This window comes from Enterobacter cloacae complex sp. P2B (assembly GCF_014895985.1).
GTDB classification, from domain to species: Bacteria; Pseudomonadota; Gammaproteobacteria; order Enterobacterales; family Enterobacteriaceae; genus Enterobacter; species Enterobacter bugandensis.
Window position 1 is genome coordinate 1 of record NZ_JADBQQ010000026.1, and the last position, 56,919, is coordinate 56,919.

A 56,919-nucleotide genomic window follows, 5' to 3' on the forward strand; every position below is an offset into this window, starting at 1 on the left:
GAGGCGCATTATAGGGAGTTATTCTGAAGTGACAAGCACAAAATACAAAAAACTTTTCGTTCGCTCACTTTTCAAACTTAACGCTTATTTAAGTCGCGAATCGCCCGCTAAATGGGCAATTTCCCGCGCAAAACTGGCCACCTGCGACCAGTCGGTATAAACCACTTCTTTACGCGTATCGGTTTCGCCACCCGTCATCTTCATTATCAGGCGGATCATGAAGCGGTCATACCAGCGGTAGCGAGGATAGCGCAGCGCACCGGCAAAGACGGCGCACAGGTCTGGCTGCCACGGCGAGCCGAGCAAAAATTTGCGCGTGTAGCTGTTGGTCTGCGGCGTACGCTTCTCAGCTTTACGGGCAACCAGATTGACCGAGTAAAACGCGCCCGGCAATGTGTTGAGTACCGCCGTATGCTTTTTCACAAAGCGATCCAGCGCCGGATGGAAGTGTCCGTAACGAATGGAGGCGCCAATCACCACGCGATCGTACTCCTGCCAGGCAATCTCCTCTGCGCGATTCAGGTTCACCACATCCGAGTAAATGCCCAGCTCTTTTAATTCCGACGCCAGATACGCGGCAATCTCACGCGTTTGTCCGTCTCGCGTAGAGAAAAGAATCAGTGTTTTCATCAACGGCTCCTTATTCGCGCCAGAATGTTGGGGTAAACAGCACCAGCAGCGTAAAGACCTCAAGACGACCAAACAGCATATTGGCAATAAGGATCCATTTCGCAACCGGGTTCATGCTGGCAAAGTTATCCGCCACAACCCCCAGGCCAGGCCCGAGGTTGTTTAGTGTTGCGACGACGGACGCAAAAGCGGAGAAATCATCCACTCCCGTCGCGATGATCGCCAGCATGCTGACGATAAAGACCAGCGCATACGCCGAGAAGAACCCCCACACCGCTTCGAGGATACGTTCCGGCAGCGCGCGGTTCCCCAGCTTAATGCTGTAGACCGCATTCGGGTGGACCAGGCGCTTCAGCTCACGGTTCCCCTGCTTGAACAGCAGCAGAATACGAATCACCTTCAGACCACCGCCCGTCGACCCGGCGCAGCCGCCGATAAACGCGGAGCACAGCAGCAGTACCGGCAGGAACAGCGGCCAGCGCGCGATGCTGTCCGTGGTAAACCCGGCGGTCGTCGCCATCGACACCACCTGGAAAAACGCCTGATTGAGCGTGGTCAGCGCCGAGTTGTAAACATCATGGAACCACAGCACCAGGGTGCAGATGACGACCAGGGTAAGCTGGACGCCAATGAACATGCGGAACTCAGGATCGCGCCAGTACACCTTCAGGCTACGTCCGCTCAGTAAAGAGAAGTGCAGGCCGTAGTTACAGCCGGAGATCAGCAGGAAAATCGCAATGATGGTGTTAATCGTTGGGCTGTCGAAGTACCCCACGCTGGCATCGTGAGTGGAGAACCCGCCAATGGCAATCGTCGCGAAGCTGTGCCCGATAGCATCAAACGCAGGCATCCCGGCAAACCACAGCGCCAGCGCGCAGGCTACCGTCAGCAGAACATAAATCAGCCACAGGGTTTTCGCCGTCTCGGCAATACGCGGGCGCATCTTATTATCTTTCAGCGGCCCCGGCATTTCAGCCCTGTACAGCTGCATCCCCCCGACGCCCAGAATCGGCAGGATGGCCACCGCCAGGACGATGATCCCCATCCCCCCGAACCACTGCAGCATCTGACGATAAAAGAGAATAGCGTGGGGTAACGAATCCAGCCCCACCAGCGTCGTCGCACCGGTGGTCGTTAAACCAGAAAACGATTCAAAAAAGGCATCCGTGATGCTGAGGTTAGGCTGCTCAGAGAAGATAAAGGGCAGCGAACCGACGCTTCCCAGCACCGTCCAGAACAGGACCACAATCAGAAAGCCTTCGCGAGATTTCAGCTCACCTTTCTGACGACGGTTCGGCCACCACAGCAGCGAGCCGATCGCCAGCGCGACAAAGAAGGTCTGGGTAAAAGCCCGCCCCGCGCCGTCCCGGTAGATAAGCGCCACCAGTCCAGGGAGAATCATCGTCCCCGAAAAGAGTATGACCAGCAATCCAACGATTCGGGTTATGGCACGAAAATGCATCTCTGCCGCTTCCTTTGGTATTCAAAAAAGTGAGGTGGGGATTATTCTTCAATCGGCAGCAATTGCAACGAACCACGACTAAAATCAGCCAGTTTTGCTGAAAAAGCAGCCAGTTCTGCCTGAGGAAGCGCCACGCGTAATTGCACCATTGCCTGGTAATCACTGTGCGCAATCACGCCGTTAAATTGTTTGAGCAGTGTTTCAATGCCCGATAGCTGAGCGTAATCGCACAATAAAGTATATTCGGTGAGCGGCGTTTTGCGGGTGGTCGTCAGGATATTCAGTGCCTGCTGCACTCCACCGCCATACGCTTTAACCAGCCCGCCCGTGCCCAACAGGATGCCGCCGTAGTAGCGCACCACCACGGCGGTAATTTCACCCACGCCGCTACCCATCAGCTGGGAGAGCATGGGTTTACCGGCTGTGCCCGCCGGTTCACCGTCGTCTGAAAAACCGAGCTGTTGCGAATCGTCCGGCGGCCCTGCCACCCACGCCACGCAGTGGTGACGTGCGTCAGGGTGCTCCGCGCGAACGGACTCGACAAACGCTTTCGCCGCCTCTACGCCGTCGGTGTGCGCCAGCAGCGTAATAAAGCGGCTTTTCTTGATTTCCTCAACAAAGGTGACCGGTTCAGCCGGTATCAGCCAGCTTTCCATCAGGCCAGCTTCAGGTCTCGCGTCATATTCTCGATACCGTTCTCGTGAACCACCACGTTATCTTCGATACGAATGCCGCCAAACGGTTTCAGCGCGTCGATTTTTTCCCAGTTGAAGTGCTTGCTGAACTGCCCTTCACGCCACGGCGCCAGCAGGGATTCAATAAAGTAGATCCCCGGCTCGATGGTCAATACCATGCGCGGCTCAAGAATACGGGTGCAGCGCAGGTAAGGATATTTAGACGGTGCCGCCAGGTGCGTGCCGGTATCATCCTGCATGAAGCCCGCAACGTCGTGAACCTGCAGGCCCAGCGGGTGGCCGATACCGTGCGGCATAAATGGCCCGGTCAGGTCGTTTTCGACCATCGCCTCTTCGCTCATGTCTTTCACAATCTGATGCTTACGCAGCAGTTTGGCAATGCGCTGATGGAACTGGATGTGGTAATCCACGTAGCTGGTTCCGGCCTTCATGGTGCCAATCAACGCCAGCTGTTCGTCGTTTACGTCCTTAATAAGCTGCGCAAAATCGGTATCCGCATTCGCCGCCCAGGTGCGGGTCAGATCGGCCGCATAGCCGTTGTACTCTGCGCCTGCGTCCAGCAGGAAGCTGCGCATCTCAGACGGAACCTGATGATCCAGTTTGGTGTAGTGGAGAACAGACGCATGCTCATTCAGCGCGACGATGTTGCTGTACGGTACGTCGGTGTCACGATGACCGGTTGCGGTCAGGTAGGCCAGGTTGATATCGAACTCGCTCATGCCTGACTGGAACGCTTCGTGCGCGGCGCGGTGACCATTCACCGCCGTTTTTTGCGCTTCACGCATGCAGTAGAGTTCATAGTCGGTTTTATACGCGCGGTAATAGTGCAGGTAATCCAGCACGCCTTTCGGATTGAGTTTGTCAGCCGGAATATCCAGACCGAGCGCACGTTCAGGTACAGGGCCAATGTAGCCGATGTTGCCGCGCGCCGCTGGCAGCTGGCTGCCAATGCCGTCCGCTTTTGGCAGGGCGATCACCTCAATTTCTTCGGTCCAGAAAGAGGTCGGCAGCGGTTCGACGTTGTGCCAGTAATCAACCGGCAGGTAGAACCACAGTTTCGGCTTGTTCACGCCGTCCACCAGCAGCCAGCAATTCGGAACCTGTGTCACCGGCACCCAGGCTTTAAACTGCGGGTTAACCTTAAACGGATAGGCGTGGTCATCAAGAAAAGTATTCATCAGCTCGCCGGAGTGGATCAGAAGAGCATCCAGCTTGAAGCGGGCCAGTACATCGCGGGTACGTTCCTGTAGGGTAACGATATGATTTTTATAAAGCGAAGCCAGTGAGTCCATCATTCTTCCTTTCGTTTTTTTGACCTCAAGTCATCGCATCTTAGCACACCTCACTCCGGCTGCGTGATTTCCACCGACCGTGATCAACGCAGCAATTTCTTAATGAGTAATTTGCATTTTATTAACATAAATTCCACACTCCGTCTCATCTGGTATGACCAGATCCACTTGCTGGATTCAGGAGACTGACATGCTTTACAAAGGCGACACCCTGTACCTCAACTGGCTGGAAGATGGCATTGCCGAACTGGTGTTCGATGCCCCCGGCTCAGTGAATAAGCTTGATACCGCGACGGTGGCCAGTCTTGGCCAGGCGCTGGAAGTACTTGAAAAGCAATCTGAATTAAAAGGGCTGCTGCTGCGTTCTAACAAAGCGGCCTTTATTGTCGGTGCCGATATCACCGAATTCCTCTCGCTGTTCCAGGTTCCGGAAGAACAGCTGAGCCAGTGGCTGCACTTTGCCAACAGCGTCTTTAATCGTCTGGAAGATCTGCCTGTTCCAACGATCTCTGCCGTGAACGGCTACGCGCTGGGCGGCGGCTGCGAGTGCGTGCTGGCGACCGACTACCGTCTGGCGACGCCGGACCTGCGTATCGGCCTGCCGGAAACCAAGCTGGGCATCATGCCGGGCTTTGGCGGTTCCGTGCGTATGCCGCGCATGCTGGGCGCCGACAGCGCCCTGGAAATCATTGCCGCCGGTAAAGACGTGGGTGCAGAACAAGCGCAGAAAATCGGTCTGGTCGACGGCGTCGTGAAACCAGAGAAGCTGGTTGAAGGTGCACTCGCCATTCTGCGTCAGGCGATTAACGGCGACCTCGACTGGAAGGCCAAACGTCAGCCGAAGCTGGAGCCGTTAAAGCTCAGCAAGATTGAAGCCACCATGAGCTTCACCATCGCCAAAGGCATGGTGATGCAGACGGCGGGTAAACACTACCCGGCGCCAATCACGGCGGTGAAAACCATTGAAGCGGCAGCCCGCTTTGGCCGCGACGAAGCCCTGAAGCTGGAAAACCAGAGCTTTGTTCCACTGGCGCACACCAATGAAGCCCGCGCGCTGGTTGGTATCTTCCTCAACGATCAGTTCGTGAAGGGCAAAGCCAAACAGCTGACCAAAAACGTTGAGACGCCAAAACACGCGGCGGTACTCGGCGCCGGTATTATGGGCGGCGGCATCGCTTACCAGTCGGCCTGGAAAGGCGTGCCGGTAGTGATGAAAGACATCAACGAGAAATCTCTGACGCTGGGCATGACCGAAGCCGCCAAGCTGCTGAATAAACAGCTTGAGCGCGGAAAAATTGACGGGCTGAAGCTCGCAGGCGTGATCTCAACCATCCAGCCTGTGCTGGAATACAGCGGTTTCGACCGTGTGGACGTGGTGGTTGAAGCGGTCGTTGAGAACCCGAAAGTCAAAAAAGCGGTGCTGGCGGAAACGGAAGACAAGGTTCGCCCGGACGCCGTCCTGGCCTCAAACACCTCCACCATCCCCATCAGCGAACTGGCGAGCGTGCTGAAGCGTCCGGAAAACTTCTGCGGAATGCACTTCTTCAACCCGGTACACCGTATGCCACTGGTCGAAGTGATCCGTGGAGAAAAAACCTCTGACGAAACCATCGCTAAAGTCGTGGCGTGGGCAAGCAAGATGGGTAAAACGCCGATCGTCGTTAATGATTGCCCAGGTTTCTTTGTGAACCGCGTGCTGTTCCCGTACTTCGCCGGCTTCAGCCAGCTGCTGCGCGACGGCGCGGACTTCCGCAAAATCGACAAAGTAATGGAAAAACAGTTCGGCTGGCCGATGGGCCCGGCGTATCTGCTGGACGTCGTCGGCATTGATACCGCCCACCACGCTCAGGCCGTCATGGCGGCAGGCTTCCCGCAGCGCATGCAGAAAGATTATCGCGATGCCATTGACGCCCTCTTTGACGCCAACCGCTTCGGACAGAAAAACGGCCTGGGCTTCTGGCGTTATAAAGAAGACAGCAAAGGCAAACCGAAGAAAGAAGAAGATGCGGCGGTGGATGGTCTGCTGGCCGACGTATGCCAGCCGAAACGCGACTTCACCGACGACGAAATTATTGCCCGCATGATGATTCCGATGATCAACGAAGTGGTCCGTTGCCTGGAAGAAGGCATTATTGCCAGCCCGGCAGAAGCGGATATGGCGTTGGTATATGGCCTGGGCTTCCCTCCGTTCCACGGCGGCGCGTTCCGCTGGCTGGATACGCTCGGCAGCGCCCGCTATCTCGATATGGCGCAGCAGTATCAGCACCTCGGCCCGCTTTATGAAGTGCCGGAAGGGCTGCGTAACAAAGCGCGCCATAACGAACCCTACTATCCAGCAGTTGAACCAGCCCGTCCGGTTGGCGCGCTGAAAACGGCTTAAGGAGTCACAATGGAAAAGGTTGTCATTGTTGATGCGATTCGCACCCCGATGGGCCGTTCAAAAGGCGGTGCGTTCCGTAACGTGCGAGCGGAAGATCTCTCCGCGCACCTGATGCGTAGCCTGCTGGCGCGTAACCCGGCGCTGGACCCAGCAGCGCTCGACGATATCTACTGGGGCTGCGTGCAGCAAACGCTGGAGCAGGGCTTCAACATCGCCCGCAACGCGTCGCTGCTGGCGGAGATCCCGCATTCGGTTCCGGCGGTCACCGTCAACCGCCTGTGCGGTTCGTCGATGCAGGCCCTGCACGACGCGGCGCGCATGATCATGACCGGCGATGCGCAGGCCTGTCTGGTCGGCGGCGTTGAACACATGGGCCACGTGCCGATGAGCCACGGGGTCGATTTCCATCCGGGCATGAGCCGCAACGTGGCGAAAGCCGCAGGCATGATGGGCCTGACCGCCGAGATGCTCTCCCGCCTGCACGGCATCAGTCGTGAAATGCAGGATGCTTTTGCCGCGCGCTCTCACGCGCGCGCCTGGGCCGCCACGCAGTCCGGTGCCTTCAAGAATGAGATCATCCCCACCGGCGGCCACGATGCAGACGGCGTACTGAAGCAGTTCAGCTACGACGAAGTCATTCGTCCGGAAACGACGGTCGAAGCGCTTTCTTCCCTGCGTCCGGCATTTGATCCGGTCACCGGTACGGTAACGGCAGGGACGTCGTCGGCGCTGTCCGACGGTGCCGCCGCGATGCTGGTGATGAGCGAAAGCCGCGCCCGCGAATTGGGCCTGACGCCACGCGCTCGCGTGCGTTCGATGGCGGTGGTGGGCTGCGATCCTTCAATCATGGGTTACGGCCCGGTTCCGGCCTCGAAGCTGGCGCTGAAAAAAGCGGGCTTAACTGCCAGCGATATCGATCTGTTCGAGATGAACGAAGCGTTTGCCGCGCAGATCCTGCCGTGCATTAAAGATCTGGGGCTGATGGAGCAGATCGACGAGAAGATTAACCTCAACGGCGGCGCGATCGCCCTCGGTCACCCGCTGGGCTGTTCCGGGGCGCGTATCAGCACGACGCTGATTAACCTGATGGAACGCAAAGATGCCCAGTTTGGTCTGGCAACGATGTGTATCGGCCTGGGTCAGGGTATCGCGACGGTGTTTGAGAGAGTGTAAGTAAGGAAAAGTATCTCAAAGCCAATGACGTCAGAACAAGGCGGCAAGCGAGCGAATCCCGATGAGCTTACATTAGTAAGTGATTCGGGTGACCGAGCGCAGCCAACGCAGTTATGGCGTCATTGGCGAAGAGAGACAGTTTAGTTGCCGTTCTTCCCGCCTGTCAGGGGCGGGCTTTTTATTTAGATAAACGCAAACGCATCGCCAAACAGGCGATCTTCACGCGCATCGCGTTCGTTACAGAACAGGTCGCGGGCAATTTTCGCCATCTCGAAACGGCCTGCAATGTAGATATCATGTCCTGCCAGCGTGCCGTGATCCTGCAGTACCGCCGTCAGCACCGTCCCGCTACGTCCACGCCAGCCCTCTTCCGGCTGCTCGACCACTGGCTCAATGCGCAGGTTAGGATGGTTAACGCTCAGCGCTTCCAGTTCAGACAGGTCGTACAGGTGCTTCTCTTCACGGCCGCCCCAGTAGATGGTGATGTCACGGTCTGGATTACGCGCCAGCGCGGTCAACAGAATAGAGCGCACATAGGAGAAGCCCGTACCGCCCGCGATCAGAATCAGCGGACGGTCTTCGTCATCACGCAACCACGCGTCGCCGTGAGGAATGTCGACCACAATCTCACGCTCTTTCAGGATGCGGTCCATCACGGCCATCGCGTACAGGTTAAGCTCAGACGCACCAATATGCAGCTCAATAAATTCCTGCTCTGCTGGCGTAGAGGCCATAGAGAAAGGACGCTTATCACGCTCATCCATCACCACCATCAGGTACTGGCCGGCACGGAATGAGAATGCCGCTTCAGGAACCAAACGGACGCGATATACGGTGTCGGTAATAGCATCTACCGACGTCACTTTACAGCTTAAGGTTGTCATTCGCTCTCTCTGTCGGGAAGTCTATAGGGCTTAACGGTCAGCTCAGGGTTTACCGTTATTCATTATGGCCAGTTCGTCCCAGATCGCGTCAATTCGCGCGGTCACAGCAGGATCTTTTTTGATCGGGCGACCCCATTCACGGTCGGTTTCGCCAGGCCATTTATTTGTGGCATCCAGTCCCATCTTTGAGCCAAGACCGGAAACCGGCGAGGCAAAATCCAGATAATCTATCGGCGTATTTTCGACTAACACCGTATCACGCGCAGGATCCATTCGCGTGGTTATCGCCCAGATAACATCGTTCCAGTCACGGGCGTTAACGTCATCATCGCAGACAATAACAAATTTGGTATACATAAACTGGCGCAGGAAAGACCATACGCCCATCATCACGCGTTTAGCATGTCCGGGATACTGCTTCTTCATCGTGACCACCGCCATGCGATACGAGCATCCTTCAGGCGGCAGATAAAAATCAACGATTTCCGGGAACTGCTTTTGCAGGATCGGCACAAATACTTCGTTCAGCGCCACGCCGAGCACCGCCGGTTCATCCGGTGGGCGGCCAGTATAGGTGGAGTGATAAATCGCATCTTCACGCTGAGTAACATGCGTGACGGTAAACACCGGGAAGTTATCCACTTCGTTGTAATAGCCGGTGTGGTCGCCGTATGGGCCTTCTGGCGCCATTTCACCCTGCTCAATGTAACCTTCCAGCACAATTTCGGCGCTGGCCGGCACTTCGAGATCGTTGGAGATACACTTCACGACCTCGGTTTTAGTCCCGCGCAGCAGGCCAGCAAACGCATATTCAGAGAGCGTATCCGGTACGGGCGTGACCGCCCCCAGAATGGTGGCCGGATCGGCACCTAACGCGACAGACACCGGGAACCGTTCACCCGGATGTGCAGCACACCACTCCTGGAAATCCAGCGCGCCGCCGCGGTGCGACAGCCAGCGCATGATGAGCTTATTCTTGCCAATCAGCTGCTGGCGATAAATACCGAGGTTTTGCCGCTCTTTATGCGGTCCGCGCGTCACGGTGAGGCCCCAGGTGATCAGCGGCGCAGCATCTTCAGGCCAGCACTGCATGATAGGGATTTTGGTGAGATCCACCGCATCGCCTTCCAGCACTTTCTGCTGACACGGCGCGCCGCGCAGGCGTTTGGTGGGCATGTTCAGCACCTGCTTAAACTGCGGCAGCTTATCGAACAGATCGCGGAAACCTTTCGGTGGCTCAGGCTCTTTCAGAAATGCCAGCAGTTTCCCCACTTCACGCAGCGCGGTAACGTCTTCCTGCCCCATTCCCAGCGCGACACGACGCGGGGTGCCAAACAGGTTGCACAGCACCGGCATTGAGTAACCTTTTGGATTTTCAAACAGTAATGCAGGGCCACCGGCACGCAGGGTGCGGTCAGCAATTTCTGTCATTTCCAGATAAGGATCAACAGGAAGTGTAATGCGTTTCAGTTCACCCTGCTTTTCCAGCAGCGTCAGGAAGTCGCGGAGATCGTGGTATTTCATGCAGTTAGTCATGGCCTCTCTGTAAGCGCTTCATTATACGGCGTAAGCCTGCTTGATGCTGTAATTTTGTTAAATTAGCGTGAACTTATCCGCTGTGTTCGAATTTCCCCCATTATAATCAACTTAGCGATCCCTCCAGGGTTTTGATATGCTTGCGCCCCGAACTAAGGGAAAGAGTGATTATGCAGGCCTGGTATTTACTGTATTGCAAACGCGGGCAACTTCAGCGCGCGCAGGAACATCTTGAACGTCAGTCTGTAAATTGTCTGACACCCGTGATCACGCTTGAAAAAATGCAGCGCGGGAAGCGCACAACCGTTAGTGAGCCTTTATTCCCGAACTATCTGTTCGTGGAGTTCGACCCCGAGGTGATCCACACCACTACCATCAGCGCAACGCGCGGCGTCAGCCACTTCGTTCGTTTTGGTGCCCACCCGGCAACCGTTCCGTCGACCGTCATTCATCAGCTGTCTGTTTATCAACAGCCTGAAGGGATCACCGACCCGGAAACCCCTTACGCGGGCGATAGCGTCGTCATTACCGAAGGCGCATTCGAAGGCCTGCAGGCGATTTTCGCCGAGCCGGACGGTGAAGCGCGCTCCATGCTGTTGCTCAATCTGCTGAACAAGCAGGTGCTGCAGAGCGTGAAAAACACCGACTTCCGCAAAGTTTAAACGTTTATCCCGAACAGGCGACGCACGTTGTCATCCGTCTGCGCGGAAAGCCAGTGCGGATCCTCTCCGCGCCAGTGCGCTACGCGCTCAACAATGTGCCCCAGCAAGGCGGGCTCGTTTCGCCGCGATGCCGGTTTGGGCTTCATATCTCGCGGCAGCAGGTATGGCGCATCGGTTTCAAGTAGCAAACGGTCTGCCGGGATTATCGGCAGCAGCTCGCGAAGCTCAAGCCCGCGGCGCTCATCACACACCCAACCGGTGATCCCCAGATACAAACCGCGGTTCAGGCAATCCAGCGCTTCCTGGCGAGACCCGGTGAAGCAGTGGAGCACTGCGCCGGGCAGTTTATCCAGCCACGGGTCCAGCAGTGCGAGAAAACGTTCATGCGCATCGCGACAGTGCATAAAGACGGGCATTTCAAGCTCTGCCGCCAGCGCAAGCTGGGCAGTGAACGCCTTTTCCTGTTCTTCAGGCGTGGAGAAGTTGCGGTTAAAATCGAGCCCGCACTCGCCAATAGCCACCACCTCTGCCGTTTTTGCCAGCGTGCGCAGGATTTCTGCGCTCTCCGCCGTCCACTGGCTGCTGTCATGAGGGTGGACGCCGGCGGTTGACCAGCAGTGTTGATAGCGTTGCGCCAGCAGCAGTGCCTGCTCGCTCTCATGCAGGTTGGTCCCGGACAGGAGCAGCCCTTTTACGCCAGCCTCAAAAGCACGCGCAACCACCTCGTCACGATCTTTCGCAAACTGCGAGCTGGTCAGGTTGAGTCCGATATCAAACATGCGATTCCCCATAGAACAACCGCCCTGACGGGCGGCTGGTTTTACTCTTCAGTGGTCTTTTCGGACGCATCGTCTTCATCGTCCGACCGGCGTCCTTTTCCCACGTAGAAACGCGAGAAGAATACGCCAACCTCAAACAGGCAGTACATCGGTATTGCCAGCAACGTTTGTGAGAAGACGTCCGGCGGCGTCAGCAGCATGCCGACTACGAAGGCGCCCACCAGAATATAGGGACGCTTCTTACGCAGGTCATCAGGGGTGGTTACCCCAACCCAGCAGAGCAGCACAATGGCCACCGGCACTTCAAACGCCACACCGAACGCCATAAACAGCGCCATCACAAAGCTGAGGTAGCTGGCGATATCCGTCGATACCTGAACCCCTTCCGGCGCGGTATGCGTCAGGAAGCCAAAGGCTAGCGGGAAGACAACGAAGTAGGCAAACGCCATGCCGATATAGAACAGCAGCGAACTGGAGACCAGCAGCGGGATCACCAGTTTACGTTCGTGCCTGTACAGTGCTGGCGCCACAAATGCCCATACCTGATAAAGGATGACGGGTGCAGACGCAATCAACGACACCCAGAAGGTGAGCTTAATCGGGGTGAAAAACGGTGATGCAACGTCTGTTGCAATCATCGTTGCCCCCAGCGGCATCTGCTTGATCAGCGGCGCAGAAACCACCTGATAAATATCGTTGGCGAAATAGACCAGGCACAGGAATATGAGGAATACCGCAATAATGCAGTTTAACAGGCGCTTACGCAGCTCAATCAGGTGCGTAATAAGCGGTTGAGTATCATCTACTGCCATAGTTACGCTTTATCACTCGACGAGGGGGATGATTCGGAAACGGGCGCGGCGGGTTTCGCTTCAGCCGCTTTTACCACCGGCTCTTCCGGCTGCGCCTGTTTTTTCAGTTCAGTTTCCTGCGGTGTTTGTTCAGGCGCTGCGGCCTGGTGCTCCGCACTCGCTGGCGTCACGCCCTCACGCTGCGCTTCGCTGTCCTTCACCACCGGGTTATGAATAGTGTTCGCTTCATCGCTCGCTTTTTCAGGATCGTTAACGCTGTAAGAGCGCTTCATGGATTCCGCCGCTTCGCGCAGCTCATCCATTGAGGCTTTCAGTTCCGGCGTCAGGTTATCCATGCTCGCCTTCTCAACCTTTTTCAGGCTTTCCTGAAACTCCTGCAGCTTAAGTTCCTGCGCCAGCTCGTTCTGAACGGTCGAAGCCAGCGATCTTAGCGCTCGAACCCAGCCCACGACGGTTTTCACCGCTACCGGCAGACGCTGCGGCCCCAGCACGATCAGACCAATCACAAAGACCAGCAGCAGCTCACTAAAACCAATGTCGAACACGACTTACACCTGCTCTTTATCGTGGCGTTTAGCGTCTTCCTTTTTGGCATCTTCTTGCTTATCGGAGATGGATTTAGCAGTAAAGTCAGCGTCCTGGCTGGTTTTATCCTGCTTGCTCTCATCATCGCTCATCGCTTTCTTGAAGCCTTTGATAGACGCGCCCAGATCGGAACCAATAGAACCGAGCTTTTTGGTGCCAAACAGCAGCACAACGATGACGGCAATAATGACTAATTGCCAGATACTGATACCACCCATACATATTCCTCAGGGATAGATGATTAATTGGTCAGGTCGCATTATACGTATGCGACCTGTCGATGGCGATGCAAACTCAGCGCGTTTTTCTCCATCCTGCAAGCCAGACAACAACCCCGCCAGCCATCAGCCAGGCGGGCATCATCTGCCAGTCAGGACGGTTGATCAGCAGCAACGTACCGCTCAACAGCAGCGTTGCGCCAATGCCAAAGAGGTAGCGTGACTGTCCCTGGCGCACACGGCTGGACTGAAGCTCGCGGGCGATTTTATCCATGCTGTGCTGAAGATTCTTGCTCTGACGCAAACTGTCGTAAACCAGTTCAGGAATTTCAGGCATTTTTTCGATCCAGAACGGGCCTTTCTCTTTCAGCGAACGCACCAGCGCTGGAAGGCCAACCTGATCCTTAATCCAGGATTCCAGGAAAGGTTTAGCCGTCTTCCACAAGTCTAACTGAGGATAGAGTTGTCGACCTACACCCTCAACGTAAAGTAATGTTTTCTGAAGTAAAACTAACTGTGGCTGAACTTCCATATTAAAGCGGCGGGCCGTATTGAACAGGTTTAACAGCACGTGTCCAAAAGAAATCTCTGCCAGCGGTTTTTCAAAAATCGGTTCGCAAACGGTACGGATAGCAAACTCGAACTCTTCGACGTTGGTGTCTGGCGGAACCCAGCCGGAATCCACATGCAGCTCGGCCACCTTACGGTAGTCGCGGTTGAAGAAGGCGATGAAGTTCTCAGCCAGATAACGTTTATCTTCTTTATTCAGCGAGCCCACAATTCCACAGTCGATACCGATGTATTTCGGATCCTCAGGATGCTCATAGCTCACGAAGATATTACCCGGATGCATGTCCGCATGGAAAAAACTGTCGCGGAATACCTGGGTAAAGAAGACCTGCACGCCACGTTCGGCCAGCAGCTTCATGTTCGTTCCCTGCTTCTCCAGGGCCACCACATCCGAAACCGGAATACCGTAGATGCGCTCCATGACCATCATGTTCTGGCTGCAATAGTCAGAATAGACTTCAGGCACGTAGAGCATCGGGCTGTTTTCAAAATTGCGGCGCAGCTGAATGGCGTTTGCCGATTCACGCAGCAGATTAAGCTCATCAATCAGCGTTTTTTCATATTCCCGCACCACTTCCATCGGGCGCAGTCGACGGCCGTCCGGCAGCAGACGCGGAACCCAGCGCGCCAGACGATAAATTAGCTTCATGTCGGCTTTGATAATCGGCAGGATATCCGGGCGGATCACCTTGATCACCACTTCTTTGCCGTTCTCTTTCAGACGCGCAGTGTGCACCTGAGCGATAGAAGCCGACGCCAGCGGTTCTATTTCGAAATCGTCAAACCAGGTTTCAACGGGAAGGTTACCCATCGCCTCCTCGATCTGTTTCTTCGCTCTCACCCCGTCAAACGGGGCGACACGGTCCTGCAGCATCGCCAGTTCATCGGCAATGTGCGGCGGGAAGAGATCGCGGCGAGTTGAGAGCATCTGTCCGAACTTAATCCATACCGGGCCGAGCTCCTGCAGCGCCAGACGCAGGCGTTCACCCAGCGGCTGACCTTTATGGCGATTTGGCATCCAGAACAGCGTCCGCCGCCAGATCCTGAGCGGCAGCGTGATACGCATTTTGGGGATGAGCTCGTCGAGCCCGTAACTCAAAAAGGTGTGGATGATAAAATAGAGGCGCCGAATTTCACCAGGCGTCATTTGCCCTCCAGTTTTTCCAGCCGTTTGCTTAGGGCATCAACCGCACGTTCAACCGCGGCCGTCTCTTCTGCGAACCACGCAACTTCCAGCGGCCCAGGCGCCATGCGCCACTCTTCGGTCAGCACTTCTGCGGCATAACGCTGTTGGCGTTGCAGATTTTTGCGCAGGAACGCCGTGCCGCCATGAATAACTTTCCCGATCCCTTCAGCGGCGATGTCGCCAATAAAAGGCGCCAGCAGCTCTGCCGGGTCAAACTCAGCCAGATCGCTGAGCGCAACGAAGTTCTGCACGACCTGGATGTCGCCTTCCACTTCCAGCTCACCGCTGCGGATAAGCGCCGTTAATTGCTGGCGATCGCGCAGTTTTGGCAGCACGCTCATATGGGTAATGACCGAGCAATCAGCTTCACCTTCCCACTCACCCAGAACGTCAAGCTGACGTTCGCTGAAAACCAGCACGAGCGGCGTCGAGAACTCTTTTAACACAATGCGCAGTACCTTCCCGTTTAGCCGCTGACGTGCGGCTTTCAACGCCGGAGCGCGATACAGGAAGGCATTCAGCACATTCTCGATGCCTGCGGTGACTAAGGGTTTAAAGGGCACGGGACACCTCCACTCAGAATTTGTAACCGCGATGCAGCGCGACGACACCCGCCGTCATGTTGAAGTACTCAACGTTCTCAAATTCCGCATCCTGCATCATGGCTTTTAAGGTGTCCTGATCCGGATGCATGCGAATTGATTCCGCCAGATAGCGATAGCTTTCCGCGTCGTTTGCCACCAGTTCGCCAATACGCGGCAGCACGTGGAAGGAATAGGCGTCGTAGGCTTTGCTCAGCGGGTCGATAATCGGTTTAGAGAACTCGAGCACCAGCAGGCGTCCACCCGGCTTCAGCACGCGGTACATGGAGCGCAGCGCTTTTTCTTTATCAGTGACGTTACGCAGACCGAAGGAAATCGTGATGCAGTCAAAAGTATTGTCCGGGAACGGCAGCGCTTCGGCGTTGGCCTGCACGTATTCCACATTACCCACCACGCCGATGTTACGTAGTTTTTCGCGTCCCATTTTAAGCATGGAGTCATTAATATCAGCCAGTACAACGCGACCGGTTTCGCCCACCAGACGGGAGAATTTCGCCGTCAGATCGCCCGTACCGCCAGCCAGATCGAGAACCGTTTGTCCACGACGCACACCGCTGCAGTCGATGGTGAAGCGCTTCCACAAGCGATGAATGCCGAACGACATCAAGTCATTCATCACATCGTACTTCGCCGCCACGGAATGAAATACGTGGGCCACCATGTCAGCTTTCTGCGCTTTGGCTACAGTCTGAAAGCCAAAGTGCGTCGTGTCTTGTGAATCGTCAACCATCTCAGAGCCTGCTAATCAGTCAAATGTTCGTGAAGTGTAACAGATTGGGCGCAATTGCCCTACGATTCAACCACCGCGAAAGAAACGCGCTGGCTGCTCGTCTGGCGATAAATCCGCCGCTAAATCGTTGTCCTGGTTGGGGGTATTTTGTTCATCCCCGCCCTCACGCAGTCGGAACTCTTCGTCCTGGGCTGTCGCCTGTTCGACCAATTCCGGATTAATCTCGCGTTTAACCTCCACTCCCAGGCTGCGGAATGCTTCAGCCTGCGCAAGCAGGTTGCCACGCCCGGAGGAGAGCTTTTTCATCGCCTGGCGGTAGTTATCCTGCGCACGATCCAGGCTTTGCCCGACGGAGGACATATCGTCCACGAAGAGGCGCATTTTGTCGTACAGCTTGCTGGCGCGGTCGGCAATCTGCTGCGCGTTACGGCTCTGGTGCTCATAGCGCCACAGGTTCGCAATGGTGCGTAAGGCCACCAGCAGCGTGGTGGGGCTGACCAGCATAATGTTATTTTTCAGCGCTTCGGTGATCAGCTCGGGCTGTCTGTCGAGCGCCAGCAAAAACGCGGGTTCGACCGGGATAAACATCAGCACGTAGTCCAGCGAGCGCAGCCCCGGCAGCTGCTGATAATCTTTTCTGCCCAGCAGGCGAATATGGTTACGCACGGAGGCAATGTGCTCCTGCAGCGCCGATTCGCGCGTATAGTCATCTTCAGCGTTGAAGTAGCGCTCATAGGCCACCAGCGTCATTTTGGCGTCAATGACCACATCTTTGCCCTGCGGCAGACGCACAATCACATCCGGCTGCATTCGCGAGCGGGCATCGTTTTCGATACTCACCTGCGTTTCGTATTCATACCCTTCCCGCAGGCCAGAGGCCTCCAGCACGCGGGTGAGCACCACTTCCCCCCAGTTACCCTGGGTTTTGTTATCGCCTTTCAGCGCCCGCGTCAGGTTGACCGCCTCCTGCGCCATCTGGGCATTCAGCTGTTGAAGATTGCGGATCTCATGCGCCAGCGTGTGGCGTTCGCGGGCTTCCTGACCAAAGCTGTCCTGTACCTGACGGCGAAAGCCGTCCAGCTGTTCGCGCAGCGGCGTCAGCAGGCTGTTCAGGCTCTGGCGATTTTGCTCATCAACGCGGCGGTTGCTGTGCTCGAAAATGCGGTTGGCGAGGTTCTCGAACTGCTCGCTGAGGCGCTGCTCGCTGTTGATCATCTGGCGGATTTTGTCTTCGGCATGCAGCTGGGTAGATTCAAGGCGGGTAGTCACTTCGCGGAGATCGGCCTCCAGCGAGGTGTTGATGTCGCGCAGGTTACGCAGTTCGTTATTGAGCAGTTCACACTCGTCGCGCCAGTGGTCGCTTAGGGCAAGCTGCTGTTTTGCGGCGCTTAAATCGGCGACGATCTCTTCGCGTTCAGCCAACTGCTCGGCCTTCTGCTGTGCATGCTGATAGCTGGATATCAGCCAGCCTATCGCCACGCCAGCCAGCGCAATTACCGCATAAATAAGGATTGAGATATCCACAATGCCCCCTGCATCAACGTATTACCCGCACAAAATAAGATTGTGCTGTATAAACGTCCAGTTTGAAAGGGTTTTCCTGCGAGGCGCTACGCAAAAAATAAAGGCCGAACGCGTCGGCCTTTTATCTCAGAGAGGAGGACTAGATCAGGCGGCGAGCCGCTTCAACCACGATTTTTACCGCGTGACTTTCTGTCTGCTTCATGGTTTCGGCGTTCGGGATCTCCTGCTGGGTGCGGTTGACGATAACGCCCGCCACCATACCGGCACGCAGACCCTGGCTTGCGCACATGGTCAGCAGCGTTGCGGATTCCATCTCGTAGTTCATCACGCCCATGGATTGCCACTCTTCCATTGAGCCTTTGAAGCGGCTCACTACGCGGCCTGAGAAGGTGTCGTAACGCTCCTGGCCCGGATAGAAGGTATCAGAAGAGGCAGTTACGCCCACGTGAGTGGTTGCGCCCACGGATTTCGCCGCTTCAACCAGCGCGGTGGTGCACTCGAAGTCAGCCACTGCCGGGAATTCCATCGGTGCAAAGTGCAGGCTTGCGCCGTCCAGACGCACGGATGCGGTCGTCACCAGCACGTCGCCGACGTTAATGTGCGGCTGAATCGCGCCGGTGGTGCCGATACGCAGGAAAGTACGAATGCCCAGCTGCGCCAGCTCTTCCACGGCGATAGAGGTAGACGGGCCACCGATACCGGTAGAGCACACAATCACCGCTTTGCCATCCAGCTCTGCGCGCCAGGTGGTGAATTCACGATGGGCAGCCAGCTTGACCGGCTTATCCATCAGCGCGGCGATCTTTTCCACACGCTCTGGGTCGCCAGGGACGATAGCGAGCGTAGCCCCTTGTAAATCATTTTTAGTGAGGCCGAGATGAAAAACATCAGACTTAGACATAGGTGACTCCTCTGTGGGTCGGTTAGTCAGAAGAAGTAAAACGGTACTTTACAGAAGCGGTAAGCATAATTTCGTGACACATCTCACCATGAATGAAAATGATTGCATTGAATTTCCATCAAAAGGTGACTCACATCACATTAACAAGTTATATCGTCGGGTGCTGCACAAAAGATAGACCGTTTAAGGCACTGTGAGTTGTTAACCTGGTGTCTATATTTACCTTTGCGCTAACTCATTGGTACGGAGAATGCCATGACTGAAAAAACCGGATTTGCACCTGCTGCGGCTCCGCATGCTTCAACCATCGTCTCAACGTCTGAAGACGCCATCACGGCAGGTGAGACCTCTATTCCCTCGCAGGGAGAGAACATGCCTGCTTATCACGCACGACCAAAATCGGCGGACGGCCCGCTGCCCATCGTGATTGTGGTTCAGGAAATTTTCGGTGTTCACGAACATATTCGCGACCTCTGCCGCCGCCTGGCGCTTGAAGGCTATCTGGCCGTTGCGCCAGAGCTCTACTTCCGTCAGGGCGATCCGAATGACTACAGTGATATCCCGACGCTGTTCAGCAACCTGGTCAGCAAAGTGCCGGACGCGCAGGTGCTGGCAGACCTCGACCACGTCGCCAGCTGGGCGGCGCGCAACGGCGGCGACCCGCACCGCTTAATGGTCACCGGTTTCTGCTGGGGTGGACGCATTAGCTGGCTGTATGCCGCGCATAACCCGCAGCTGAAAGCCGCCGTTGCCTGGTACGGCAAACTGGTGGGCGAAAAGACGCTGAACTCACCGAAGCATCCGGTTGATATCGCTACCGATCTCAATGCCCCGGTGTTAGGGCTGTATGGCGGCCAGGATACCGGCATTCCGCTTGATACCGTCGAGACGATGCGCCACGCGCTGCGGGCGGCGAACGCGAAGGCCGAAATCGTGGTGTATCCCGATGCCGGACACGCGTTTAATGCCGATTATCGTCCGAGCTATCACGCGGAATCCGCTAAAGATGGCTGGCAGAGAATGCTGGCATGGTTTAGCCAGTACGGCGGGAAGAAAGCATAAAAAAAAGCCCGGGGGGCGGCTGCGCCTTACCGGGCCTGCGCGTCATCAAGCCTGACGTAAGTTCTGCGCCGCCTTCACCATGTTGGCGAGCGCCGCACGCGTCTCCGGCCAGCCGCGGGTTTTCAGGCCGCAGTCCGGGTTTACCCACAGGCGTTCCGCCGGGATGCGCTGAGCGGCTTTTCTCAGCAGCGCCTCAATCCACTCCACGCTCGGCACGTTCGGGGAGTGAATGTCATACACGCCCGGCCCAATTTCGTTCGGGTAGTCGAACTCTTCAAACGACTCCAGCAGCTCCATGTCTGAACGCGAGGTCTCGATGGTGATCACGTCTGCATCCAGCGCGGCAATCGAATCCATGATGTCGTTAAATTCGCAGTAACACATATGGGTGTGGATCTGGGTGTCGTCCTTCGCCACTGCGGCGTTGATGCGGAATGCTTCCACGCCCCACTGCAGGTAAGCATCCCAGTCGCTGCGGCGCAGCGGCAAACCTTCGCGCAGCGCCGGTTCGTCAATCTGGATGATGCCAATCCCCGCCGCCTCCAGATCCGCCACTTCATCACGCAGCGCCAGCGCGATCTGTTTGGCGATGGTTTCACGGGTCACGTCTTCGCGCGGGAACGACCAACAGAGAATGGTCACCGGGCCGGTCAGCATGCCTTTTACCGGCTTGTCGGTCAGGGACTGGGCGTACTTCGCCCACTCCACCGTGATCGGTTCCGGGCGGCTGACGTCGCCAATGACCACCGGCGGCTTCACGCAGCGGGAGCCGTAGCTCTGCACCCAGCCATTCTGGGTAAAGACGAAGCCGTCCAGGTGCTCACCGAAATATTCCACCATGTCGTTACGCTCGGCTTCACCGTGCACCAGCACGTCCAGCCCGAGGCGTTCCTGCTCGATAATCGCCTGCTTAATGTGTTCCGCAATGCCGGTGCGGTAATGATTCGCGTCCAGATTGCCCTTTTTGAAGTCCAGACGCAGGCCGCGGATCTCGGTAGTTTGCGGGAATGAACCGATGGTCGTGGTCGGCCACGCGGGAAGATTGAAGCGGGCGCGCTGGGCTTCGGCACGTACCTCGTACGGGCTCTGACGCTGGCTGTCCCGGGCGGTGATGGCCGCCAGACGTTTTTCCACCGCCGGGTTGTGCACGCGAGCCGAGTGACGACGCGCCTGAATCGGTGCGCTCCAGTCGGTAATCGCCGCCGTATCGCCGCTGTTGAGCGCGTCGCGCAGCAGTGCCAGCTCTTCACATTTTTGCAGGGCGAAGGCAAACCAGCTCTTCACTTCAGGGTCGAGACGGGTCTCCACGCTCAGATCGATCGGACTGTGCAGCAGCGAGCAGGATGAAGCCACCCACAGCTCGCGTTTACCGACGATGTCTTTAATTTGGGCGTATTTCTCGCTCAGATCGGCGCGCCAGACGTTACGGCCGTTGACCAGACCGGCGGAGAGCAACCACTCCTCAGGCAGGCGCTCGTGCAGCTCTGCGACATCGTCCTTACCGTGAACCAGGTCAACGTGCAGGCCCTGAACCGGCAGCGCGGTGATAGTGTCGAGGTTTGGCGTCACGCCCTCGAAATAGGTGGTCAGCAGCAGCTTCACCTGGCCGGTGAGCGCGTCATACGCCGGTTTGAAGGCATCGAGCCACTCCTGCGGCAGCTCCAGCACCAGCGCGGGTTCGTCGATTTGCACCCACTGAATGCCGCGCTTGCCCAGCTCAATCAGCACCTGCTTATATACCGGCAGAATATCGTTCAGCAGGCTGAGGCGGTCAAATTGTTCGCCCTTCACTTTACCCAGCCACAGGTAGGTTACCGGCCCCAGCAATACGGGCTTCACCTGGTGGCCCAGCGCCAGCGCTTCATCCACTTCGTCCAGAAGCTGCGTCCAGGTCAGCGTAAACTGCTGACCTTTGACGAACTCCGGCACCATATAGTGATAGTTGGTGTTAAACCACTTGGTCATTTCCGCCGCTGCCGCTGGCTCACCCGTTGGCGCGCGGCCACGGCCGATGCGGAACAGGGTGTCGATATCCACCGATCCATCTTTGTTCTGATGGCGAGCCGGCACGTTGCCCAGCAGCAGGCTGGTCGTCAGAACATGGTCGTACCAGGCGAAATCGCCCACCGGCAGCAGGTCAATACCCGCCTGTTTTTGCTGATCCCAGTGACGGGCGCGCAGCTCCCGCCCCACCGCCAGCAGTTCTTCACGGGAGGCGTTGCCCGCCCAGTAGCTTTCTTGCGCTTTTTTCAGCTCGCGACGCAGGCCAACGCGAGGAAAACCGAGAGTGTGAGTGCGGATTGTCATGGTATGCCCCTTGTGAAATTTGTTATTTAGACGTCCAGATGTTTACACATCTATAATTGGCAGGTACTGTATATTCCTCAAGCGCAAAATGTTCATGGCGGAGTGAAGGACTTTCATGATCGAGATTAAACACCTGAAAACGCTACAAGCGTTGCGGAACTGCGGTTCGCTCGCGGCGGCGGCGGCCACGCTGCACCAGACCCAGTCCGCCCTTTCTCACCAGTTCAGCGATCTGGAACAACGCCTCGGATTTCGTCTTTTTGTGCGTAAGAGCCAGCCTTTGCGCTTTACGCCGCAGGGTGAAATTCTTCTTCAACTGGCGAATCAGGTACTGCCGCAGATCGCCAGCGCGCTGCAGGCGTGTAACGAGCCGCAGCAGACCAAACTGCGGATCGCCATTGAGTGCCACAGCTGTATTCAGTGGCTGACCCCCGCGCTTGAGAACTTTCGCCAGAAGTGGCCGCAGGTGGAGATGGACTTTAAATCCGGCGTGACGTTCGACCCGCAGCCCTCGCTCCAGCAGGGCGAGCTGGATCTGGTGATGACGTCCGACATCCTGCCGCGCAGCGGCCTGCACTATTCGCCGATGTTCGATTTTGAGGTGCGTCTGGTGCTGGCGCCGGACCATCCGCTGGCGGCCAAAACGCGCATTACGCCGGAAGATCTGGCGACAGAAACGCTGCTGATTTACCCGGTTCAGCGCAGCCGCCTGGATATCTGGCGTCATTTCCTGCAGCCGGCAGGCATCAGCCCGCAACTGAAAAGCGTGGATAACACCCTGCTGCTGATCCAGATGGTGGCGGCCAGCATGGGTATCGCGGCGCTGCCACACTGGGTGGTGGAGAGCTTTGAACGCCAGGGTCTGGTGGTCACCAAAACCCTGGGGGAAGGACTGTGGAGCCGGTTGTACGCCGCCGTGCGCGATGGCGAGCAGCGTCAGCCGGTTACGGAGGCGTTTATTCGCTCAGCGCGGAACCACGCGTGCGACCATCTTCCGTTTGTGCGGAGCGCGGAGCGACCCAGCGGCGATGGACCCACAGTGAAGCCAGGATCACCGCCCCCCCAATAAGGAAGCTCGGCCAGTGCGGCTGTTCCTGCCAGATGGCAAGGTTCACCAGCAGCCCCGCCGGGACGTGCACGTTGTTCATGATCCCCAGCGTACCGGCGTCTACCTGCGTAGCGCCGTAGTTCCACATAAAGTACCCCAGCCCCGACGCCACCACGCCCAGCCAGACCAGAACGCTCCACTGCACGGTGGTGGTCGGCAGCTTTTGCGGGTTGCCGAGCATAAACCACGCCGCCACCGCGACGATCGCCGCGCCCATATAGAACCACGCAAACGCGTTGTGCTGCGGCATCGGGCGGGTTTCCATCAGGCGCTTATAGCCCACCATACCAATGGCAAAGCTGATGTTGGCAAGCTGGACGAACATCAGCCCTGTCCAGAAGTGATCGCTCACTTTGTCGTAGCGAATGATCGCCGCGCCAATAACCGCCAGCGCGGCGCTTAGCAGATATCCCCAGCGCAGGCGGCGCCTGCTGAGCAGATCGTAAATCAGCGTGATATAGAGCGGCGTCAGCACGGTAAAAAGCAGGAATTCGGAGACGGACAGGTAGACGTAAGCCCGGAAGCTGAACAGATACATGATGCCAAGCTGCATCGCCCCCACCAGCATGTACAGCAGAATGGTTTTCAGCGATTGCCCGCGCGTGCGCAGGAACGGCAGAAACACCAACGCCGCCAGCCCCACGCGCATCAGCACCGAGAAGTAACTGTCGACCGAACCGGCAAGGTATTCGCCAATCAGGCTAAAGGAGAAGGCCCACAGGATAGTGGTGATAATGAGTAGCGCCACAATGCTTGTCTCTCAGAAAGAAGGACAGGCATTGTAGCGAACTCTTTAGTTGACAACTGAACAATAAACAACCAAATGAAGATTATTCAAGGAACAGTTTGCGCAGGTATTTCGGTACCGCGTTGTCTGCGTTGGTGCCGATGACTTCCAGCTCCGGATGTAGATCCTTCAGGCGCTGGTGCGCGTTTTCCATGATGCAGCCTTTGCCCGCCATAGAGAGCATCTCGGCGTCGTTCATGCCGTCGCCAAAGGCGATACAGTCTTTAAGCGCGAAGCCCAGACGCTTCGCAACCGCTTCGAGCGCGTGACCTTTAGAAACGCCGCCCGCCATCACTTCCAGACAGGTCAGGGTGGAGAAGCTCACGTTGACGCGATCGCCCCAGCGGGCGTTGATCGCCTGCTCAAGCGGCAGCAGCTCTTCGTGGCTGTCGCAGGTGAAGAACACCTTGCTGATCCCCTCTGGATCCAGCAGGCCCGGCTCATACAGGGAGTAGTTGAATACCGCTTCCTTGAAGAAACGCATTTCATCCGGGCGGTGGCGGTTCATGAACCATTCGTCGTCACGGTATACGTTGGTGACGATAGCCGGATTGTTATGCACCACGCCGAAGAGATCGGCAGCAATATCGCGATCCAGGTTATGGGTGAAGATCAGGTTGCCGTCGGTATCATGCACGCGCGCACCGTTGGAGGTGATCATGTACGACTTGATCTCCAGATTATCGCGGATCTGCCCCACGTCCACGTGGTGGCGGCCGGTAGCGAACACAAAGTTCACGCCACGGGCGGTCAGAAGCTTTAAGGTCTCTTTCGCATAAGGCGACAGGGTGTGGTCGGGGGAAAGCAGCGTGCCATCTAAATCAGATGCAACAACCTGGTACATAGGAAAATTTAACCTCAATAGAAAATCAGTTATGCCGGTCGAAAAACTCGACGATGGCGTTAAGCGCGACTGAGCGCATAGCGTCCTTTTCAAAAAGGATCTCATGGTACGCGCCGTTGATGACCAGCGGTTTACCCCCTTCACAAGGGTGACCGGCGGCAGCGCGCAGTTCACAATAGCGGTCATGCATGCGGTTATCCACCACACGCTCTTCTTCCGCCTGAATCAGAAGCGTCGGCGTGTCATCATCGCCTACGCCTGCCAGCACCTGCTCACCGGCCAGAATACCCTCACGCACCCAGTGCCAGGTCGGGCCGCCGACGCGCAAGCGCGGTTCATCGGCATAAAAGCGCAGGTTGCGGCGATAGCGCTGCCGACTGTGGGTTAAGACGTTGATGGCGAACGGCAATGCGCGCCAGCGTCCGGTTCCGATGGCATAGCCTTCACGAATGCGCTGATGGCCCTCAGCCCAGTCGAGAAGATGGCGCACCATCCAGTCGGGAAAACGAATGACAATACCGTACATCGGCGCGGTGAGCGCAATGGCGTCGCACTGGTGCTCATACCGCTGCAAAAACAGCGTCGAAATGGCGCCGCCCATGGAGTGCGCAAGGATGTACCGCTTGCGCCAGGGGCCGGGCTGAACTTCCTGCTGCCAGAACGCGGCAAAATCGTCGACATAATCGCTGAAGTGATCCACATGCCCGCGGTGCGTATCCGGCAGCATGCGCCCGGACAGCCCCTGCCCACGGTGGTCGATGATCAGCACGTCAAACCCCATGTTGACCAGGTCGTAGGCCAGTTCGGCATATTTAACGTAGCTTTCGATACGCCCTGGGCAGACCACGATCACCCGGTCATTTTTTTCATTGCGGAAGCGAACGAAGCGCACCGGGATGCCACCGACGCCCGTAAACTCGTCTTCCTCACGCTGCCGCCAGAAATCGGTCAGCGGCCCCATTGAGAAAGCAGCAAACGCGTTTTCTCGTGTTTCCCAGTCCTTTTTCTGCTGAAACATTGGGTTTCCACTCACGTAATCCAGGGAATATCGTTTTTTTTCGTCACTGGTCACAAAATGACTCAACAATAGCGTATTGTGGCATAAAAATAGACGGTTCGGGAGCTTCAAATGACCTTCGAGTGGTGGTTCGCCTACCTGCTGACATCAATCATCCTTAGCCTTTCACCCGGCTCTGGCGCCATTAACACTATGACCACTTCCATCAACCACGGCTATCGCGGTGCGGCGGCGTCCATTGCCGGTTTACAGACCGGGCTCGGCATTCATATTGTGCTGGTGGGGATTGGTCTGGGGACGCTGTTCTCTCGTTCGGTGCTGGCGTTTGAAGTGCTGAAGTGGGCCGGTGCGGCGTATCTGATTTGGCTCGGTATCCAGCAGTGGCGCGCGGCAGGCTCGATTGACCTGAATACGCTCTCCAGGACGCAAACGCGCGGCCATCTGTTTAAGCGCGCGGTGTTCGTGAACCTGACGAACCCGAAAAGCATTGTGTTCCTCGCCGCGCTGTTCCCGCAATTTATCGTGCCACATCAGCCCCAGGTGATGCAGTACGTGGTGCTGGGAGCGACCACCATCATCGTCGATATCATCGTGATGATTGGTTACGCGACGCTGGCGCAGCGGATAGCGGCGTGGATTAAAGGGCCTAAGCAGATGAAGGCCCTGAATAAAGTCTTTGGTTCGCTGTTTATGCTGGTTGGCGCGCTGCTTGCGTCAGCGCGTCATGCTTAGCGAGAAATGATGAGATGAATCCCGAAGCCGGCGAACAGCGCGCCGGCAAAGCCGTCGATCCACTTCGCGATGCGCTGATAGCCGCGGCGCATCGCCGGTAAGGCGAACAGGCTGGCAACAATAGTGAACCAGGCGAACGTCTCAACAACGATCAGCAGGAAGATCCCCCAGCGCGCGCCTGCGCCGACGCTGTCACCCACAAACAGCGAGAACACGGATCCGAAATAGATAATCGCTTTCGGGTTTGCCAGGTTAGTCAGGAGCCCTTTTACAAAGCTGCGGCCGCCCGTTGCCAGCTCTACCTTTGGCTCTTCCGGTTTTTTCTCTTCTTTCTTCAGCGCCCCGCGCAGCATCTGGTAGCCCATCCAGCACAGGTACAGCCCGCCGCCAACCATAATGATGTTATGCAGCCACGCCATCTTCGCCAGGATCAGGTTCAGACCGAGCAGCGCGACCGCCGCCCAGACCATAACGCCCATGGTAATACCGAGCACGCCCATCATCGCTTCTTTGCGGGAGCGGCTGACGGCAGTTTGCGACACGAAGAAAAAGTCTGGTCCAGGGCTCATCAGCGCAACGATGTGCACTAACGCCACGGTGAGAAATAGCATTAACATAATTAGCTCGCGGGGAAATAATTCAGTGAGTCATCATCCTGGCACTTTTTCGCCCGTCTGACTACTCCTCATCATCACCATCGGCGTGAGAGCGGATAAGCGCCATAAACTCTTTACCAAAGCGCTCCAGCTTGCGCGTGCCGACGCCGTTGACGCTGAGCATCTCGCTGGCGCTGAGCGGCATCTGTTCCGCCATCTCAATCAGCGTCGCGTCGTTGAACACCACGTATGGCGGGATGTTCTCTTCGTCAGCGATAGCTTTACGCAGCTTGCGAAGCTTGGCAAACAGCTTGCGGTCATAGTTACCGCCGTAGGATTTCTGCATCACGCGCGGCTTGAGGGCAACCACGCGCGGCACGGCGAGCTTGAGCTCAACATCACCGCGCAGCACCGGACGCGCTGCTTCGGTCAGCTGTAGCGCGGAGTGCTGGGCAATGTTCTGTGTGGCAAAGCCGAGGTGGATCAGCTGACGAATAATGCTGACCCAGTGCTCGTGGCTCTGGTCTTTACCGATGCCGTAAACCGGCAGCTTGTCGTGGCCCATGTCGCGGATACGCTGGTTATTGGCACCGCGCAGTACTTCCACCACGTAGCCCATCCCGAAGCGTTGATTCACGCGGTAAATGGTCGAGAGCGCTTTGCGCGCGTCCATCAGGCCATCGTACTGCTTTGGCGGATCCAGGCAGATATCGCAGTTGCCGCACGGCTCCTGTCGCCCTTCACCAAAGTAGTTGAGCAGCACCAGACGGCGGCAGGTTTGCGCTTCGGCAAACGCGCCCATCGCGTTGAGCTTGTGGCGCTCAATATCCTGCAGCTGTCCCTGCGGCTTCTCTTCCAGACAGCGGCGCAGCCACGCCATATCGGCCGGATCGTAAAACAGCATCGCTTCCGCAAGCAGGCCGTCACGCCCGGCGCGGCCGGTCTCCTGATAGTAGGATTCGATATTGCGCGGAATGTCGAAATGCACCACAAAGCGCACGTTGGGCTTGTTGATCCCCATCCCGAACGCCACCGTTGCGACCACGATTTGCAGGTCGTCGCGCTGGAATTTCTCCTGCACGTCGGCGCGGATATGGTTTTCCAGCCCGGCGTGATATGCGGCGGCGCTAAAGCCACGGTTTTGCAGACGCGCGGCGGTGTCTTCCACCTTCGCACGGCTGTTGCAGTAGATGATACCGGACTTGCCACGCTGTTCCTGAACGTAGCGCAGGAGCTGGTCCAGCGGCTTGAATTTTTCCATCAGCATGTAGCGGATGTTCGGGCGGTCGAAGCTGCTGACCTGAATATACGGGTCGTTCAGCCCCAGCAGGCGAACGATATCCAGACGCGTGGTGTCGTCCGCCGTGGCGGTAAGCGCCATAAACGGCAGCTCGGGGAAGCGCTGACGCAGCTGGCCGAGGGCAGCGTATTCCGGACGGAAATCGTGTCCCCACTGGGAGATACAGTGCGCTTCATCCACCGCCAGCAGGACCGGGTTCCAGTGCGCGAGATGGTCGAGGAAGTTATCGAGCATCAGGCGCTCTGGCGCGATATACAGCAGGCGGATCTGCCCGGTGCGGCACCCGGCCATCACCTCTTGCTGCTGCTCGCGGGTTTGCGTCGAGTTCAGGCAGGCCGCCGCCACGCCGTTGGCGAGCAGCTGGTCAACCTGGTCTTTCATCAGGGAAATGAGAGGCGATACCACGACCGTCAGGCCGTTAAGCACCAGCGCGGGCACCTGATAACAGAGGGATTTACCGCCGCCGGTCGGCATCACCACCAGGCAATCGCGGCCTTCCAGCACCGCTTCAATGATGGTTTCCTGGCCGGGGCGGAACTGCTGGTAGCCAAAGGTTTCATGCAAAACCTGTTTAGCCAGCGACTCCTGATTCAATACTTCCGCCTGCGCCACGTTAACCCCATTTGCGAAAAATAAAACAGGCGCTATTTTCAGCGCCTGAGAGAGAAACTTCAACGTTTAACGCAAAAACATTCGAGCAGCCTAGAGAATATCGTTCAGCATTACGCCCACGCCAACGCGAGTCTGGTTGAAGTTGTAGTCGATCAGCGATTCGCCGTAGCCGCTATACACCTGGGTATAGAGACGCACGTGCTTCGTCACCGGGTAGCTCAGACCGAGCTCCGCACCGCCGTAGCCGGTGTTCCAGTTGTACTGCCCCTTCGCGCTCAGCACGGCTTCACCTAACTGGTAGCCAACTTTGAGCTGGTAGTAGCCCATATATTTGGTGATATCCGGGTTGTCATCGGTGCTGCCGAGCACATACCACGGCTTCACTTCCACCATCCAGTTACCGTTCTGCGCCATCAGGCGCGTATAAGCGCGGTTCCAGCTACGGGAGGTTGGATCGGAACGTCCGTTAGAATCATGGTTAAAGCCCACTTCGACGTCGCGCAGCGTCCAGCCAGCAAATTCATAATCCGTTGCGAAGCCGAGGAAAAGCTGCGGCTCATAGTTGGTTTCACGGAACGGTGAAGATTCGCCGCTGTTGGAGAGCTGCCACCAGGATTTCTGCGTATAAGACGCGCCGAGCACCGAGTTTGGCCCCAGAATACCGCGCCAGAACGGGAACGCGAGGCTAAGCTGGAACTTCACCTCATCCTTACGCGCATTATCAGACCAGTTATAGGAGCTTATAGCTTCTTTGTTGAGATCGCTGGTTTGGGTATAAATCACGTAGTTCGTGTCATACGGGTAGAGCGTGAACGGATTGTCATGCTCCTGCAGCATATTGGCGATAATGCTGCCCTTAACGGCAGGTTTATCATGGACTTCTTTAATCGTCGCTTCCTGCGCATATGCTGTGAGGGGCAGCGCAACCGCCGCCAGTAACCAGGCCAGATACGTCCGCATCGGTGGTGTTCTCCTGCAAAGAGTAAAATTACCTGAATAGTTATGAGGCGAACATTCTACAGACTTCTGCGATAACTGCTGCATCCTCGTTTCTGAAAGTGGAATTCCTTATTGCTGAAGCATAAAATCAACATTTCATTAACAATAAGGATGTAATGCCTCATGTCAGCCATGCTTACCGCCGAAGAAGTGTTAAAACTCGTGGGCGAGATTTTTGTTTACCATATGCCGTTTAACCGTGCACTGGGTCTTGAGCTGGAGCGTTACGAGAAAGAGTTTGCCCAGCTGAGCTTCAACAACCAGCCGATGATGGTGGGTAACTGGGCGCAAAGTATTCTGCACGGCGGGGTGATTGCCTCCGCGCTGGACGTGGCGGCAGGTCTTGTCTGCGTGGGCAGTACGCTGACGCGCCATGACACCATCAACGAAGATGAACTCCGCCAGCGTCTGGCGCGCATGGGCACCATTGATTTACGCGTCGACTATCTTCGCCCGGGGCGCGGAAACCGCTTTACCTGCACCAGCAGCCTGCTTCGTGCCGGGAACAAAGTTGCCGTTGCCCGCGTTGAGCTGCATAACGAGGAGCAGGTTTATATCGCCAGCGCAACCGCCACTTATATGGTGGGTTGAGGCGGCAAATTCGGGTAAAATTGATTCACTTTTTTGTCACGGATTTTCCCGATGGATGCTAAACAGACGCGGCAGGGCGTTTTACTCGCCCTTGCCGCTTATTTTATTTGGGGTATCGCCCCGGCGTACTTCAAATTTATCGCCTATGTTCCGGCCGACGAGATCCTCACTCACCGCGTCATCTGGTCGTTTTTCTTCATGATCGCGCTGATGAGCATCAGCCGTCAGTGGTCCGGCGTTAAAACGCTGCTGCAAACCCCTAAAAAGGTCTTCCTGCTGGCGCTTTCTGCGGTGCTGATCGGCGGCAACTGGCTGCTGTTTATCTGGGCGGTAAATAACCACCACATGCTCGAAGCGAGCCTGGGGTACTTCATTAACCCGCTGGTGAATATCGTGCTGGGGATGATTTTCCTCGGCGAACGCTTCCGCCGGATGCAGTGGGTGGCGGTGATTCTGGCCTTCTGCGGCGTGCTGGTGCAGCTGTGGACGTTTGGCTCGCTGCCGGTTATCGCCCTCGGTCTGGCGTTCAGCTTTGCTTTTTACGGCCTGGTACGTAAGAAAATCGCGGTGGAAGCGCAAACCGGGATGCTGTTTGAAACCCTGTGGCTGCTGCCGGTGGCGGCGATCTATCTGTTCGGTATCGCCGACAGCGCCACCAGCCATATGGGCAGCAACCCGTGGTCGCTGAACCTGATGCTGATGGCGGCGGGCGTAGTGACCACCATTCCGCTGCTGTGCTTCACCGGTGCGGCAACGCGCCTGCGCCTCTCCACGCTGGGCTTCTTCCAGTACATTGGCCCGACGCTGATGTTCCTGCTGGCGGTGGTGTTTTACGGCGAAGTGCCGGGTGCGGATAAGATGGTGACCTTTGCCTTTATCTGGGTGGCGCTGGCGATTTTCGTCGCCGATGCGATTTATACCCAGCGCAGAACCCGCAGAGGAATGTAGGTGTTTTGTAGGGCGGGTAAGCGCAGCGCCACCCGCCAGATTTTACAGCCAGTTCCGACGCTTAAAGTACAGATACGGTGCCAGCCCGGCGAGGATCATAAAGATAATCGCCCCCGGGTAGCCAAAGCTCCACTTCAGCTCCGGCATAAACTCGAAGTTCATCCCGTAGCTGGACGCCACCAGCGTCGGCGGCAGGAACACCACGGACACTACCGAGAAGATCTTGATGATGCGGTTCTGCTCGATGTTGATAAAGCCCATCGCCGCCTGCATCAGGAAGTTCACCTTCTGGAACAGAGATTCGTTGTGCGGCAGCAGAGATTCGATATCGCGTAAGATCTCACGCGCCTGCTCCAGCTGACCGCCCGGCAGACGCGCCTTGCGCACCAGGAAGTTCAGCGCGCGCTGGGTATCCATCAGACACAAACGCACCTTCCAGCCGATATCTTCCAGCTCTGCCAGCGTCGAAAGCGCTTCGTCGTACTCATCCCCCTGATGGCCTTCCATGATCACGCGGCTCAGCTTTTCCAGATCGCTGTAGATGTTTTCAATTTCGTCCGCCAGCTGTTCAATTTTAGTTTCGAACAGATCGAGCAGCAGCTCGTAAGCGTTGCCGTCCACCATCGCCTGGCTGCGGGCGCGCATGCGGTAGAGACGGAATGCCGGCAGTTCGCGTTCACGCAGAGTAAACAGACGACCGTCGCGAATGGTAAACGCCACGGTGGAGTTGCCCGCGTGATCTTCCGCATCTTCAAAGAAGAAGAAGGAGTGAATATGCAGACCGTCCTCGTCTTCAAAAAAACGCGCGGAGGCTTCGATGTCTTCCAGTTCCGGGCGGGTTGCCAGGCTTTGCCCCAGCTCAGATTGTACGCGAAGGCGTTCATCGTCGTCCGGCTCGACCAGATCCACCCATACGGCATCAATGAGGGGCTGTGACTCTTCGGCTTCAAGCCGAGTCAGTCGGTTATTTTCGAGTTGAAATGCGCTCAACATGACCGGGACTCCCAATGCAAAAAATATCGGACAGTTCGGTGGGCACACAGAAACAAATTGGGTTTCAGACCATTAAACAGCCTGACTCAGCGCGACGGGAATAATGCAGTCGCTGACAACCACTAAGGCCATCAGCATGAGGAGATAGCCTTAGGAGTTGTTCCTGGATGACAGGGAATTGAGCCAGTATCTACTGGGTGTGTCCAAGGCGAATGTCCTCTTAGCGTAATCGTGCGCGCATGTTACGCCAGCAATAACTGTGGCGTCAACACGCAACGGAACGCTGAAGGGCATTAATTGACCTTCACTGTATAAGGCTAGCAGATTATTGCAAAATAATGATATTTTTCTGAATGTTAGACTGTTTCCAGCTTCGCGTAGGCCGCCACCAGCCATTTGATCCCCTGCCCCTGGAACGCCACCTGCAGGCGGCTGTGCTCGCCGCTGCCTTCCAGATTCACAATGGTACCTTCGCCAAACTTCGAATGGCGCACGCGCTGGCCCAGCTTGTATCCGGTGTCGGTTTCAGAGATCGGCGAGCCCATGCGCGGATGGCTAACCGGACGGCTGATGCTCGCCCGCAGACGCACCTCTTCCACGCACTCTTCCGGCAGTTCGCCGATGAAGCGCGACGGACGGTGATAGACCTCTTTACCGTACAGACGGCGGGTTTCGGCGTAGGTTAGCGTCAGCTTCTGCATCGCGCGCGTCACGCCCACGTAGGCCAGACGACGCTCCTCTTCCAGACGGCCGCCCTCATCCAGCGACATCTGGCTCGGGAACATCCCCTCTTCCATGCCCACGATGAATACCTGCGGGAACTCCAGACCTTTGGCGGAGTGCAGGGTCATCAGTTGAACCGCGTCCTGCCAGGTGTCCGCCTGCCCTTCACCCGCCTCCAGCGCGGCGTGGGAGAGGAATGCCTGCAGCGGCATCAGGTCTTCGTCTTCTTCGTTGTAGCTGAACTGGCGCGTTGCCGTGACCAGTTCCTCTAAGTTCTCAATACGGGTCTGCCCCTTTTCGCCTTTTTCCTGCTCGTACATGGTACGCAGCCCGGAGTCTTTAATCACCCGGTCGGTCTGCACGTGCAGCGGCATGTCGGCGGTTTCCTGCGCCAGGGCATCAATTAATTCCAGGAAGCGCTGGAGAGCGCTGGCGGCGCGTCCGGCGAGGGCTTTTTCCTGCAGCAGCTCGCGGCACGCCTGCCACAGCGTCAGCTGGCGATCGCGCGAGGCCTGGCGCACCACGTCCAGCGTACGGTCGCCAATCCCGCGGGTCGGCGTGTTCACCACGCGCTCAAACGCCGCGTCGTCGTTGCGGTTGGCGATCAGGCGCAGATACGAAAGCGCATCTTTGATTTCCTGACGTTCGAAGAAGCGCATGCCGCCGTAAATGCGGTACGGCATGCTCACCTGCAGCAGCGCCTCTTCCAGCACGCGCGACTGGGCGTTGCTGCGATAGAGAATGGCGCACTGCTCCAGCGCGCCGCCGTTGTCCTGCCAGGTTTTGATGCGGTTCACCACGAAGCGCGCTTCGTCGAGCTCGTTGAAGGCGCAGTAAATCGAGATCGGTTCGCCGTCGACGCCGTCGGTCCACAGCTTTTTGCCCAGACGCCCGTTGTTGTTCTCAATCAGGGCGTTGGCCGCGCTCAGGATGTTGCTGGTTGAGCGATAGTTCTGCTCCAGACGGATGGTTTCCGCGCCGGGAAAATCGTTGAGGAAGCGCTGGATGTTCTCCACCTGCGCGCCGCGCCAGCCGTAGATCGACTGGTCGTCATCGCCCACGATCATCACCTTGCCGGTATCTCCGGCCAGCAGGCGGATCCACGCGTACTGGATGTTGTTGGTATCCTGGAATTCGTCAACCAGGATGTTGGTGAAGCGTTCGCGGTAGTGCTGCAGGATATGCGGTTTGTTGAGCCACAGCTCGTGGGCGCGCAGCAGCAGCTCGGCGAAATCCACCAGGCCGGCGCGGTCGCACGCTTCCTGATAGGCCTTATAGACGTTCTGCCAGGTCTGCTCGACCGGGTTACCGAAGCTCTGGATATGGTGCGGACGCAGCCCTTCATCTTTCTGACCGTTGATGTACCACATCGCCTGACGCGGTGGCCACTGCTTCTCGTCGAGGTTCATCGCCTTGATCAGGCGCTTCAGCAGACGGAGCTGATCTTCGCTGTCGAGGATCTGGAAATCCTGCGGCAGGTTAGCGTCCATATGGTGCGCGCGCAGCAGACGGTGCGCCAGGCCGTGGAAGGTGCCAACCCACATGCCGCCCTGGCTGGTGCCCATCAGCTGGGCGATACGGTGACGCATCTCCGCCGCCGCCTTGTTGGTAAACGTCACGGCCATAATCGAGTACGGTGAGCAGTTTTCCACGCTCTGCAGCCAGGCGATACGGTGAACCAGCACGCGTGTCTTACCACTCCCCGCCCCAGCCAGAACCAGCAGGTTGGTGCGCGAGGCGGCAACCGCGTCACGCTGTTTGTCATTAAGGCTGTCGAGCAGGTAAGAAACGTCCATTGGCACCGTCACGTCATGTCGGGCAGGCAAATGTTTCCACTCGCCAAAACCCTGTTAATTTATACAGAACAATTGATGATTATATCAGCGTCGTGAGGGATGCCAACCGCGAAATTTCCACGTGCGGCAGAAGACGGCTGTCTGTTGCGGTCATCAGCTCCGCATTTTCTGGCTTGATCCAGCAGGCCTGCATGCCACAGCGGATGGCACCCGCCACGTCGGTGGTCAGGTCATCGCCCACGTGCAGGATCTCACCCAGCGGCAGGTTAAGCTTCTCCGCTGCCAGATGGTACATGTCGCTGAACGGCTTCGCGCGCCCGTGCGGACCCGCGCGCAGCACGAATTCAAAATAATCGCTGAGGCCAAACAGCTCCGGCTGGGCATTGCCGTTGGTGATGGCCACCAGCGGCCACTTTTCGGCAAGCTTCGCCAGCGTGTCGTGGGTTTCCTGCGGCACGTCGATGCGGCTACGCCATTTGGCGAAGTTTTCCATTGCCGCTTCGGCACCGACGGCGGCATCCTGTGCGCTCAGACCCGCGTTCAGCATCGCCTGCTCAACCGCGCGACGACGCCATTCGGTCACGTCGTGGTAAATGTCCGGCTCGGTCTCTCGCAGGGACTGGCGCAGCTTCTGGAAGTCCTTGTTCTGCATCGCCTTCAGCGCGGGATGGTAGTTCTGCACAAACGCCAGCGACTCCTGCTCGGTACGCAGGATCACCTCGCGGTTGTCATAAAGGGTGTCATCAAGGTCAAACGTCAGGGCTGAGATCTGACCGAGTGGGCGGTAAAAACGCATTATTTCCCCCGTTTGGCGCGTGGATGCGCCGCGTCATACACCGAGGCAAGGTGTTGGAAGTCTAAGTGGGTATAGATTTGAGTGGTCGACAGATTCGCGTGGCCAAGCAGTTCCTGTACGCCGCGCAGATCGCCGCTCGATTCCAGCATGTGTGTCGCAAAGGAGTGGCGCAGCTTGTGGGGATGCACGTGGCTGTTCAGCCCCTGCTTGATGCCCCACTCCGCAAAGCGCTTCTGCACGTTACGCGCGGAGATCCGCTTGCCGAGCTTTGATAAAAACAGCGCATCCTCTTCCGCGCCAAACAGGCCGCGCAGATCCAGCCAGTGTTCAATCCAGGAGACGGCGTTGCGGCCAATCGGCAGGCGGCGCTCTTTGCTGCCCTTACCCATCACCCACACTTCGCCGGATTCCAGATCGAGATGCTTTAAGTCGAGGTTCACCAGTTCGGAGAGACGCAGGCCCGCGCCGTACATTACCTCCAGCATCGCGCGGTCGCGCACGGCCAGCGGATCGTTTAGATCGATATCCAGCAGGCGGTTTACGTCGTCGACGTCGATATTTTTCGGCAGATGGCGCGGGGCTTTTGGCGTGGCGATCCCTTTTGCCGGGTTAGCTTTCAGGCCGCCCTGGCTGACCAGCCAGTCGAAGAAGCTGCGCAGGGCAGAGAGCCGGAGCGCAAGGCTCGCCGGGCTAAGATTTTTTTTACGGCTACGCACGACGAACCCGCGTACCGTGGCGGCGTCACATTGTTGCCAGCTTTTCAGGCCGATTTCTTCGGCAATCTGCATGATGGCATCAAGCTGACGCTGATAGTTAAGCAGCGTAATGGGGCTGAGCTGACGTTCCACGCCGAGATAGCGCAGAAACCGCGAGACGTCAGTGGCGAGCAGTCCGTCCGTCATACGCGTTCAATCCAGCGCTCCAGCAGCTCGGGCAGCATCAGGGCGATCTCCTGCAGCAGGTGCGTGGCTTGCCCCTGCTCATAGTGGTGCGCGTCGCGGCTGGTAAATAATATTACCCCCAGGTCGCCATCGCGCCCCATCAGCGACATCGCCACCGAGCCAATCGCTTTGGCTTCCGGCAGCACCACCAGCAGTTCGGGTCCGTTCAGCGGCCCCAAATAGTGATGCTCATGGCCCAGGCGCTGAATGCGTAGCGGCTCAAACGCCTGACGGCTGAGCGCCAGATGGGTGAACCCCGACGGTGCGCCAATGCGCCAGCGGTCAGGGAACAGACGAATCGTTGCGCCCGCCAGCCCCAGCTCGCGCGCCCAGCGGTGGAAGCGGCTGAGAAACTCTTCAAGGCTGTGCGCCGAAGCCAGACGCGCCTGCAGATGCAGCAGACGATAGAACAGGCTTTCGTTGGTGCTGGCCTGCTCCATCAGCAGCGTCATGTTCTCTTCAAGCTGGCTGATGTGGTTACGCGCGCGCGCCATGTGCCATTCGACCAGCGACACGGTCCCGCGAACCGGATGCGGCACGCGCATTCGTTCGACGACGCGTGCATTGCGAATAAAAAACTCAGGATTGTTCAGCAGATAATCAACAACAGCGCTGTCGTCCAGTTCCGTCACTGTTTCCTGCAGTTCTTCCCCTGGTTGTTTCATAGATGGATAAACCCGTCATAAACATGTGTCGCCGGGCCAGTCATGTACAGTGGATGACCCGCTCCTTTCCAGGCGATATCAAGACGACCGCCCGGTAATTCCACGCGAACCTCTTCTGCCAGTAACCCCTGGGAGATACCGACGGCCACCGCCGCACAGGCGCCGCTTCCGCAAGCCTGGGTTTCGCCCGCGCCGCGCTCGTAAACCCGCAGACGGATGTGTTCACGCTTCATCACCTGCATAAAGCCGATGTTCGCCCGCTCCGGGAACCGCTCGTGGCTCTCCAGCACCGGACCGAGCGTTTCGACCGCCGCGGTTTCCACGTCATCCACCTGAATCACGCAGTGCGGGTTACCCATCGAGACAACGCCGCACAATACTGTCTGCTCGGCCGCCCGCATAATATAGGTCTTTTCCGCTTTGTTTGCGCGAAACGGCACGGCGGAAGGCTCGAAGTTAGGCTCGCCCATATTGACGCGCACCAGCTCATCGTCGGTAACGCTGAGCACCATACGACCGTTGGCGGTACTGACGCGGATATCGCGCTTATTGGTGAGCCCTTTCAGGCGGACAAAGCGGGCGAAACAGCGCGCGCCATTGCCGCACTGGTTAACCTCACTGCCGTCAGCGTTGAAAATACGGTAGTGGAAATCGAGGTCAGGATCGTAGGGCGGCTCAACCACCAGCAGCTGATCGAACCCCACGCCCACGTGCCGATCCGCCAGGCGGCGGATCAGTTCCGGGGAGAAAAACACATTCTGCGTTACCGCGTCGACGACCATAAAATCGTTGCCAAGGCCATGCATTTTAGAGAACTGCATCATTTGCTCCATTGCGCGGGGACAGAACGTTGTCGTCAGAGGTTAACCTGAGTCGGACCGTCGTTATCGCCACGATCGTTAGTCTTTGGCGTGGAAGACTCGATGCCGCTGTTAACCGGTTTTGTCGGCGGCGGCGCGGTTTTATCCGCAGGCGGGAAGTAGAGTGGTCCCTTCAGTCCGCAGCCGGTCAGGCTAAACAGCGTGATGAGAACGGCAAGCGTTCGGAAAGCGTTTTTCATTATAAAGTTGCCCGTAAGTTCAAATCTGTTTCTATCATCGCAGGAGAAGACACAAAAGCAAGAGTTTGCCGCTTTCCTGCAACGGGAATTATTTAGCGTTATACTGCCGCCATCACGAAAAACAGGAACAAAACCATGAACGACAGTGAATTCCATCGCCTTGCCGACACCCTGTGGATGACCATCGAAGAACGTATCGACGACTGGGACGGCGACAGCGATATCGATTGTGAAATCAACGGCGGCATTCTGACCCTGAGCTTCGAAAACGGCAGCAAAATTATTATTAACCGTCAGGAGCCGCTTCACCAGGTGTGGCTGGCGGCCAAACAGGGCGGTTATCACTTTGATTTGAAGGGTGACGAGTGGGTTTGCGATCGCAGCGGCGAAACGTTCTGGAATCTGCTGGAACAGGCGGCGACCGCGCAGGCGGGCGAGGAAGTGCGTTTCAGGTAGTTTTGTTGCCCGGTGGCGGCTGCGCCTTACCGGGCGAAAAGCCTCAGGAAAAATACTGCTGCAACAGCGGTGCAGTATCCTGATTCGCAGGCGCCGCAGGGGTAATCGCCTGGGTACGGAACGGGATCACCTGCGCTCGGCCATCCACGTTCACAATCTGGTAGAACTGCGGCAGATTGAAGTTGATAAAGCTGGAACCGTAGGTGAAACGGTCATGCGAGGAAGAGTAGAAGCGGCTGACGTCGCGCACCAGCTCCTCTTTGCTGCCTTCACAGTGGTGATACACCTCGGCGCGGTTGGTCTCATCCAGAATGTAGATGTTGAACCCGGCATCGTCGCCCGACTCTTCAAAGAAGAACTGAATAATCCCTTCACTGGCAAAGCCATCCACCACCTGCGGAAGCTTGACGTGGTTGGTTTCCACCTGAACCGACAGGCCGTGCAGCTTGTTGTGTGAAATCGCGCCGTAGAACTCGATAGCGTTTTCAAGCTTCTGTACCGACACGTTGAGACGCTCAAAGAACAGGCCCCACGTCTGCCCGGAAACGCGCAGCGCTTTGAAGCGTCCGGTCTCCTGACGGGTGCTGGAGAGACGCAGTTCGATGCATTCAGACACCAGCTGCTGCACGCGAGTACGAATCAACCCACGCAGATGCTGGCTGTAGCAGAACACTTCGACGCTGTCCGGCGGCGCGGCGTCCTGGTGCATCTTGCCGAGAATAGTTTTCAGCGCTTCAATCATCGCCTGCTCGCCGTTGAAGTGCAGGGTACGCACTTCGTTCCACGAGTTGCGGTACAGCAGGTCTACGCTACCCACCAGGCAGTTTTGCTGCTCGCCAAAGCTGAAGACGTCCAGCTTGCGGAAGTCAAAATGAACTACCTGATTGCGGAAGGCCGCCGTCGGGTCGTATTCCAGGTTGACGATAATCGCCAGATGGCGAATCTCACACGGGCTGTAGAGCGCTTTTGGCGTTGGGGCAGGCAGACGCAGCGGGAAGTGGTGCGAGACATCCGCCACCATCTCCTGCAGCTTGGCTAAATCGACAACCTCATTGCCTTTGATAAACAGGCGCGTGCGCGAGGTCAGCAGGCCGTTAAACCAGGCCCACGCCACCAGCTTGTTCAGATAGCGGTTATATTCCAGCGGCTGATGGCTGATAATCGAATCCATGCTTGGCGCACGGTTGTACAGATACCACCCGGTGCGGTTTGCGCGGCCCGGCGGCACATAGATAAAGGTCAGGTTTGGTTCAGACAGGTCAGGCGAAATCTGCGGGTTAACCAGGGTCACTTTGCCCGGCAGCGCTTCAAACGCGGCGTACAGCTTACGGGTTAACACCCCGATATCCTGCGGGCTGGCGGAAACGCTAAGGTTATTGCGGCGCGCAAAACGGATCAGGTTACGGTAGCTTTGCATCATCGCGTCGAGCAGTTCGTTGTGCGCTTCACGCACCTGATCGATTTTCCAGTTGGCCCGGTTGTCGAGCATGGACAGACGCGCTTCGTCCCATCCCCACTCTTTCACAAGCTGACTGACCACTTCACGACGCCAGCCCACGCAGGCGCGCTCACGGCTCAGCTTTTCACAGACCTTGAGATAGAAACATCGACGCACCAGGTCAAGACGCGTGGCGTCATCAATGGCTTTCAGGTATTCGGTAACGCGCTCCAGCATCATGCAGTAGGCGTCGAGCCCGTAGGAGACAATTTCGCCATCGTGCAGGCGCTGCTTGATATCTTTCGCCAGCAGGCGCGGCGTAGGGTATTCCCACGAGTAGGCTTCCAGCAGCAGGGTTTTCAGCACCGCTTTGTACGGTGAATCAATACTCTTATAGAGCTGCCAGAGGCTTGCGCCAAAGTACTCTTCGGCGGACAGGGAGCTGAGGCCGCCCAGATCCAGCCATTCGTTTGGCGTCAGTACGCCCTGCGCGTAAAGCGACATGACGTAGTCGTCGTAATGCTCTTCTTCTTCGCACGGGACCATATTCCACAGAATACGCTTCCCGGCCAGACGAACGGCAGTACGGTAAAATTCATCCAGCAACAGGATGTGCTGAGTCGAGCCGCAGTCCTCACCACCCAGACTGCCGCTTTCATTATGGCGGAAACGGTTTTCATCAATCAGGAAGAAGCTCACTTCCACGCCAAGCGAGGCCGCCCAGCTTTCCAGCAGGCTGCATTTACGCTGCAGCAGCTGGCGCTCTTCGTTATCGAGCCAGGATTGATGGCAGACCCAGATATCCAGGTCCGAAGAACAGCTCTGCCCTACCGATGAGGTGCTCCCCATCGAGTAAACGCCGGTAATCGGCAGTTCACCTTTCGGAGAAACCTGAGGCGGCATGCCGCGGTAGAGTTCCAGCTCGTTCAAATAATGCTGTTGGGTTTCATCAGGCGTGAAGAGGCAAATGCCCTGGGGAACGTTACCATCAAGGTAGCCAGGCATCAGCGGGTGGTGATAGTGCAATAATGTCGGCAGCAGACTGTATACCTGCTGGAAAGCAGGGCCCATGGCAGCAAGCGCGCGATCCACACGCAGTTGATTTATGGCATCCAGTCTCTGTTTCAGAGTCTCAATATAGAGGTACAAGACGTATCGCCTGATGTTTCCGGGTGTCGTAAGCTATTCAAAATACGAATAACAGCGAGCCCGCAGTATTTCAAAAAGATAACCGTTACCCTTTTTTCGCCCTTGTCATTATGGTGGTACCGACGAAAAAATGGTCTAAAACGTGATCAATTTAACACCTTGCCGGTTGACCGTAAAGAAAGATGCGCTACATACAAGTGTAGCACCGTTCTGTACGTGTAAATTCCTGAATACGGCTATGGCTGACGAATACGCCGCCTTGTCCCTCTCACGCTTCATCAACCGTAAAACTGCCATCCCAGAGTCAACAATGTTAGGATGGTTAGCGATTGATAATGACGGTAACAAGCATGTTAGACAATGTTTTGAGAATTGCCACACGCCAAAGCCCTCTCGCGCTCTGGCAGGCACATTATGTTAAGCAGCGCCTTGAAGCCTGCCACAGTGGATTGCGCGTCGAGCTGGTGCCGATGGTCACGCGCGGTGACGTGATTCTGGATACGCCGCTGGCGAAAGTGGGCGGCAAGGGCCTGTTTGTCAAAGAGCTGGAACTGGCATTGCTTGAGAACCGCGCCGATATCGCCGTACATTCGATGAAAGACGTGCCCGTCGAGTTCCCGGAAGGGCTGGGGCTGGTGACCATCTGCGAGCGCGAAGATCCGCGTGACGCGTTTGTCTCGAACCACTATGACTCGCTCGACGCGCTGCCGGCGGGTAGCGTGGTTGGCACGTCCAGTTTACGCCGTCAGTGTCAGCTGGCGGAGCGTCGTCCTGACCTTATCATCCGCTCGCTGCGCGGTAACGTTGGCACGCGTCTGGGCAAGCTGGATAACGGCGATTACGATGCCATTATTCTTGCCGTTGCCGGCCTGAAGCGCCTGGGGCTGGAGGAACGCATTCGCGTGGCGTTGCCGCCAGAGCTGTCGCTGCCGGCCGTCGGACAGGGCGCCGTCGGCATTGAGTGCCGTCTGGACGATGCGCGCACCCGCGAGCTGCTCGCTCCGCTGAACCATGACGAGACCGCAACCCGCGTAAAAGCCGAGCGGGCGATGAATACTCGCCTCGAAGGCGGGTGTCAGGTGCCGATTGGCAGCTATGCTGAATTAACAGACGGTGAACTGTGGCTGCGCGCGCTGGTGGGCGCGCCGGACGGTTCACAGATGGTGCGCGGCGAACGTCGCGGCAAGCCGCAGGATGCCGAAGCGCTTGGCGTGTCGCTGGCGGAAGAGCTGCTGAATAACGGCGCGCGTGAAATTCTGGCCGAGGTCTATAACGGAGAACCCCCTGCATGAGTATTCTTGTCACCCGCCCTTCTCCCGCAGGAGAGCAGTTAGTGAGCCGTCTGCGCGCACTGGGGCAGGTGGCCTGGAGTTTTCCGCTAATTGAATTCTCCCCCGGTCGGGAGCTCTCTGCGCTCGCCGACCAGATGAATACCCTGCAGGAAGGCGACCTGCTGTTTGCGCTATCGCAGCATGCCGTGGAATTTGCCCATGCGCAGCTGCAACAGGCGGGAACACGCTGGCCGACCGCTCCGCGCTATTTCGCTATCGGCAGAACCACCGCGCTGGCCTTACATACCGTGAGTGGAACAGACGTTCGCTACCCGTTGGATCGGGAAATCAGCGAAGTCTTGCTACAATTACCTGAATTACAAACTATTGCCGGAAAGCGCGCGCTCATTTTGCGCGGCAACGGTGGCCGCGAACTGCTGGGTGAAACGCTGCGGGAACGCGGGGCTGACGTCACGTTTGTTGAGTGCTACCAGCGCTGTGCGAAACACTACGACGGTGCTGAAGAGGCGATGCGCTGGCACGCGCGCGGTATTAATACGCTGGTGGTCACCAGCGGTGAAATGTTACAACAGCTTTGGTCGCTGATACCGCGTTGGTATCGCGAAAACTGGTTACTCCGCTGTCGGCTTCTGGTCGTCAGTGAGCGTCTGGCGAACCTCGCCCGGGAACTGGGCTGGCAGGATATTCGGATCGCTGATAACGCCGACAACGATGCGCTGCTGCGCGCATTACAATAACTCTCAAATGGGAAGCCATAATGACGGAACACGAAAAATCCTCCGCCGTGGTTGAAGAGACCAGGGAGACTGTGGAGACAACGCCACAGCCAGAGACGACTGAGAAAACCGCTGAGAAGAAAAACGGCAGCAATAAAACCAGCCTCGCGCTGAGCGCGATTGCCATCGCCATTGCGCTGGCAGCAGGCGTCGGCCTGTATGGTCTGGTAAAGCAACAGAGTGCTAACCAGACGGCCACCAGCGATACGCTGGTCAATCAGCTTACCTCCCTGCAAAAAGCGCAGGAAACGCAGAAAACCGAGCTGGAAGCGGTGATTAAGCAGCAGGCCGCCGCGCTTGCCGAGGCGAACAGCAAACAGGAAGAGCTGACCAAACAGCTGGGCGAAGTACAGCAGAAAGTCGCCACCATCTCCGGCACCGATGCCAAAACCTGGCTGCTCTCGCAGGCCGATTTCCTCGTCAAACTCGCCGGGCGTAAGCTGTGGAGCGATCAGGACGTGACCACCGCCGCCGCGCTGCTGAAAAGCGCCGATGCGAGCCTGGCCGACATGAACGATCCGAGCCTCATTACCGCGCGCCGTGCGATTACCGAAGATATCGCCAGCCTCTCCGCCGTTTCACAGGTGGATTACGACGGCATTATCCTCAAGGTGAACCAGCTTTCGAATCAAATAGATAACCTGCAGCTGGCGGATAACAATGACGACGACTCCCCGATGGACTCTGACGGTACCGAGCTGTCCAGCTCCCTGAGCGAATGGCGCATAAACCTGCAGAAAAGCTGGCAGAACTTTATGGACAGCTTCATCACCATCCGCCGTCGCGATGAAACCGCCGTACCGCTGTTAGCGCCGAATCAGGATATCTATCTGCGCGAAAACATCCGTTCCCGCCTGCTGGTCGCGGCGCAGGCCGTGCCGCGCCATCAGGAAGAAACGTACAAACAGGCGCTGGATAACGTCTCGACGTGGGTACGCGCCTACTACAACACAGATGATGCAACGACCACCGCCTTCCTCGAAGATATCGACAAGCTGAGCCAGCAGAACATCACCATGAACGTGCCGGATAAACTGGCCAGCCAGCCGATTCTGGAGAAGCTGATGCAGACGCGCGTGCGTAACCTGCTGGCGCAGCCGGGCGTTCCGGCCGGGCAGACCGGCACAGCGGCGGCACCAGCGCCTGAAAGCGCGCCACAGGGAGAGTAATGATGCTAAAAGTCCTTTTACTCTTCATCCTGCTGATCGCCGGGATCGTCCTGGGCCCGATGCTTGCGGGTCATCAGGGATACGTCCTGATCCAGACCGATAACTACAACATTGAAACCAGCGTAACGGGTCTGGCGATCGTTCTGATCCTCGGCGTCGTGGTCCTGCTTGCCGTTGAATGGATCCTGCGCCGTATTTTCCGCACCGGTGCCCATACCCGCGGCTGGTTCGTTGGCCGTAAGCGCCGCCGCGCCCGTAAGCAAACGGAACAGGCACTGCTAAAGCTGGCCGAAGGCGATTACCAGCAGGTTGAAAAGCTGATGTCGAAAAACGCCGACCACGCTGAACAGCCGGTGGTGAACTATCTTCTGGCCGCCGAAGCGGCGCAGCAGCGCGGTGATGAAGCCCGCGCTAACCAGCATCTGGAACGCGCGTCAGAACTGGCGTCTGGCGACCCGATCCCAGTGGAAATTACCCGCGTCCGCCTGCAGCTCGCGCGCAATGAGAACCACGCGGCGCGCCACGGCATTGACCGTCTGCTGGAAATCGCACCGCGTCATCCGGAAGTCCTGCGCCTTGCGGAGCAGGCCTATATTCGTACCGGAGCGTGGGGCTCGTTGCTGGACATCATTCCGTCGATGGCGAAGGCCGAGGTGGGTGATGATGAACATCGTGATGAACTTCAGCGTCTGGCATGGATTGGCCTGATGGATCAGGCGCGCGCCGACCTGGGCAGCGAAGGCCTGAAAACCTGGTGGAAGAATCAGAGCCGGAAAACGCGCCAGCAGGTCCCCCTGCAGGTGGCCATGGCGGAACATCTTATTGAATGTGACGATCATGACACCGCCCAGGAGATCCTCCTCGACGGCCTGAAGCGCCAGTACGACGATCGCCTGGTCATGGTGATCCCGCGCCTGAAAACCAATAACCCTGAGCAGGTCGAAAAAGTGCTGCGCCAGCAGATCAAAACCGTCGGTGACCGTCCGCTGCTGTGGAGTACCCTGGGCCAGTCGCTGATGAAGCACGGCGAATGGCAAGAGGCGAGCCTGGCCTTCCGTGCGGCGCTGAAACAGCGTCCGGATGCGTTTGACTACGCGTGGCTTGCCGATACGCTGGACAAACAGCATAAGCCAGAAGAGGCGGCAGCCATGCGGCGCGATGGGCTGTTGCTGACGCTGCAAAATAACGGTAACCCGCAATAAATAAAAAAGGAGGCCAGACGGCCTCCTTTTTTTATCGCCTTTCTCCTGCTACATTCTTTACACCCACATCTGCAAACGAACCCGCCAATGTAACGATGTCTTTTCATTAACCTTTTTTCACACACGCGCACTTTCTGCAGCGTGGATTAAATCGTTTTTGAAAGGAAATCTTCATGAACTCGCTTTTGTATGCGCTTATTGAAGCGCTGCGCTGCCACCGCTGGCTGCGCCTGCTTGCCTGTGCTTTTATCTTTTCTTCGCTGGGAAATGGTTTAACCCAGGTCGTGGTCTTTGGTTTACTGTTAGCGTGGTCGGCCCCGCCCGCCCTGCTCACCCTCGCTTTTCTTTTCGCAACGGTTCCGGGATTCATCGGCAGCGCGATCGGCGAAAAGCTGTGCTCGCGCTATTCTCCAGTATTCCTGCTGATACTGACCGAGGGGCTGGGATTGCTCGCCCTGCTCTTCCCCCTGCTCGGTGCGGGTTATCACAGCATTGCCTCGCTACTCGCCGTGCAATCCACCGAAGCGCTGCTCAGCGGGATGAGCTGGCCCGCGCTGACATTGCTCTTTAAACGCGGACTTAGCGAAACAGAGCTGCCTGCTGCGACCTGTCTGGAAAATGTGATTTTTGCTTCTCAGGTGTTATTAGGTACTGGACTCGGCGTGGTGCTATTCAAGCAGACCTCCGTGTTTACCTTGCTGGCTATTGATGCCGCCAGTTTTCTCGGGTCGCTGCTGCTGCTGTGGCTGGCTGGGCGGCGGTTTTCTGCGCCATTGCTACCTCTCCCCGGTGAAGAGGCAGCCCACGCGCCACTGCGCTGGCGGACGTTGACCGTTCGGCAAAAGCGCAGCCTGCTCATTTTGCCGGCGCTGGCGGCCGTCGGCTCACCGGCTATGGCGCTACTTCCGGCCCTGGCGCAGCAGCTCCATCCTCAGGATGCGGCGGGCCTTGCTCTGCCTCTGCTTTTCGCAAGGAGCATGGGGCAACTTTGCGGCCCCATGCTGCTAAAAAAAGAGAGCCTGACGCGCTTTGCCGTCCACACGCCGCGAATCATCGTTTGTCTCGGTATTTTTCTTGCCGCTTATGGAATGCTGCCGTTGTTTTCCGGGTGGATGGCATGTGCGCTGGGGATGATCTTTATCGCGCATCTGGCCTCAAACGTTCTCTTCGCAGCCGGCACGTTTGGCGTACTCAGCAGTTTTCATATCACGCAAACCGCGTCAGCCAGCGGTAAAGCCTGGCGCTGGCAAACGCTCAGCGCCTCGCTTTTCACCGGCATTACAGCGATAGTGGCTGTTGGTCTTGGCTCAGTGCTGGCGCTCTATACGGTCTCGTCAGCCGCCCTGCTGTTGGTCGCCCTGATCATGCGTGGGTATCGGGAATAAGACATAAAAAAACGCCTGCTATAAAAGCAGGCGTTAAAACAGGTCTGTAAGACAACATATTTGGTGCTTCACTCAACGTTATGTCCATGGTGTCTGATGAGGCCGAAGCGACATCTGTCAGTGGACGATAAGCACCGTAAATGGCTCTGCGTCATTCCTGAGTTTATGAGGCACTAAGGCGAACATAAGAGATGGAATGAGCATCTACGCGTATATTATTGCACGTAACGTGCCAGATTTACACGCAGAACTTTTACATGGCGCAACATTTTAAGATAAAAGGAAATTCTGCTGTTAAGTAGCCTCTGAAGCTTCATAGCGTATCGGCAAAAGCAGAAATATGTCGCCAGGAAGAGACAGTAAATCCCATAAATAGTTATTTATTTAATTTTCAAAGGCTTGCATGTCACTGAATCGCGACAATGATACAGGATGCTTTCTGGAGATAACGAAAGGGGAGAAAACTTACAGAAAACAAAAAACCCCGCCGAAGCGGGGTTCAAAATTGGTCGGCGAGAGAGGATTCGAACCTCCGACCCACTGGTCCCAAACCAGTTGCGCTACCAAGCTGCGCTACTCGCCGATGTACTGCTTTTTTGAATTTTTAGTTCAATTCATTTAAAAAGTCGTGGTGCGAGGGGGGGGACTCGAACCCCCACATCCGTAAGGACACTAACACCTGAAGCTAGCGCGTCTACCAATTCCGCCACCTTCGCAATTCACAACTCTTTCAATAATGGGGTGGCTAATGGGATTCGAACCCACGACAACTGGAATCACAATCCAGGGCTCTACCAACTGAGCTATAGCCACCACTGTATTCTTTCACGCGGTACTGACTACTTCTCAGACCACCGCAGCTCTAGCGCCGGGAACTAAAATGGCGCGCCCGACAGGATTCGAACCTGAGACCTCTGCCTCCGGAGGGCAGCGCTCTATCCAGCTGAGCTACGGGCGCTTAGCGCCGTTGCGGGGCTGGATATTACGTACCTCCGTCCCCGCTGTCTAGTGCTTTTTTGAAAAAAATGCGCGTTTGGTTATGGTTTGCACATTTTGCCGATTATTCCTCCACTTTCTGCGTGGTGGCACGGCGACCCAGGCCAAAAAGCTTATACGCGGCCGTCACTGCCGCCAGGAAGATCAGCCCGACAAACAGCGACATGCGGGTATCTTCATTAAAGTACATTCCAATTAATACGCAAATCAGGAACGCCATCGTCAAATAGTTCGCATACGGGAAAAGGATCGAGCGGAACGGATGGCTGGCGATCGCTTTTTTATGCGCATGGCGAAAACGCAGCTGGCTAATGAGGATAACAAACCACGGCACCATGCCCGGCAGCACGCTGGCGCTGTAGACATAAACAAACACGCGCTGCGGATTAGGGATGATGTAATTCAGGCAGGAGCCAATCAGCAGGATGACGATCGAGACCGCCACGCCCGCTACCGGCACGCCAGCACGTGAGACTTTACTCATTGCCGCGGGCAGCTGGTTATTTTTCGAGAGCGCGTAGAGCATACGGCCACAGCTGTACATCCCGCTGTTACAGCCTGAAAGCGCTGCCGTCAGGACCACAAAGTTGATGATACCTGCCGCCGCCGTGATACCAATTTTGGCGAAGGTTAAAACAAACGGGCTGCCGGTCGTGCCAATTTCGTTCCACGGGAAGATGGTTACGATAACGAAGATTGCACCCACATAGAAAATCAGGATACGCCACAGCACTTTGCCTACCGCGCTACGCAGCGTGACCTGCGGGTTTTTCGCTTCACCGGCAGTAATACCGATCAGCTCCACGCCCTGATACGAGGCCACAACGATACATAGCGCCGTCAGGAAGCCCTTCCAGCCGCCAGCGAAAAAGCCGCCGTTTTCGGTCAGGTTGCCAAAGCCGATAGCGTGTCCACCGTTGCCAAAGCCGAAGAAAATCACGCCCAGGCCGACGACAATCATCACGATAATCGTGGTGACTTTGATCATTGCGAACCAGAACTCAATTTCACCGTAAAGGCGCACGGCGGCCAGGTTTGCCAGCGCCACCAGCCCCACGGCAATGAGTGCCGGTATCCACTGGACCATGTCCGGGAACCAGAACTGGACGTAGACCCCTATCGCGGTGATTTCAGAGATGCCCACCGCCATCCACATAAACCAGTATGACCAGGCCGTCAGGTAGCCAAAGAACGGGCTCATATAACGATGCGCGTAAACGGCGAAGGAACCGGTCACCGGCTCCAGGAAGAGCATTTCGCCCATTGAGCGCATGATGAAGAAAACAAACAGCCCGGCGATGATATACGCCAGTAATACGGAAGGGCCTGCCCATTTGAGCGTACTTGCGGAGCCCATAAACAGGCCCACGCCGATAGTGCCGCCCAGCGCTATCAGTTCAATATGACGAGCTTCCAGCCCACGCTGTAGCTCCGGTTTTTTCTCTGCCATAGATCCTCGATTGTGTTTGCTGTTTCCCGGCTTAATACCGGTTATTGTTTTTTAGGGGTACTAAAATACGGTGCGAATGGTTTCTTAAAATCGGCCAAATGGCAAACGATGCATTAAAAAAATGAATGCATTGCACAAATTATCGGCAGTTTTGCAGGTGAGTTGCAGCGCGAACAGCATATCGCGCTACATTTTGATTACATTTTACCGGCATAGTGCCAGGTGAGGTAGCGAAGCAGTCGAATCTGTCGTTTAATGCGGGTGGGTTGGGAGAGCAGGCGGTAGAGCCACTCCAGCCCCATATTTTGCCAAATCTTCGGCGCGCGCTTCACGTGGCCGGTAAAGACATCGTAGGTGCCGCCGACGCCCATATAAAGCGCATCCGGGCAGACCAGACGGCAGTCGCGCATCAGGATCTCCTGGCGCGGGGACCCCATCGCCACGGTGACGATTTTTGCCCCACTGTCGCGCACGCGGGCAAACAATGCCTGCTGGTCTTCAGGCTTGAAGTAACCATTCTGGCTACCAACGATATTAACATTCCATTGACGACGCAGTTTCTCTTCGGTCTCGGCCAGCACCTCAGGCTTACCGCCAATCAGGAACACCGGCGTGCCCTCCGCGCCAGCGCGAGCCATAAGCTGCTCCCAGAGATCGGCACCCGCCACGCGAGATACATTAGCGTCAGGATATTTTTTACGGATAGAGCGGACCACGCTGATTCCGTCCGCGTATTTAAATTCAGCCGCTTCTATCAGGCTTTTGACTTCGGCGTTATCTTCCACCGCCAGCATCTTTTCCGCATTGATAGCGACCAGCGTACCGGACTTCATCTGCCCGTCGGCGAACAGAAAATCCAGCGCGTGCTGCATGTCGCGCCAGCCAATCAGCTGCAAACCACGAAGCGCATAGCGCGGTGCAGAAGTTTTATCAGTCATTACTTTCCCTACTCAGACTTGCGACAGCGTTGTGCTGCCCTGCGGCTCGCGCTTGTGCACAAGCCCTGCGCTGTCGAACAGCCAGTACAACAGTTTGGCCAGTAACAGGCAGATGCCAAAAACGACCATGAAGAACACCACGCGCGAAACGAACGAGTCCAGCCCCTCGCGCGCCAGAACGATCATATTGAAAATGGCACCAAAGCAGAAACTGTGCAAAATGGCCGCTTTATAGCGGTTGGTCTCTTCGTTACCGCGCACGTAAAGCCAGTCAAACCACTTAATAATCAACCCTACGACAAACGCGCCCGGCAGGATAAACCAGCCTCCCCCCATAACCACCAGGGAACCAATCAAGGTTGGCGAGATCGCCAGGCCCGAATGGTTGTTCAGCACTTCCCAGGTAAAATAGTTCGCGGTATTGAGTACTACGCCAGGGCGGTCCGGCCAGAGCCAGCTCGGGATAAAGACGTAGAAATCGCGCACAATCGGCGCCAGCCCCTGGAAATCAATCTTGTCGTAGTTTTGCAGCAACAATGCCAGGTTTTCCCACGGCGAGAAGGTGTCGCGCGTCAGGTAGAGGAACGTGTAAAACGCCTCGTCGCCCGCCACGTTCATCCCGTAGCGCTTCAGCGCCAGCCAGAACATTCCCACAATGCCAAATACCCCTGCCGCAATCAGCATCCACAGCGAGATCCAGCCGCGGATGATGCCGATGAACAGGAAGATAGCGAAAGCGATGATAATGTTGGCACGCGTACCGCCCACGATCATGTAGGTCAGGATACCGAACGCAACCGTACTGACCAGGAAGAACAGCCACGCCTTGCTGTCCTGGCGAAGGAAGAAGATCACCAGCATCGCCGGGATGAAGAAATAGAAGAATCGCTTAAGCGCCACGCCTGAGACTTCAGCCGAAAAAATCTGGCTGTAGGAGTGGAGCTTAAACAGCAGGAAGCCGTTATGCATGAAGAAGATGCCGACGCTGACCAGGGCGATAGTCATGAGCATCACCCACGTCAGATGGGTCTCCACCCGGTTCATGGTAAAGAGCGCCCGACGCGGTGCAGCGGCCTGCGCTGGTCGCAGACGCGTTTTATAGGTGACGTAGTAAACACCATAGAAGCAGGTCGCCGCCAGCAGGGCCTGGAGAAGAATTTCCGGCGGCGCGACGCTCACGTCAAAACGGAAGACCAGAATGCTGGTCAGCGGGAAGCCGAAAAAGAAGGTCAGCAGAAACAGCAACGAGAAGAACACGTTAAAGTTGAAGCGCACCCGGCGGAACTCAAACCAGGTGAGCGTGGCGATAAATAGCGTGCTCAGAAGCCAGACAACCAGTAAGCCGCTAAACTGCAACTGACTCATGCGTTGTCTCCTGAAGCGATACGCAGCGCGCGGTGCCACGGCGTGAGGTAATTCGGGCTGAAAAAGTCGATGCTATTTTTATCCACCAGCGTGAGCTGGCGTTGTGCTTCACGTACCACTTCGACATTCAGCGCGTCTGAGGTGAACAACACCGGAATATGCTGCTCGGCCATGTCCTGCCAGAACGGGTTTTCACGATTAAGCACGCACGGTACACCCGCCTGAATCAGCAGGCACAGCGTACCAATCCCCTGCTGGCGAGCAAAGATGAAATAGCCCAGATCGCATTTTCGCAGCAGCGCAAGATAGTCATCAAACTCCAGCTTTTCGCTGAGAATGTGCAGATTTTCTTCGCTGAATAACGCAAGCCCCTGCTGGCGAACCTCATCAATGTAGGCGTCGTTGTTGGCCGGATAACCCATCGGCACCACCACGTTCACCGTGTCGCCAAACTGCTGGTGTACCGCCCGGAGCGCGGCGACATGTTCGTTACTGCGGTCGCCGGAATTCCCCACCAGCACCGTCAGCTTGCCTTCGCGAACCGCGTCATTCGCCATGGTGTTCAGCGCCGGATCCATACGGGTTGGGAAATAGAGTAGCTCACCGCGCACGTTAGGGTGCTGCTTCGCAAAATAATTCAGATCGCCACGGGTGGCAAAAACGCGGCCCACCCTTCCCTGCGCCATGCGACGCAGCGGATAGAAAAGACGGAATTTCCAGCCGCGCGAGACTTCGTAGAGATCGGCTCCCCAGATATGCCAGCTGCACTGGGAGGGTTTAATTCCCCCGCTGAGCAGAGCCAGCCACAGGCCGGTATTGAACTGCCCGTGGAAAAAGAAACGTTGCTCACGATCCGCTTTGGCTTTGGTAATAACCGCCTTCGCCAGGCTAGCTTTATCCGGCCAGAAGGTGATTGTCAGCGCCGGAAACGCCGCGCTCAGGCCATTATCCTGACCTGCAACCATAAACTCGCGCGCATCAGGATTGCCCGATGCCAGCTCGTCGTTGAAGAACCGCAAAACGGTCTGGTTATGGTGTGGGATATCCGATCCCAGGATGTGAATCAGTGCAGTCATGCGCGTTTACGCCACAATAAAAATACGCCGCAGCAGGCAGCGAAATAAACGATATAGGTTGCCATATAGGCCTGAGCCGCCCCCAGCGCACCGTGCGCGGGTATCAGCCAGTGCGAAAATGCTGTCAGCAATGCAAACTGGCTAACCTCCGCGAGGATATACAGCCGCAGCGAGGCTTTCGCAATCACCAGATAGCCGAAAACGTAAGCACCCACTTTCAGCACATCACCCACCAGTTGCCAGGCAAAAAGATCGCGCATGGCGGTAAACTTCGCCGAGAACAGCAGCCAGATGGCGACATCACGCAATAACCAGACGGTCAAACTGGCCGCCGCCACTGCGGGTAATACAAAAAGCAGGGAGCGGAAAATTTCGCGGGTAATATCCTGCCTGGACGTCAGACGCGATAAGGTTGGCAGCAAATAAACGCTAAAGGAAGCCGTTATAAACTGGAGGTAAGCATCGGAAATACTGCTTACGCCCTGCCAGATCCCCACCTCATCCCAGCTGTAATGCGCCGCCAGCAGGTTTCGCATCATCACGTAGGCCACCGGCAGCGTGACGGAAGTAATGAGCGCCATCAGGGTAAACTTACCCAGCTGGCTGGCAAGCACCTTGTCCCATTGCGGTTTCAGGTAGCTCAGAGGAATAACGCCCTGGCGCATCAGCATGAACGCCGCAGGCACAACAACCAGTGCCGGAACCAGCGCCAGCCCAAGCAGTGCGCCTTCATAGCCGCCCAGGCGGTAGCAGAAATAATAGGCAATCACGCCGATGACGCTACCCAGGATGAGCGCAAGCGCGTTCCCGGCAGCATCGCGAAAACCTTTCATCAGCGCCAGCAGCAGGTTGGCCCAGGCAATGCCCATCTGGACCAGCGCGACCAGACGCACCAGCCCCTGATAATGGGTGTGCCCGAACAATCCCTGGCTAATGGGCGCCGCGGCCAGCAGAAACACAATCGCCAGCAGGGTCGAAAAGCCCGTGACCATTGCCGACGCGGTGCCCACTACCCTGCGAAGCTGGGCCGCATCATCATGATACTGAGCAACGTATTTGGTCACGCCGTTGAAGATCCCGGCACCGGCCAGCACCCCAAGGACGGTAACAAGCTGGCGGAAGTTGCCCGCCAGCCCGACGCCTGAAGGGCCGAATGAGACGGCCAGCAGCTTGACGACCAGCAGTCCGGCACCAATTTTTACAAGCGTGGACGCGGCGGTCCACACCGATGCTTTTGCCAGAGACATATCAGCCGAAATAGCTCAGAAGGGTATTGATCACCGTACGCTGGTTAACTGGCGCGAGGTTGAAGAACAGTGGCAGGCGAAGCAAACGCTCACTTTCTTTCGTGGTGTAACGGTCTTCACCTGCGAACATCCCAAACGCTTCGCCCGCCGGGCTGGAGTGCAGCGGAATATAGTGAAAGACCGCCATAATTTCGGCCTCTTTAAGCCAGGCGATGAGCTGGCTGCGATCGTCATTATCGCGCAGCTTGATGTAAAACATGTGGGCGTTGTGGACGCAATCGGCCGGAATGGTTGGCAGCTCAATACGTCCGGCTTTTGCCAGCGGCTCAAGCGCATCGTAATAGGTTTGCCACAGGGACAGGCGCTGGAGATTAATTCGCTCTGCCGCTTCCAGCTGTGCCCACAGGTACGCTGCCTGCAGGTCGGCCATCAGATAGCTTGAGCCGATATCGCGCCAGGTGTACTTATCAACCTGACCGCGGAAGAATTGGCTGCGGTTGGTGCCTTTTTCACGGATCACTTCCGCACGCTCAACCAGGGCACGATCGTTAATCAGCGTCGCACCGCCCTCACCGCCGGCAGTGTAGTTTTTCGTTTCGTGGAAGCTGAAGCAGCCGATGTGGCCGATAGTGCCCAGCGCGCGCCCCTTGTAGGTGGACATCACGCCCTGCGCGGCATCTTCTACCACAAACAGGTTGTGCTTTTTGGCGATTGCCATGATGGTGTCCATTTCACAGGCCACGCCCGCGTAGTGAACCGGCACAATCGCACGCGTTTTGTCGGTGATCGCCGCTTCAATCAGCGTCTCATCAATGTTCATGGTGTCCGGGCGGATATCCACAAAGACGATTTTCGCTCCGCGCAGGACAAACGCGTTCGCCGTGGAAACGAAGGTATAGCTCGGCATGATCACTTCATCACCGGGCTGGATATCCAGCAGCAGTGCCGCCATTTCCAGCGATGCCGTGCAGGACGGGGTCAGCAGCACTTTAGCACTGCGAAAACGCTGCTCAATCCACTGCTGACAGCGACGGGTAAAACCGCCGTCACCGCAGAGTTTGCCGCTGCCCATGGCAGACTGCATATAGTCGAGCTCGGTTCCCACGACGGGTGGTGCGTTAAATGGAATCATCTTGTCACCTGTATAACCAGTAGGCGGTGGCGTCGATGTTGGCACCACTCGCAATATAACGTTTAAGCGCGGCGGTGTTGCCCACCTGGGTCGCCACCCGCAGCGTCTCAACCTGCTGCAGCTGCGCCCAGTGCAGCGCCGCCTGCATGAGTTTCTCCCCCATGCCGCGCCCGGCTAATAAGCCAATACGCGCCTCGCGCTCGTTAAGCTTGCGCAGCGAGACAAATCCCTGGATCTGGCCGTTCGCTGCACGGAAAATCAGGCAGACGTGGTCAAAGGTACCTTTGACCGCATTCTCTACCCACTGGGCATAGAAACGTCCGCTATCGTCAGGCGCATACCAGGGCGTGCGAAAGCGGCTTTGCGCAAACGCCCGGGCCGCCATCTGGCGCAGCACAGGAATGTCCTGTTCCGTTGCAATTTCCGCGCCGGACGCATCGTGCCGGGTGAGGGTGATGGCAAGGTCTACCTCGCCTTCAACCAGCTGAAAACCGTGTTGCTGGAGCGCGTCAAGCAGGTCGGCACGGTCCGCCGGGATCTTAGCCTGCACGCGCTGCCAGGCGCTGAAGTCCACTTCCTGCAGGGCGGGCGCATTCTCGCGCCAGCGGACTATCGCCGAGGGGCGGGCAAAAAATGCGCTTTCCCACTCAAGGGATTCCAGCACGCCGTGGAGTGCACTCAACGCCAGACGCCTTTCGTATCAACCACATACTGCTGACGCACTGCATCACCGGACGTCGCTTTAAACTCTTTATGGTCCACCAGCAGCACCAGCACGTCCGCCGTCGCCAGCGCGTCATTGAGTGCCGTCAGCGTGCAGTGCCCCGCCAGTTTTGCCGGCAGTTCATGAATATTTGGCTCGACCACCAGCGTTTCGCCCTTATGCCATTCGGCAATCATCTCAGCAATTTCCATCGCCGGGCTTTCGCGCAGATCGTCAATATTGGGTTTAAATGCCAGACCAAAGCAGGCAATTTTCAGCTCGCTGGCGCGCTTGCCGCTCTCTGCCAGACAATCCGCTACCGTCGCTTTAACCTGGTTGAACACCCAGTGAGGTTTGCTATCGTTCACTTCACGCGCGGTGCGAATCAGGCGCGCCTGCGCCGGGTTCTGCGCCACGATAAACCACGGGTCGACGGCGATACAGTGACCGCCCACCCCTGGGCCAGGCTGGAGAATGTTGACGCGCGGATGGCGATTCGCCAGGCGGATTAACTCCCAGACGTTAATCCCCTGATCGGCACAGATCAGCGACAGTTCGTTTGCGAATGCGATGTTAACGTCACGGAAGCTGTTTTCCGTCAGCTTGCACATCTCGGCGGTGCGGGAGTTGGTTACCACGCATTCGC

53 protein-coding genes and 4 tRNA genes (1 of these 57 only partly in view) are annotated in these 56,919 nt (G+C 56.9%); 14 read left to right on the plus strand and 43 right to left on the minus strand.

Features of this window, described 5'->3' with window-relative positions:
- Positions 1-84: 84 nt before the first annotated feature.
- Genes hemG through pepQ form a run of 4 tightly spaced genes read right to left on the minus strand, consistent with a single transcriptional unit; the run spans position 85 to position 4,079 of the window.
- Positions 85-630, minus strand: coding sequence for a menaquinone-dependent protoporphyrinogen IX dehydrogenase (gene hemG / locus IM313_RS21125; protein WP_028014767.1), 546 nt, complete (start codon positions 628-630; stop codon positions 85-87).
- Positions 631-640: 10 nt separating this feature from the next.
- Positions 641-2,092 (minus strand): Trk system potassium transporter TrkH, encoded by a 1,452-nt coding sequence (trkH, locus tag IM313_RS21130; protein ID WP_013099227.1) that lies wholly within the window; start codon positions 2,090-2,092, stop codon positions 641-643.
- A gap of 41 nt (positions 2,093-2,133) precedes the next feature.
- Positions 2,134-2,748 (minus strand): IMPACT family protein, encoded by a 615-nt coding sequence (locus IM313_RS21135; protein WP_041911843.1) that lies wholly within the window; start codon positions 2,746-2,748, stop codon positions 2,134-2,136.
- The gene (gene pepQ / locus IM313_RS21140) at positions 2,748-4,079 is read right to left on the minus strand and encodes a Xaa-Pro dipeptidase (protein ID WP_028014769.1); all 1,332 of its coding nucleotides are present in this window, start codon (positions 4,077-4,079) and stop codon (positions 2,748-2,750) included. The genes IM313_RS21135 and pepQ overlap by 1 nt, the downstream gene beginning before the upstream one ends.
- A 190-nt stretch (positions 4,080-4,269) precedes the next feature.
- Here pepQ and fadB point away from each other — a divergent pair, with 190 nt between their 5' ends.
- Both fadB and fadA read left to right on the plus strand, forming a co-directional pair.
- Positions 4,270-6,459, plus strand: a complete 2,190-nt coding sequence (fadB, locus tag IM313_RS21145) for a fatty acid oxidation complex subunit alpha FadB (protein ID WP_045260977.1) — start codon at positions 4,270-4,272, stop codon at positions 6,457-6,459.
- Positions 6,460-6,468: 9 nt separating this feature from the next.
- The gene (fadA, locus tag IM313_RS21150) at positions 6,469-7,632 is read left to right on the plus strand and encodes an acetyl-CoA C-acyltransferase FadA (protein ID WP_028014771.1); all 1,164 of its coding nucleotides are present in this window, start codon (positions 6,469-6,471) and stop codon (positions 7,630-7,632) included.
- A gap of 182 nt (positions 7,633-7,814) precedes the next feature.
- Here the strand turns inward: fadA and fre are convergent, their stop codons facing one another.
- Both fre and ubiD read right to left on the minus strand, forming a co-directional pair.
- The gene (gene fre, locus IM313_RS21155) at positions 7,815-8,516 is read right to left on the minus strand and encodes an NAD(P)H-flavin reductase (RefSeq protein WP_028014772.1); all 702 of its coding nucleotides are present in this window, start codon (positions 8,514-8,516) and stop codon (positions 7,815-7,817) included.
- A gap of 42 nt (positions 8,517-8,558) precedes the next feature.
- Positions 8,559-10,052: a 4-hydroxy-3-polyprenylbenzoate decarboxylase gene (gene ubiD / locus IM313_RS21160; RefSeq protein WP_028014773.1), complete on the minus strand. Its 1,494-nt coding sequence runs from the start codon at positions 10,050-10,052 to the stop codon at positions 8,559-8,561.
- A 170-nt stretch (positions 10,053-10,222) separates the two neighbouring features.
- Here ubiD and rfaH point away from each other — a divergent pair, with 170 nt between their 5' ends.
- The gene (gene rfaH, locus IM313_RS21165) at positions 10,223-10,714 is read left to right on the plus strand and encodes a transcription/translation regulatory transformer protein RfaH (RefSeq protein WP_020882871.1); all 492 of its coding nucleotides are present in this window, start codon (positions 10,223-10,225) and stop codon (positions 10,712-10,714) included.
- On the opposite strand, the gene tatD is transcribed toward rfaH, so the two are convergent.
- The 9 genes from tatD to udp all read right to left on the minus strand — a co-directional run bounded on the left by tatD (position 10,711) and on the right by udp (position 18,621).
- Positions 10,711-11,493 carry a 3'-5' ssDNA/RNA exonuclease TatD gene (gene tatD / locus IM313_RS21170; protein WP_192972107.1) on the minus strand — a complete coding sequence of 261 codons (783 nt, stop codon included), beginning with the start codon at positions 11,491-11,493 and terminating at the stop codon, positions 10,711-10,713. The genes rfaH and tatD overlap by 4 nt on opposite strands.
- Before the next feature lie 41 nt (positions 11,494-11,534).
- Positions 11,535-12,305 (minus strand): Sec-independent protein translocase subunit TatC, encoded by a 771-nt coding sequence (gene tatC / locus IM313_RS21175; protein WP_028014775.1) that lies wholly within the window; start codon positions 12,303-12,305, stop codon positions 11,535-11,537.
- Between the two features lie 2 nt (positions 12,306-12,307).
- On the minus strand, positions 12,308-12,850 hold the full coding sequence (gene tatB / locus IM313_RS21180; RefSeq protein WP_028014776.1) for a Sec-independent protein translocase protein TatB: 543 nt from the start codon (positions 12,848-12,850) through the stop codon (positions 12,308-12,310).
- Between the two features lie 3 nt (positions 12,851-12,853).
- Positions 12,854-13,108 carry a Sec-independent protein translocase subunit TatA gene (gene tatA, locus IM313_RS21185; protein WP_013099238.1) on the minus strand — a complete coding sequence of 85 codons (255 nt, stop codon included), beginning with the start codon at positions 13,106-13,108 and terminating at the stop codon, positions 12,854-12,856.
- A 76-nt stretch (positions 13,109-13,184) separates the two neighbouring features.
- Positions 13,185-14,825 carry a ubiquinone biosynthesis regulatory protein kinase UbiB gene (gene ubiB / locus IM313_RS21190; protein WP_028014777.1) on the minus strand — a complete coding sequence of 547 codons (1,641 nt, stop codon included), beginning with the start codon at positions 14,823-14,825 and terminating at the stop codon, positions 13,185-13,187.
- Positions 14,822-15,427 (minus strand): ubiquinone biosynthesis protein UbiJ, encoded by a 606-nt coding sequence (gene ubiJ / locus IM313_RS21195; RefSeq protein WP_028014778.1) that lies wholly within the window; start codon positions 15,425-15,427, stop codon positions 14,822-14,824. Before ubiJ ends, ubiB begins: the two co-directional genes overlap by 4 nt.
- A 13-nt stretch (positions 15,428-15,440) precedes the next feature.
- Positions 15,441-16,196, minus strand: coding sequence for a bifunctional demethylmenaquinone methyltransferase/2-methoxy-6-polyprenyl-1,4-benzoquinol methylase UbiE (ubiE, locus tag IM313_RS21200; protein WP_028014779.1), 756 nt, complete (start codon positions 16,194-16,196; stop codon positions 15,441-15,443).
- A gap of 66 nt (positions 16,197-16,262) precedes the next feature.
- A complete protein-coding gene (gene rmuC / locus IM313_RS21205) occupies positions 16,263-17,720 on the minus strand; it encodes a DNA recombination protein RmuC (protein ID WP_048959730.1) in 1,458 nt (485 codons plus the stop codon).
- Positions 17,721-17,859: 139 nt separating this feature from the next.
- The gene (udp, locus tag IM313_RS21210) at positions 17,860-18,621 is read right to left on the minus strand and encodes a uridine phosphorylase (RefSeq protein ID WP_003860792.1); all 762 of its coding nucleotides are present in this window, start codon (positions 18,619-18,621) and stop codon (positions 17,860-17,862) included.
- Positions 18,622-18,876: 255 nt separating this feature from the next.
- Between udp and IM313_RS21215 the strand changes: the two genes are divergently transcribed.
- Positions 18,877-19,683, plus strand: a complete 807-nt coding sequence (locus tag IM313_RS21215) for a dienelactone hydrolase family protein (protein ID WP_028014781.1) — start codon at positions 18,877-18,879, stop codon at positions 19,681-19,683.
- 45 nt (positions 19,684-19,728) lie between these two features.
- On the opposite strand, the gene metE is transcribed toward IM313_RS21215, so the two are convergent.
- Positions 19,729-21,990: a 5-methyltetrahydropteroyltriglutamate--homocysteine S-methyltransferase gene (metE, locus tag IM313_RS21220; protein WP_192972108.1), complete on the minus strand. Its 2,262-nt coding sequence runs from the start codon at positions 21,988-21,990 to the stop codon at positions 19,729-19,731.
- A gap of 115 nt (positions 21,991-22,105) precedes the next feature.
- Between metE and metR the strand changes: the two genes are divergently transcribed.
- Positions 22,106-23,059, plus strand: coding sequence for an HTH-type transcriptional regulator MetR (gene metR, locus IM313_RS21225; protein ID WP_028014783.1), 954 nt, complete (start codon positions 22,106-22,108; stop codon positions 23,057-23,059).
- Here the strand turns inward: metR and IM313_RS21230 are convergent.
- The 3 genes from IM313_RS21230 to pldB form a co-directional block, all read right to left on the minus strand.
- Positions 22,947-23,846 carry a carboxylate/amino acid/amine transporter gene (locus IM313_RS21230; protein WP_032644934.1) on the minus strand — a complete coding sequence of 300 codons (900 nt, stop codon included), beginning with the start codon at positions 23,844-23,846 and terminating at the stop codon, positions 22,947-22,949. The genes metR and IM313_RS21230 overlap by 113 nt on opposite strands.
- An 82-nt stretch (positions 23,847-23,928) precedes the next feature.
- Positions 23,929-24,729, minus strand: coding sequence for a sugar/pyridoxal phosphate phosphatase YigL (yigL, locus tag IM313_RS21235; RefSeq protein ID WP_028014784.1), 801 nt, complete (start codon positions 24,727-24,729; stop codon positions 23,929-23,931).
- Between the two features lie 25 nt (positions 24,730-24,754).
- On the minus strand, positions 24,755-25,747 hold the full coding sequence (gene pldB, locus IM313_RS21240) for a lysophospholipase L2 (protein WP_041911835.1): 993 nt from the start codon (positions 25,745-25,747) through the stop codon (positions 24,755-24,757).
- Between the two features lie 111 nt (positions 25,748-25,858).
- Between pldB and rhtB the strand changes: the two genes are divergently transcribed.
- A complete protein-coding gene (gene rhtB, locus IM313_RS21245) occupies positions 25,859-26,479 on the plus strand; it encodes a homoserine/homoserine lactone efflux protein (protein WP_028014786.1) in 621 nt (206 codons plus the stop codon).
- Here the strand turns inward: rhtB and rhtC are convergent.
- The 3 genes from rhtC to pldA all read right to left on the minus strand — a co-directional run bounded on the left by rhtC (position 26,476) and on the right by pldA (position 29,947).
- Positions 26,476-27,096, minus strand: coding sequence for a threonine export protein RhtC (gene rhtC / locus IM313_RS21250; RefSeq protein WP_010426287.1), 621 nt, complete (start codon positions 27,094-27,096; stop codon positions 26,476-26,478). The two genes, rhtB and rhtC, sit on opposite strands and share 4 nt — an antisense overlap.
- A gap of 61 nt (positions 27,097-27,157) precedes the next feature.
- Positions 27,158-28,987 carry an ATP-dependent DNA helicase RecQ gene (gene recQ, locus IM313_RS21255; RefSeq protein WP_192972109.1) on the minus strand — a complete coding sequence of 610 codons (1,830 nt, stop codon included), beginning with the start codon at positions 28,985-28,987 and terminating at the stop codon, positions 27,158-27,160.
- A 90-nt stretch (positions 28,988-29,077) separates the two neighbouring features.
- Positions 29,078-29,947, minus strand: a complete 870-nt coding sequence (pldA, locus tag IM313_RS21260) for a phospholipase A (RefSeq protein ID WP_047362648.1) — start codon at positions 29,945-29,947, stop codon at positions 29,078-29,080.
- Positions 29,948-30,109: 162 nt separating this feature from the next.
- Between pldA and yigI the strand changes: the two genes are divergently transcribed.
- Complete coding sequence (yigI, locus tag IM313_RS21265; protein ID WP_028014789.1) at positions 30,110-30,577, plus strand: acyl-CoA thioesterase YigI; 468 nt, start codon at positions 30,110-30,112, stop codon at positions 30,575-30,577.
- Between the two features lie 51 nt (positions 30,578-30,628).
- Positions 30,629-31,525: an EamA family transporter RarD gene (rarD, locus tag IM313_RS21270; protein ID WP_048959726.1), complete on the plus strand. Its 897-nt coding sequence runs from the start codon at positions 30,629-30,631 to the stop codon at positions 31,523-31,525.
- Positions 31,526-31,567: 42 nt separating this feature from the next.
- Here rarD and corA read toward each other — a convergent pair whose 3' ends face one another.
- The 8 genes from corA to IM313_RS21305 form a co-directional block, all read right to left on the minus strand.
- Positions 31,568-32,518: a magnesium/cobalt transporter CorA gene (gene corA / locus IM313_RS21275; RefSeq protein WP_008501540.1), complete on the minus strand. Its 951-nt coding sequence runs from the start codon at positions 32,516-32,518 to the stop codon at positions 31,568-31,570.
- 150 nt (positions 32,519-32,668) lie between these two features.
- The gene (ysgD, locus tag IM313_RS22640; protein WP_212743980.1) at positions 32,669-32,725 is read right to left on the minus strand and encodes a YsgD/CorL family protein; all 57 of its coding nucleotides are present in this window, start codon (positions 32,723-32,725) and stop codon (positions 32,669-32,671) included.
- 149 nt (positions 32,726-32,874) lie between these two features.
- Positions 32,875-35,037: a DNA helicase II gene (uvrD, locus tag IM313_RS21280; protein WP_045631335.1), complete on the minus strand. Its 2,163-nt coding sequence runs from the start codon at positions 35,035-35,037 to the stop codon at positions 32,875-32,877.
- A gap of 79 nt (positions 35,038-35,116) precedes the next feature.
- On the minus strand, positions 35,117-35,833 hold the full coding sequence (gene yigB, locus IM313_RS21285; RefSeq protein WP_028014792.1) for a 5-amino-6-(5-phospho-D-ribitylamino)uracil phosphatase YigB: 717 nt from the start codon (positions 35,831-35,833) through the stop codon (positions 35,117-35,119).
- The gene (xerC, locus tag IM313_RS21290) at positions 35,833-36,735 is read right to left on the minus strand and encodes a tyrosine recombinase XerC (protein WP_032644794.1); all 903 of its coding nucleotides are present in this window, start codon (positions 36,733-36,735) and stop codon (positions 35,833-35,835) included. Before xerC ends, yigB begins: the two co-directional genes overlap by 1 nt.
- Entirely contained in the window at positions 36,732-37,439 is a 708-nt protein-coding gene (locus IM313_RS21295; protein WP_192972110.1) for a DUF484 domain-containing protein, read from the minus strand. Before IM313_RS21295 ends, xerC begins: the two co-directional genes overlap by 4 nt.
- On the minus strand, positions 37,436-38,260 hold the full coding sequence (dapF, locus tag IM313_RS21300; RefSeq protein ID WP_028014795.1) for a diaminopimelate epimerase: 825 nt from the start codon (positions 38,258-38,260) through the stop codon (positions 37,436-37,438). Before dapF ends, IM313_RS21295 begins: the two co-directional genes overlap by 4 nt.
- 35 nt (positions 38,261-38,295) lie before the next feature.
- Positions 38,296-38,499 (minus strand): lipoprotein, encoded by a 204-nt coding sequence (locus tag IM313_RS21305; RefSeq protein WP_048998608.1) that lies wholly within the window; start codon positions 38,497-38,499, stop codon positions 38,296-38,298.
- 135 nt (positions 38,500-38,634) lie between these two features.
- Here IM313_RS21305 and cyaY point away from each other — a divergent pair, with 135 nt between their 5' ends.
- Positions 38,635-38,955, plus strand: a complete 321-nt coding sequence (gene cyaY, locus IM313_RS21310; RefSeq protein ID WP_045260993.1) for an iron donor protein CyaY — start codon at positions 38,635-38,637, stop codon at positions 38,953-38,955.
- A gap of 43 nt (positions 38,956-38,998) precedes the next feature.
- Here the strand turns inward: cyaY and cyaA are convergent, their stop codons facing one another.
- Positions 38,999-41,542, minus strand: a complete 2,544-nt coding sequence (gene cyaA, locus IM313_RS21315; protein ID WP_048959723.1) for a class I adenylate cyclase — start codon at positions 41,540-41,542, stop codon at positions 38,999-39,001.
- A gap of 350 nt (positions 41,543-41,892) precedes the next feature.
- Here cyaA and hemC point away from each other — a divergent pair, with 350 nt between their 5' ends.
- From hemC to IM313_RS21340, 5 genes are all read left to right on the plus strand, one after another.
- Entirely contained in the window at positions 41,893-42,834 is a 942-nt protein-coding gene (gene hemC, locus IM313_RS21320) for a hydroxymethylbilane synthase (protein ID WP_032644935.1), read from the plus strand.
- Entirely contained in the window at positions 42,831-43,571 is a 741-nt protein-coding gene (gene hemD / locus IM313_RS21325) for a uroporphyrinogen-III synthase (RefSeq protein ID WP_045631336.1), read from the plus strand. The genes hemC and hemD overlap by 4 nt, the downstream gene beginning before the upstream one ends.
- Before the next feature lie 20 nt (positions 43,572-43,591).
- The gene (gene hemX / locus IM313_RS21330) at positions 43,592-44,779 is read left to right on the plus strand and encodes a uroporphyrinogen-III C-methyltransferase (protein ID WP_041911826.1); all 1,188 of its coding nucleotides are present in this window, start codon (positions 43,592-43,594) and stop codon (positions 44,777-44,779) included.
- 2 nt (positions 44,780-44,781) lie between these two features.
- On the plus strand, positions 44,782-45,981 hold the full coding sequence (gene hemY, locus IM313_RS21335) for a protoheme IX biogenesis protein HemY (RefSeq protein WP_028014802.1): 1,200 nt from the start codon (positions 44,782-44,784) through the stop codon (positions 45,979-45,981).
- A 173-nt stretch (positions 45,982-46,154) separates the two neighbouring features.
- Positions 46,155-47,366 carry an MFS transporter gene (locus tag IM313_RS21340; protein ID WP_182035079.1) on the plus strand — a complete coding sequence of 404 codons (1,212 nt, stop codon included), beginning with the start codon at positions 46,155-46,157 and terminating at the stop codon, positions 47,364-47,366.
- A 506-nt stretch (positions 47,367-47,872) separates the two neighbouring features.
- Here IM313_RS21340 and IM313_RS21345 read toward each other — a convergent pair.
- The 12 genes from IM313_RS21345 to wecC form a co-directional block, all read right to left on the minus strand.
- A tRNA-Pro gene (locus IM313_RS21345) sits at positions 47,873-47,949 on the minus strand.
- 46 nt (positions 47,950-47,995) lie between these two features.
- A tRNA-Leu gene (locus IM313_RS21350) sits at positions 47,996-48,082 on the minus strand.
- 21 nt (positions 48,083-48,103) lie between these two features.
- Positions 48,104-48,179, minus strand: a tRNA-His gene (locus IM313_RS21355).
- Positions 48,180-48,247: 68 nt separating this feature from the next.
- Positions 48,248-48,324 (minus strand) — tRNA-Arg (locus tag IM313_RS21360).
- A gap of 102 nt (positions 48,325-48,426) precedes the next feature.
- A complete protein-coding gene (locus IM313_RS21365; protein ID WP_192972111.1) occupies positions 48,427-49,812 on the minus strand; it encodes an amino acid permease in 1,386 nt (461 codons plus the stop codon).
- Positions 49,813-50,009: 197 nt separating this feature from the next.
- Positions 50,010-50,750 carry a lipopolysaccharide N-acetylmannosaminouronosyltransferase gene (wecG, locus tag IM313_RS21370; RefSeq protein WP_192972112.1) on the minus strand — a complete coding sequence of 247 codons (741 nt, stop codon included), beginning with the start codon at positions 50,748-50,750 and terminating at the stop codon, positions 50,010-50,012.
- Between the two features lie 12 nt (positions 50,751-50,762).
- Positions 50,763-52,115: an ECA oligosaccharide polymerase gene (gene wzyE / locus IM313_RS21375; RefSeq protein WP_192972113.1), complete on the minus strand. Its 1,353-nt coding sequence runs from the start codon at positions 52,113-52,115 to the stop codon at positions 50,763-50,765.
- The gene (locus IM313_RS21380) at positions 52,112-53,191 is read right to left on the minus strand and encodes a TDP-N-acetylfucosamine:lipid II N-acetylfucosaminyltransferase (protein ID WP_136344181.1); all 1,080 of its coding nucleotides are present in this window, start codon (positions 53,189-53,191) and stop codon (positions 52,112-52,114) included. Before IM313_RS21380 ends, wzyE begins: the two co-directional genes overlap by 4 nt.
- Positions 53,188-54,438, minus strand: coding sequence for a lipid III flippase WzxE (gene wzxE / locus IM313_RS21385; protein WP_192972114.1), 1,251 nt, complete (start codon positions 54,436-54,438; stop codon positions 53,188-53,190). The genes IM313_RS21380 and wzxE overlap by 4 nt, the downstream gene beginning before the upstream one ends.
- A gap of 1 nt (position 54,439) precedes the next feature.
- Positions 54,440-55,570 carry a dTDP-4-amino-4,6-dideoxygalactose transaminase gene (rffA, locus tag IM313_RS21390; RefSeq protein ID WP_192972115.1) on the minus strand — a complete coding sequence of 377 codons (1,131 nt, stop codon included), beginning with the start codon at positions 55,568-55,570 and terminating at the stop codon, positions 54,440-54,442.
- A gap of 4 nt (positions 55,571-55,574) precedes the next feature.
- Positions 55,575-56,252 carry a dTDP-4-amino-4,6-dideoxy-D-galactose acyltransferase gene (rffC, locus tag IM313_RS21395; protein WP_047362655.1) on the minus strand — a complete coding sequence of 226 codons (678 nt, stop codon included), beginning with the start codon at positions 56,250-56,252 and terminating at the stop codon, positions 55,575-55,577.
- A protein-coding gene (gene wecC, locus IM313_RS21400) for a UDP-N-acetyl-D-mannosamine dehydrogenase (RefSeq protein WP_192972116.1) crosses the window boundary here: on the minus strand, positions 56,249-56,919 show its 3' portion. The gene runs 592 nt beyond the window's last position; 671 of the gene's 1,263 nt are visible here — the last part of the coding sequence; its start codon lies off the right edge, out of view; it ends in the stop codon at positions 56,249-56,251. The genes rffC and wecC overlap by 4 nt, the downstream gene beginning before the upstream one ends.

Excerpts from the sequence above, each read along its gene's own strand:
- hemY (WP_028014802.1), top strand. The coding sequence starts at position 44,782 with ATGCTAAAAGTCCTTTTACTCTTCATCCTGCTGATCGCCGGGATCGTC.
- dapF (WP_028014795.1), bottom strand. The coding sequence starts at position 38,260 with ATGCAGTTCTCTAAAATGCATGGCCTTGGCAACGATTTTATGGTCGTC.
- ubiB (WP_028014777.1), bottom strand. The coding sequence starts at position 14,825 with ATGACGCCTGGTGAAATTCGGCGCCTCTATTTTATCATCCACACCTTT.
- wzyE (WP_192972113.1), bottom strand. The coding sequence starts at position 52,115 with ATGAGTCAGTTGCAGTTTAGCGGCTTACTGGTTGTCTGGCTTCTGAGC.
- IM313_RS21380 (WP_136344181.1), bottom strand. The coding sequence starts at position 53,191 with ATGACTGCACTGATTCACATCCTGGGATCGGATATCCCACACCATAAC.
- hemD (WP_045631336.1), top strand. The coding sequence starts at position 42,831 with ATGAGTATTCTTGTCACCCGCCCTTCTCCCGCAGGAGAGCAGTTAGTG.
- tatA (WP_013099238.1), bottom strand. The coding sequence starts at position 13,108 with ATGGGTGGTATCAGTATCTGGCAATTAGTCATTATTGCCGTCATCGTT.
- rhtC (WP_010426287.1), bottom strand. The coding sequence starts at position 27,096 with ATGTTAATGCTATTTCTCACCGTGGCGTTAGTGCACATCGTTGCGCTG.
- IM313_RS21340 (WP_182035079.1), top strand. The coding sequence starts at position 46,155 with ATGAACTCGCTTTTGTATGCGCTTATTGAAGCGCTGCGCTGCCACCGC.
- hemX (WP_041911826.1), top strand. The coding sequence starts at position 43,592 with ATGACGGAACACGAAAAATCCTCCGCCGTGGTTGAAGAGACCAGGGAG.
- fadB (WP_045260977.1), top strand. The coding sequence starts at position 4,270 with ATGCTTTACAAAGGCGACACCCTGTACCTCAACTGGCTGGAAGATGGC.
- corA (WP_008501540.1), bottom strand. The coding sequence starts at position 32,518 with ATGTTGAGCGCATTTCAACTCGAAAATAACCGACTGACTCGGCTTGAA.
- wecG (WP_192972112.1), bottom strand. The coding sequence starts at position 50,750 with ATGACTGATAAAACTTCTGCACCGCGCTATGCGCTTCGTGGTTTGCAG.
- rhtB (WP_028014786.1), top strand. The coding sequence starts at position 25,859 with ATGACCTTCGAGTGGTGGTTCGCCTACCTGCTGACATCAATCATCCTT.
- IM313_RS21365 (WP_192972111.1), bottom strand. The coding sequence starts at position 49,812 with ATGGCAGAGAAAAAACCGGAGCTACAGCGTGGGCTGGAAGCTCGTCAT.
- udp (WP_003860792.1), bottom strand. The coding sequence starts at position 18,621 with ATGTCTAAGTCTGATGTTTTTCATCTCGGCCTCACTAAAAATGATTTA.
- cyaY (WP_045260993.1), top strand. The coding sequence starts at position 38,635 with ATGAACGACAGTGAATTCCATCGCCTTGCCGACACCCTGTGGATGACC.
- IM313_RS21135 (WP_041911843.1), bottom strand. The coding sequence starts at position 2,748 with ATGGAAAGCTGGCTGATACCGGCTGAACCGGTCACCTTTGTTGAGGAA.
- hemG (WP_028014767.1), bottom strand. The coding sequence starts at position 630 with ATGAAAACACTGATTCTTTTCTCTACGCGAGACGGACAAACGCGTGAG.
- wzxE (WP_192972114.1), bottom strand. The coding sequence starts at position 54,438 with ATGTCTCTGGCAAAAGCATCGGTGTGGACCGCCGCGTCCACGCTTGTA.
- rffA (WP_192972115.1), bottom strand. The coding sequence starts at position 55,570 with ATGATTCCATTTAACGCACCACCCGTCGTGGGAACCGAGCTCGACTAT.
- yigL (WP_028014784.1), bottom strand. The coding sequence starts at position 24,729 with ATGTACCAGGTTGTTGCATCTGATTTAGATGGCACGCTGCTTTCCCCC.
- trkH (WP_013099227.1), bottom strand. The coding sequence starts at position 2,092 with ATGCATTTTCGTGCCATAACCCGAATCGTTGGATTGCTGGTCATACTC.
- yigI (WP_028014789.1), top strand. The coding sequence starts at position 30,110 with ATGTCAGCCATGCTTACCGCCGAAGAAGTGTTAAAACTCGTGGGCGAG.
- ubiE (WP_028014779.1), bottom strand. The coding sequence starts at position 16,196 with ATGGTTGACGATTCACAAGACACGACGCACTTTGGCTTTCAGACTGTA.
- yigB (WP_028014792.1), bottom strand. The coding sequence starts at position 35,833 with ATGCGTTTTTACCGCCCACTCGGTCAGATCTCAGCCCTGACGTTTGAC.
- pldB (WP_041911835.1), bottom strand. The coding sequence starts at position 25,747 with ATGTTTCAGCAGAAAAAGGACTGGGAAACACGAGAAAACGCGTTTGCT.
- tatD (WP_192972107.1), bottom strand. The coding sequence starts at position 11,493 with ATGTTTGATATCGGACTCAACCTGACCAGCTCGCAGTTTGCGAAAGAT.
- pldA (WP_047362648.1), bottom strand. The coding sequence starts at position 29,947 with ATGCGGACGTATCTGGCCTGGTTACTGGCGGCGGTTGCGCTGCCCCTC.
- xerC (WP_032644794.1), bottom strand. The coding sequence starts at position 36,735 with ATGACGGACGGACTGCTCGCCACTGACGTCTCGCGGTTTCTGCGCTAT.
- rfaH (WP_020882871.1), top strand. The coding sequence starts at position 10,223 with ATGCAGGCCTGGTATTTACTGTATTGCAAACGCGGGCAACTTCAGCGC.
- tatC (WP_028014775.1), bottom strand. The coding sequence starts at position 12,305 with ATGGCAGTAGATGATACTCAACCGCTTATTACGCACCTGATTGAGCTG.
- uvrD (WP_045631335.1), bottom strand. The coding sequence starts at position 35,037 with ATGGACGTTTCTTACCTGCTCGACAGCCTTAATGACAAACAGCGTGAC.
- ubiD (WP_028014773.1), bottom strand. The coding sequence starts at position 10,052 with ATGACTAACTGCATGAAATACCACGATCTCCGCGACTTCCTGACGCTG.
- fre (WP_028014772.1), bottom strand. The coding sequence starts at position 8,516 with ATGACAACCTTAAGCTGTAAAGTGACGTCGGTAGATGCTATTACCGAC.
- IM313_RS21215 (WP_028014781.1), top strand. The coding sequence starts at position 18,877 with ATGACTGAAAAAACCGGATTTGCACCTGCTGCGGCTCCGCATGCTTCA.
- fadA (WP_028014771.1), top strand. The coding sequence starts at position 6,469 with ATGGAAAAGGTTGTCATTGTTGATGCGATTCGCACCCCGATGGGCCGT.
- IM313_RS21305 (WP_048998608.1), bottom strand. The coding sequence starts at position 38,499 with ATGAAAAACGCTTTCCGAACGCTTGCCGTTCTCATCACGCTGTTTAGC.
- pepQ (WP_028014769.1), bottom strand. The coding sequence starts at position 4,079 with ATGGACTCACTGGCTTCGCTTTATAAAAATCATATCGTTACCCTACAG.
- rarD (WP_048959726.1), top strand. The coding sequence starts at position 30,629 with ATGGATGCTAAACAGACGCGGCAGGGCGTTTTACTCGCCCTTGCCGCT.
- IM313_RS21295 (WP_192972110.1), bottom strand. The coding sequence starts at position 37,439 with ATGAAACAACCAGGGGAAGAACTGCAGGAAACAGTGACGGAACTGGAC.
- hemC (WP_032644935.1), top strand. The coding sequence starts at position 41,893 with ATGTTAGACAATGTTTTGAGAATTGCCACACGCCAAAGCCCTCTCGCG.
- metE (WP_192972108.1), bottom strand. The coding sequence starts at position 21,990 with ATGACAATCCGCACTCACACTCTCGGTTTTCCTCGCGTTGGCCTGCGT.
- metR (WP_028014783.1), top strand. The coding sequence starts at position 22,106 with ATGATCGAGATTAAACACCTGAAAACGCTACAAGCGTTGCGGAACTGC.